General features: G+C 47.6%; 57 protein-coding genes and 1 pseudogene (1 of these 58 running past the window's edge). 21 read left to right on the forward strand and 37 right to left on the reverse strand.

Features of this window, described 5'->3' with window-relative positions; all coding sequences use genetic code 11:
• Window positions 1–90 precede the first annotated feature (90 nt).
• The 3 genes from AB5H98_RS00855 to AB5H98_RS00865 are packed head-to-tail and all read right to left on the reverse strand — an operon-like array spanning window position 91 to window position 4,092.
• Entirely contained in the window at window positions 91–1,929 is a 1,839-nt protein-coding gene (locus AB5H98_RS00855; protein ID WP_367924017.1) for an ABC transporter ATP-binding protein, read from the reverse strand.
• Window positions 1,907–3,658, reverse strand: coding sequence for an ABC transporter ATP-binding protein (locus AB5H98_RS00860; protein WP_367924018.1), 1,752 nt, complete (start codon window positions 3,656–3,658; stop codon window positions 1,907–1,909). The genes AB5H98_RS00855 and AB5H98_RS00860 overlap by 23 nt, the downstream gene beginning before the upstream one ends.
• Window positions 3,655–4,092: a MarR family winged helix-turn-helix transcriptional regulator gene (locus AB5H98_RS00865; protein ID WP_367924019.1), complete on the reverse strand. Its 438-nt coding sequence runs from the start codon at window positions 4,090–4,092 to the stop codon at window positions 3,655–3,657. The genes AB5H98_RS00860 and AB5H98_RS00865 overlap by 4 nt, the downstream gene beginning before the upstream one ends.
• A 221-nt stretch (window positions 4,093–4,313) precedes the next feature.
• Between AB5H98_RS00865 and AB5H98_RS00870 the strand changes: the two genes are divergently transcribed.
• On the forward strand, window positions 4,314–5,975 hold the full coding sequence (locus AB5H98_RS00870) for a Na/Pi cotransporter family protein (protein WP_367924020.1): 1,662 nt from the start codon (window positions 4,314–4,316) through the stop codon (window positions 5,973–5,975).
• A 63-nt stretch (window positions 5,976–6,038) separates the two neighbouring features.
• Here AB5H98_RS00870 and AB5H98_RS00875 read toward each other — a convergent pair whose 3' ends face one another.
• Complete coding sequence (locus tag AB5H98_RS00875; protein ID WP_367924021.1) at window positions 6,039–6,674, reverse strand: YitT family protein; 636 nt, start codon at window positions 6,672–6,674, stop codon at window positions 6,039–6,041.
• 90 nt (window positions 6,675–6,764) lie between these two features.
• On the opposite strand from AB5H98_RS00875, the gene AB5H98_RS00880 reads away from it, so the two are divergent.
• Entirely contained in the window at window positions 6,765–7,580 is an 816-nt protein-coding gene (locus tag AB5H98_RS00880; RefSeq protein WP_367924088.1) for a MerR family transcriptional regulator, read from the forward strand.
• A 57-nt stretch (window positions 7,581–7,637) separates the two neighbouring features.
• Here AB5H98_RS00880 and ispE read toward each other — a convergent pair whose 3' ends face one another.
• The 4 genes from ispE to AB5H98_RS00900 are packed head-to-tail and all read right to left on the reverse strand — an operon-like array spanning window position 7,638 to window position 11,311.
• Window positions 7,638–8,510 carry a 4-(cytidine 5'-diphospho)-2-C-methyl-D-erythritol kinase gene (ispE, locus tag AB5H98_RS00885; RefSeq protein ID WP_367924022.1) on the reverse strand — a complete coding sequence of 291 codons (873 nt, stop codon included), beginning with the start codon at window positions 8,508–8,510 and terminating at the stop codon, window positions 7,638–7,640.
• Between the two features lie 14 nt (window positions 8,511–8,524).
• A complete protein-coding gene (locus AB5H98_RS00890) occupies window positions 8,525–9,667 on the reverse strand; it encodes a DUF362 domain-containing protein (RefSeq protein WP_367924023.1) in 1,143 nt (380 codons plus the stop codon).
• Window position 9,668: 1 nt separating this feature from the next.
• Window positions 9,669–10,838 (reverse strand): pyridoxal phosphate-dependent aminotransferase, encoded by a 1,170-nt coding sequence (locus AB5H98_RS00895; protein WP_367924089.1) that lies wholly within the window; start codon window positions 10,836–10,838, stop codon window positions 9,669–9,671.
• On the reverse strand, window positions 10,838–11,311 hold the full coding sequence (locus AB5H98_RS00900; RefSeq protein ID WP_367924024.1) for an Lrp/AsnC family transcriptional regulator: 474 nt from the start codon (window positions 11,309–11,311) through the stop codon (window positions 10,838–10,840). Before AB5H98_RS00900 ends, AB5H98_RS00895 begins: the two co-directional genes overlap by 1 nt.
• A 174-nt stretch (window positions 11,312–11,485) precedes the next feature.
• On the opposite strand from AB5H98_RS00900, the gene AB5H98_RS00905 reads away from it, so the two are divergent.
• The 9 genes from AB5H98_RS00905 (at window position 11,486) to AB5H98_RS00945 (ending at window position 17,976) form a co-directional block, all read left to right on the forward strand.
• Entirely contained in the window at window positions 11,486–11,755 is a 270-nt protein-coding gene (locus AB5H98_RS00905) for an ACT domain-containing protein (RefSeq protein ID WP_367924025.1), read from the forward strand.
• Between the two features lie 24 nt (window positions 11,756–11,779).
• A complete protein-coding gene (locus AB5H98_RS00910) occupies window positions 11,780–13,141 on the forward strand; it encodes a PFL family protein (protein ID WP_367924026.1) in 1,362 nt (453 codons plus the stop codon).
• 114 nt (window positions 13,142–13,255) lie between these two features.
• Window positions 13,256–13,465: a DUF378 domain-containing protein gene (locus AB5H98_RS00915; RefSeq protein WP_367924027.1), complete on the forward strand. Its 210-nt coding sequence runs from the start codon at window positions 13,256–13,258 to the stop codon at window positions 13,463–13,465.
• 130 nt (window positions 13,466–13,595) lie between these two features.
• The gene (gene tsaE, locus AB5H98_RS00920) at window positions 13,596–14,021 is read left to right on the forward strand and encodes a tRNA (adenosine(37)-N6)-threonylcarbamoyltransferase complex ATPase subunit type 1 TsaE (protein WP_367924028.1); all 426 of its coding nucleotides are present in this window, start codon (window positions 13,596–13,598) and stop codon (window positions 14,019–14,021) included.
• Window positions 14,018–14,710 carry a tRNA (adenosine(37)-N6)-threonylcarbamoyltransferase complex dimerization subunit type 1 TsaB gene (tsaB, locus tag AB5H98_RS00925; protein WP_367924029.1) on the forward strand — a complete coding sequence of 231 codons (693 nt, stop codon included), beginning with the start codon at window positions 14,018–14,020 and terminating at the stop codon, window positions 14,708–14,710. Before tsaE ends, tsaB begins: the two co-directional genes overlap by 4 nt.
• Before the next feature lie 20 nt (window positions 14,711–14,730).
• Window positions 14,731–15,177 carry a ribose 5-phosphate isomerase B gene (gene rpiB / locus AB5H98_RS00930; protein WP_367924030.1) on the forward strand — a complete coding sequence of 149 codons (447 nt, stop codon included), beginning with the start codon at window positions 14,731–14,733 and terminating at the stop codon, window positions 15,175–15,177.
• A gap of 30 nt (window positions 15,178–15,207) precedes the next feature.
• Window positions 15,208–15,837 carry a uracil phosphoribosyltransferase gene (gene upp, locus AB5H98_RS00935; protein ID WP_367924031.1) on the forward strand — a complete coding sequence of 210 codons (630 nt, stop codon included), beginning with the start codon at window positions 15,208–15,210 and terminating at the stop codon, window positions 15,835–15,837.
• Between the two features lie 42 nt (window positions 15,838–15,879).
• Window positions 15,880–17,385: a hypothetical protein gene (locus tag AB5H98_RS00940; protein WP_367924032.1), complete on the forward strand. Its 1,506-nt coding sequence runs from the start codon at window positions 15,880–15,882 to the stop codon at window positions 17,383–17,385.
• A 117-nt stretch (window positions 17,386–17,502) separates the two neighbouring features.
• The gene (locus tag AB5H98_RS00945) at window positions 17,503–17,976 is read left to right on the forward strand and encodes a helix-turn-helix domain-containing protein (protein WP_367924033.1); all 474 of its coding nucleotides are present in this window, start codon (window positions 17,503–17,505) and stop codon (window positions 17,974–17,976) included.
• Here AB5H98_RS00945 and AB5H98_RS00950 read toward each other — a convergent pair.
• The 5 genes from AB5H98_RS00950 to AB5H98_RS00970 form a co-directional block, all read right to left on the reverse strand.
• The gene (locus tag AB5H98_RS00950; protein ID WP_367924034.1) at window positions 17,971–19,317 is read right to left on the reverse strand and encodes an MATE family efflux transporter; all 1,347 of its coding nucleotides are present in this window, start codon (window positions 19,315–19,317) and stop codon (window positions 17,971–17,973) included. The two genes, AB5H98_RS00945 and AB5H98_RS00950, sit on opposite strands and share 6 nt — an antisense overlap.
• Window positions 19,318–19,368: 51 nt before the next feature.
• Window positions 19,369–19,794, reverse strand: coding sequence for a MarR family winged helix-turn-helix transcriptional regulator (locus AB5H98_RS00955; RefSeq protein WP_367924035.1), 426 nt, complete (start codon window positions 19,792–19,794; stop codon window positions 19,369–19,371).
• Window positions 19,795–19,891: 97 nt separating this feature from the next.
• Window positions 19,892–20,593 (reverse strand): hypothetical protein, encoded by a 702-nt coding sequence (locus AB5H98_RS00960; RefSeq protein WP_367924036.1) that lies wholly within the window; start codon window positions 20,591–20,593, stop codon window positions 19,892–19,894.
• The gene (locus tag AB5H98_RS00965) at window positions 20,583–21,068 is read right to left on the reverse strand and encodes an RNA polymerase sigma factor (protein WP_367924037.1); all 486 of its coding nucleotides are present in this window, start codon (window positions 21,066–21,068) and stop codon (window positions 20,583–20,585) included. Before AB5H98_RS00965 ends, AB5H98_RS00960 begins: the two co-directional genes overlap by 11 nt.
• A 12-nt stretch (window positions 21,069–21,080) precedes the next feature.
• Entirely contained in the window at window positions 21,081–21,338 is a 258-nt protein-coding gene (locus AB5H98_RS00970; RefSeq protein ID WP_367924038.1) for a hypothetical protein, read from the reverse strand.
• A 158-nt stretch (window positions 21,339–21,496) separates the two neighbouring features.
• On the opposite strand from AB5H98_RS00970, the gene AB5H98_RS00975 reads away from it, so the two are divergent.
• Window positions 21,497–22,261 (forward strand): helix-turn-helix domain-containing protein, encoded by a 765-nt coding sequence (locus AB5H98_RS00975; RefSeq protein ID WP_367924039.1) that lies wholly within the window; start codon window positions 21,497–21,499, stop codon window positions 22,259–22,261.
• A gap of 32 nt (window positions 22,262–22,293) precedes the next feature.
• Here the strand turns inward: AB5H98_RS00975 and AB5H98_RS00980 are convergent, their stop codons facing one another.
• From AB5H98_RS00980 to AB5H98_RS01015, 8 genes are all read right to left on the reverse strand, one after another.
• Complete coding sequence (locus AB5H98_RS00980; RefSeq protein WP_367924040.1) at window positions 22,294–23,607, reverse strand: permease prefix domain 1-containing protein; 1,314 nt, start codon at window positions 23,605–23,607, stop codon at window positions 22,294–22,296.
• Entirely contained in the window at window positions 23,604–23,951 is a 348-nt protein-coding gene (locus AB5H98_RS00985) for a PadR family transcriptional regulator (protein ID WP_367924041.1), read from the reverse strand. Before AB5H98_RS00985 ends, AB5H98_RS00980 begins: the two co-directional genes overlap by 4 nt.
• 154 nt (window positions 23,952–24,105) lie before the next feature.
• Window positions 24,106–24,834, reverse strand: a complete 729-nt coding sequence (locus AB5H98_RS00990; protein WP_367924042.1) for a hypothetical protein — start codon at window positions 24,832–24,834, stop codon at window positions 24,106–24,108.
• A 298-nt stretch (window positions 24,835–25,132) separates the two neighbouring features.
• Window positions 25,133–25,711 carry a hypothetical protein gene (locus tag AB5H98_RS00995; RefSeq protein WP_367924043.1) on the reverse strand — a complete coding sequence of 193 codons (579 nt, stop codon included), beginning with the start codon at window positions 25,709–25,711 and terminating at the stop codon, window positions 25,133–25,135.
• A 25-nt stretch (window positions 25,712–25,736) separates the two neighbouring features.
• Window positions 25,737–26,225 carry a hypothetical protein gene (locus AB5H98_RS01000; RefSeq protein WP_367924044.1) on the reverse strand — a complete coding sequence of 163 codons (489 nt, stop codon included), beginning with the start codon at window positions 26,223–26,225 and terminating at the stop codon, window positions 25,737–25,739.
• A gap of 105 nt (window positions 26,226–26,330) precedes the next feature.
• Window positions 26,331–27,269: a LysR family transcriptional regulator gene (locus tag AB5H98_RS01005; protein WP_367924045.1), complete on the reverse strand. Its 939-nt coding sequence runs from the start codon at window positions 27,267–27,269 to the stop codon at window positions 26,331–26,333.
• A 148-nt stretch (window positions 27,270–27,417) separates the two neighbouring features.
• Window positions 27,418–29,202, reverse strand: a complete 1,785-nt coding sequence (locus AB5H98_RS01010; protein WP_367924046.1) for a phosphoenolpyruvate carboxykinase (GTP) — start codon at window positions 29,200–29,202, stop codon at window positions 27,418–27,420.
• A 230-nt stretch (window positions 29,203–29,432) separates the two neighbouring features.
• Window positions 29,433–30,632, reverse strand: coding sequence for an acetate/propionate family kinase (locus AB5H98_RS01015; RefSeq protein ID WP_367924047.1), 1,200 nt, complete (start codon window positions 30,630–30,632; stop codon window positions 29,433–29,435).
• Window positions 30,633–30,753: 121 nt separating this feature from the next.
• Here AB5H98_RS01015 and AB5H98_RS01020 point away from each other — a divergent pair, with 121 nt between their 5' ends.
• Window positions 30,754–31,947 (forward strand): nucleotidyltransferase family protein, encoded by a 1,194-nt coding sequence (locus AB5H98_RS01020; RefSeq protein ID WP_367924048.1) that lies wholly within the window; start codon window positions 30,754–30,756, stop codon window positions 31,945–31,947.
• A 22-nt stretch (window positions 31,948–31,969) separates the two neighbouring features.
• On the opposite strand, the gene AB5H98_RS01025 is transcribed toward AB5H98_RS01020, so the two are convergent.
• Complete coding sequence (locus AB5H98_RS01025) at window positions 31,970–32,263, reverse strand: hypothetical protein (protein WP_367924049.1); 294 nt, start codon at window positions 32,261–32,263, stop codon at window positions 31,970–31,972.
• 90 nt (window positions 32,264–32,353) lie between these two features.
• On the opposite strand from AB5H98_RS01025, the gene AB5H98_RS01030 reads away from it, so the two are divergent.
• Window positions 32,354–32,554: a helix-turn-helix domain-containing protein gene (locus AB5H98_RS01030; protein ID WP_367924050.1), complete on the forward strand. Its 201-nt coding sequence runs from the start codon at window positions 32,354–32,356 to the stop codon at window positions 32,552–32,554.
• A 51-nt stretch (window positions 32,555–32,605) separates the two neighbouring features.
• Here the strand turns inward: AB5H98_RS01030 and AB5H98_RS01035 are convergent, their stop codons facing one another.
• From AB5H98_RS01035 to AB5H98_RS01070, 8 genes and pseudogenes are all read right to left on the reverse strand, one after another.
• Entirely contained in the window at window positions 32,606–32,824 is a 219-nt protein-coding gene (locus tag AB5H98_RS01035; RefSeq protein ID WP_367924051.1) for a hypothetical protein, read from the reverse strand.
• A 363-nt stretch (window positions 32,825–33,187) separates the two neighbouring features.
• Window positions 33,188–34,612 carry a glycogen synthase GlgA gene (gene glgA / locus AB5H98_RS01040; RefSeq protein WP_367924052.1) on the reverse strand — a complete coding sequence of 475 codons (1,425 nt, stop codon included), beginning with the start codon at window positions 34,610–34,612 and terminating at the stop codon, window positions 33,188–33,190.
• A 62-nt stretch (window positions 34,613–34,674) separates the two neighbouring features.
• The gene (gene glgD, locus AB5H98_RS01045) at window positions 34,675–35,796 is read right to left on the reverse strand and encodes a glucose-1-phosphate adenylyltransferase subunit GlgD (RefSeq protein WP_367924053.1); all 1,122 of its coding nucleotides are present in this window, start codon (window positions 35,794–35,796) and stop codon (window positions 34,675–34,677) included.
• Window positions 35,790–36,969: pseudogene (locus AB5H98_RS01050) on the reverse strand (glucose-1-phosphate adenylyltransferase). Before AB5H98_RS01050 ends, glgD begins: the two are co-directional and overlap by 7 nt.
• Window positions 36,970–37,076: 107 nt before the next feature.
• The gene (glgB, locus tag AB5H98_RS01055) at window positions 37,077–39,098 is read right to left on the reverse strand and encodes a 1,4-alpha-glucan branching protein GlgB (protein WP_367924054.1); all 2,022 of its coding nucleotides are present in this window, start codon (window positions 39,096–39,098) and stop codon (window positions 37,077–37,079) included.
• Window positions 39,099–39,553: 455 nt separating this feature from the next.
• A complete protein-coding gene (locus tag AB5H98_RS01060; protein ID WP_367924055.1) occupies window positions 39,554–40,489 on the reverse strand; it encodes a magnesium transporter CorA family protein in 936 nt (311 codons plus the stop codon).
• Between the two features lie 272 nt (window positions 40,490–40,761).
• Entirely contained in the window at window positions 40,762–42,156 is a 1,395-nt protein-coding gene (locus AB5H98_RS01065; RefSeq protein ID WP_367924056.1) for an ATP-binding cassette domain-containing protein, read from the reverse strand.
• A complete protein-coding gene (locus AB5H98_RS01070; protein WP_367924057.1) occupies window positions 42,131–43,183 on the reverse strand; it encodes an ABC transporter substrate-binding protein in 1,053 nt (350 codons plus the stop codon). The genes AB5H98_RS01065 and AB5H98_RS01070 overlap by 26 nt, the downstream gene beginning before the upstream one ends.
• Window positions 43,184–43,277: 94 nt before the next feature.
• Here AB5H98_RS01070 and AB5H98_RS01075 point away from each other — a divergent pair, with 94 nt between their 5' ends.
• Window positions 43,278–43,955 carry a Crp/Fnr family transcriptional regulator gene (locus AB5H98_RS01075; protein ID WP_367924058.1) on the forward strand — a complete coding sequence of 226 codons (678 nt, stop codon included), beginning with the start codon at window positions 43,278–43,280 and terminating at the stop codon, window positions 43,953–43,955.
• Here AB5H98_RS01075 and AB5H98_RS01080 read toward each other — a convergent pair.
• The 7 genes from AB5H98_RS01080 to AB5H98_RS01110 all read right to left on the reverse strand — a co-directional run bounded on the left by AB5H98_RS01080 (window position 43,952) and on the right by AB5H98_RS01110 (window position 51,248).
• Window positions 43,952–44,530, reverse strand: coding sequence for a 5-formyltetrahydrofolate cyclo-ligase (locus tag AB5H98_RS01080; protein WP_367924059.1), 579 nt, complete (start codon window positions 44,528–44,530; stop codon window positions 43,952–43,954). The genes AB5H98_RS01075 and AB5H98_RS01080 overlap by 4 nt on opposite strands.
• Entirely contained in the window at window positions 44,527–46,317 is a 1,791-nt protein-coding gene (locus AB5H98_RS01085) for a glycosyltransferase family 2 protein (protein WP_367924060.1), read from the reverse strand. The genes AB5H98_RS01080 and AB5H98_RS01085 overlap by 4 nt, the downstream gene beginning before the upstream one ends.
• 51 nt (window positions 46,318–46,368) lie before the next feature.
• Window positions 46,369–48,228 (reverse strand): glycosyltransferase family 2 protein, encoded by a 1,860-nt coding sequence (locus AB5H98_RS01090; protein ID WP_367924061.1) that lies wholly within the window; start codon window positions 48,226–48,228, stop codon window positions 46,369–46,371.
• Window positions 48,225–48,968: an ABC transporter ATP-binding protein gene (locus AB5H98_RS01095; protein WP_367924062.1), complete on the reverse strand. Its 744-nt coding sequence runs from the start codon at window positions 48,966–48,968 to the stop codon at window positions 48,225–48,227. The genes AB5H98_RS01090 and AB5H98_RS01095 overlap by 4 nt, the downstream gene beginning before the upstream one ends.
• Window positions 48,969–48,981: 13 nt before the next feature.
• Window positions 48,982–49,782, reverse strand: a complete 801-nt coding sequence (locus AB5H98_RS01100; RefSeq protein WP_367924090.1) for an ABC transporter permease — start codon at window positions 49,780–49,782, stop codon at window positions 48,982–48,984.
• Window positions 49,783–49,794: 12 nt separating this feature from the next.
• Window positions 49,795–50,361 carry a dTDP-4-dehydrorhamnose 3,5-epimerase gene (rfbC, locus tag AB5H98_RS01105; protein WP_367924063.1) on the reverse strand — a complete coding sequence of 189 codons (567 nt, stop codon included), beginning with the start codon at window positions 50,359–50,361 and terminating at the stop codon, window positions 49,795–49,797.
• A 161-nt stretch (window positions 50,362–50,522) separates the two neighbouring features.
• On the reverse strand, window positions 50,523–51,248 hold the full coding sequence (locus tag AB5H98_RS01110; RefSeq protein ID WP_367924064.1) for a peptidoglycan DD-metalloendopeptidase family protein: 726 nt from the start codon (window positions 51,246–51,248) through the stop codon (window positions 50,523–50,525).
• A gap of 161 nt (window positions 51,249–51,409) precedes the next feature.
• On the opposite strand from AB5H98_RS01110, the gene AB5H98_RS01115 reads away from it, so the two are divergent.
• The 6 genes from AB5H98_RS01115 to larC all read left to right on the forward strand — a co-directional run.
• The gene (locus AB5H98_RS01115; protein WP_367924065.1) at window positions 51,410–52,309 is read left to right on the forward strand and encodes a pseudouridine-5'-phosphate glycosidase; all 900 of its coding nucleotides are present in this window, start codon (window positions 51,410–51,412) and stop codon (window positions 52,307–52,309) included.
• A complete protein-coding gene (locus AB5H98_RS01120; protein WP_367924066.1) occupies window positions 52,296–53,696 on the forward strand; it encodes a hypothetical protein in 1,401 nt (466 codons plus the stop codon). The genes AB5H98_RS01115 and AB5H98_RS01120 overlap by 14 nt, the downstream gene beginning before the upstream one ends.
• A gap of 33 nt (window positions 53,697–53,729) precedes the next feature.
• Window positions 53,730–55,100, forward strand: coding sequence for a hypothetical protein (locus AB5H98_RS01125; RefSeq protein ID WP_367924067.1), 1,371 nt, complete (start codon window positions 53,730–53,732; stop codon window positions 55,098–55,100).
• Window positions 55,101–55,314: 214 nt separating this feature from the next.
• Complete coding sequence (larE, locus tag AB5H98_RS01130) at window positions 55,315–56,076, forward strand: ATP-dependent sacrificial sulfur transferase LarE (RefSeq protein ID WP_367924068.1); 762 nt, start codon at window positions 55,315–55,317, stop codon at window positions 56,074–56,076.
• Between the two features lie 4 nt (window positions 56,077–56,080).
• Window positions 56,081–56,839 carry a nickel pincer cofactor biosynthesis protein LarB gene (gene larB, locus AB5H98_RS01135; RefSeq protein ID WP_367924069.1) on the forward strand — a complete coding sequence of 253 codons (759 nt, stop codon included), beginning with the start codon at window positions 56,081–56,083 and terminating at the stop codon, window positions 56,837–56,839.
• Window positions 56,836–57,671 carry the 5' portion of a nickel pincer cofactor biosynthesis protein LarC gene (gene larC / locus AB5H98_RS01140; RefSeq protein ID WP_367924070.1) on the forward strand. It continues 388 nt past the right edge of the window, so only the first 836 of its 1,224 coding nucleotides appear in the window; the start codon lies at window positions 56,836–56,838; the stop codon falls past the right edge of the window. The genes larB and larC overlap by 4 nt, the downstream gene beginning before the upstream one ends.

A 57,671-nucleotide genomic window follows, 5' to 3' on the forward strand; every position in this document is an offset into this window, starting at 1 on the left:
CGCAAATCACACCATTTTATAGTATAACATAATCTCTTTGTCCAGATGAAAAAAATTTTAAAAAGAGGCCCCCAACGAGGGCCTCTTTTATTAGGATAATTCAAACATACCGTTATAAAGCCGGTAATACATTCCTTTTTGTGTCAAAAGCTCTTCATGGGTACCCCGTTCGATGATGCGGCCATGCTCTAAAACCATAATTGCATCCGCATTGCGTACCGTGCTAAGCCGATGGGCAATCACAAATACGGTTCTTCCTTCCATCAAACAATCCATACCTTTCTCTATGAGCGCTTCGGTACGTGTGTCAATCGAAGATGTTGCTTCGTCCAAAATTAAAACCGGCGGATCCGCCACCGCAGCCCGAGCAATGGCAAGGAGCTGACGCTGACCTTGTGACAGATTCGCTCCGTCTCCGGTAACCATCGTATCGTATCCATTGGGCAACCGGCGAATAAAAGAGTCTGCATTGGCAATCTTGGCTGCCTCAACAATCTCATCCTTTGTCGCATCCAGTTTTCCAAATCGAATATTGTCGGCAATGGTTCCCGTAAATAAATGGGTATCCTGCAGTACGATTCCGAGACTTCGGCGCAAGTCGTCTTTGCAAATTTCGCGCACATCAATACCATCGTAAATAATACGTCCCTTTTGAACATCATAGAACCGATTGATCAAATTGGTAATGGTAGTTTTTCCCGCACCGGTTGCCCCCACAAAAGCAATTTTCTGGCCAGGTTTTGCGTACAAACTGATATCATGCAAAATCGGATGATTGGAATCATATCCAAAATCCACATGTTCAAAACGCACATCTCCCTGCAGCGGAACCAATTTTTCATCTTGCTTCCATGCCCAGTGCCCGGTTTTTTCGCCGCAAGGAACCCAAAAACCATTTTCGCACTTTACATTGACCAAAACCGTTTGGCCATCGTCTTCTTCCGGGGCTTTGCGCATTACATTGAACACTCGTTCTGCACCAGCCAGAGCTGCCAGCAAGAAATTGCTCTGTTGCGTAAATTGATTGATTGGCATGGCTGCCTGACGAACAAACACAAGGTAACTTGCCAGACTTCCTACATCTGTCATACCCTTCATCGCCATCAAACCACCGACCACCGCCACAATCGCATAATTTACATAGGATATGCTTACAACTGCCGGCACCATCGTAGCCGCGTAACTCTGTGCCCCCGTTCCTGCACGGCGTAGACTTTCATTTCTTTGATCAAAACCAGCCAGATTCGCCTGTTCATGGTTAAACACCTTGACAATCTTTTGACCATTTACCATTTCCTGAATATATCCGTCCAACTCACCGAGACTCTGCTGTTGTGTTGCAAAGTAGGCTTTGCTTCTTTTCCCGCTAAATCGAATATACCAAAACATTGCTATATAGCAAACTACTACGATGAGCGAAAGGCGAGCATTGAGCACAAACAAAAGCGTAAGTGTTCCAACTACCTGTATAAAGCTTTGAATCACCATAGCAAAACTATTGTTTAGTGCATCGGCAATGGTATCCACGTCGTTGGTAAAATAACTCATTACATCGCCCTGCTTTTGCGCATCAAAAAAGCGAAGAGGAAGCGTTTGTAAATGAGCAAACAAATCGCGTCGAATATCAAACAATACCTTTTGTGCCGCTTTGACCATTGTCTGAGTGTATCCGAACGAGCACACCACGCCCACCGCATAAATTCCAGCCGTCAGCAAAACACCCTTGGCCAGCGCAGATATATCTCCTGTAGCCAAACTGTTTACAACTGGACGAATCATATACGTGCCCAAAAGGTTGGCGCTTGCACTGAAGGCTACTAAAACCGCAACTGCCCCCAAGAGAAATTTATGCCGTCCCATATAGGAAAGGAGCGATTTCACGGTAAAGCGTAAATCTTTTGGACGTTTACCGCTGAACTGCCGCGCCATGAACATTCGCTCCTTTCATTTGAGAATCGTAAATTTCCTGGTAGATGGGGTCGCTGGCGAGCAACTGCTGATGTGTGCCCACTGCATGAACCCGTCCGTCATCCAAAATCACGATGAAATCCGTATCCATTACAGATGTGATGCGCTGCGCAATGATGATTTTTGTGACATCCTGCATCTTACTCAGCGCTACTCGTATCTTTCCCTCGGTGGCCGTATCCACGGCACTGGTAGAATCGTCAAAAATCAAAACCTTAGGCCGTTTTAATAGCGTACGTGCAATGCACAGGCGTTGCTTTTGTCCGCCAGAAACATTTACACCGCCCTGCCCAAGATCTGCATCTAAACCGCCCGGCATACGCTCCAAAAATTCATCTGCACAAGCAGCCCGACAAGCCTCCCAAAGCATTTCATCGTCTGCATCGGGATTGCCCCAGAGAAGATTTTCCCTCACAGTACCTGAAAATAAAACGTTTTTTTGCAAAACGATCCCCACTGCGTCCCGCAGTGCATGAACGTCATACTCCCGCACATCTTTTCCGCCGACCAAAACCCGTCCTTGTGTCGCATCGTACAATCGTGGAATCAACTGCACAAGTGTCGTCTTGGCCGATCCGGTTCCACCAATCACGCCTACTGTCTGGCCTGGACGAATGGAAAAATTCACATCCAGCAATGCATATTCCTGCGCCTGTTCATTGTATTTAAAAGATACATTTTCAAATGCGGCACTGCCGTCTTTTACTTTTCTTTCTTCGGCTATGCCCGAAACCAATGTCGGCTGTTCTTCCAGCACTTCCCCAATTCGCTGTGCGCTGGCCAAGGAACGCGTTAATAGAAGGAACACATTCGAAATCATCATTAAGGAGTTCATTACTTGAAGTACATAACTGAGAAAACCTGTCAATTCTCCCACTTGAAGGCTTCCCGCCATGATCATCCTTCCACCAAACCATAAAATTAAAACAGTTGTGGAATACATGGTGAACTGAAAAGCGGGCATATTTAAAACCGCGTAGTGGAACGTCTTTTGACTGGTCTCCATCAGCTCCGTATTCACGCGGTCAAAACGTTCTTGCTCATATTCTCCCCGCACAAATGCTTTCACTGCTCGAATGGCTACAAGCCCTTCCTGCACCACATCGTTTAACCGGTCCACCGCTTTTTGCAAACGACTGTACATGGGCGCTACTCGGCGCACAACACAAAACAAAATCGTTCCCAAAACAGGCACGCAAAACAAAAACACCATCGCCAATTTTGGGCTCATATATACAGAAAATCCCACACCCAAAATCAACATTACCGGAGAACGCACCAAAGGTCGCAAACCGCCATTCACCGCATTTTGCAGCACCGTGATGTCTGTGGTCATTCGTGTGATTAAAGACGAAGATTCAAAGTGATCCAAATTGGCAAATGAATATTCCTGAACTTTTTTGTACTCAGCCTGACGCACTTGAGCTCCCAAGCCGTAAGAAGCACGTGCGGCAAAGCGAGCGTAAAGCAATCCGGTGGTCAGAGCCAACAAGGCACAGACTGCCATCTGAACTCCTCGGTTCCAAATGAGCGTCATATCCCCTTGTTCTACGCCAATATCAATAATATCTGCCATAAGCATGGGAATGGCCAGCTCAAAACTGGTTTCCACCAGCACCAATAAGGCCGCAATCGCCAAATCCTTCCGGTAGGGCCCCAAATGGAAAGCAATCTTCTTTAAATCTTTCATTTGTGCCCCTCCTCTTCATTTTCTTTCAGATTTCGATACGCACGGGCCAAGTAGTCCAAAAAGCGAGTCCTCTCCTCATCGGAAAAATCCCGCAGCATAATTTGTTCGACTTGAGAACAGTACTCCTTCCACTGCAAATGCGCCTGATACCCCTTCTCCGTCAGTTCTACAATGTCCGCTCTTCTATTTCCTTGGTCCACGCGTCTTGTGACAAAACCGCTTTTACAAAGGGCATCCAGCATTCGGCATACCGCCGCAGGATCGATTTCAAAATAATCAGCAATTTGTCTTTGCCGACTGGGTCCATTCTGCGCAAGATATCCCAAAAGCTTAGGCTGTCCAGATCCCAACCCAAGTTCCCCCAAATGTCCTCTCAGATAGTTTCGCTGCGCATGAAATGCTCGATAAAGCAACATATGAAGCAATCGTTCCATAATATCCCCTTCATGATATATCAATAATTGACTTATCAATTATTATACAAACCTTTTTCTTTGTCAAGCGGATATCATTTTACATTTCCTTTACATGGAGTTTACTCATTCATGATAGCTGCGTTTTTTCTTTTATGCTAATCTTACATTGGGGATATTTCGAACATGCTTTTTAAATAAGAACTAAAATCTAAAACTAAAATTGGTAAAGGGGAGCTCTCATGAAAGCCACGGACATTCTTAGCCTACTAGGCGGACTCGCACTCTTTCTGTACGGTATGCAAATGATGAGCGGCGGTCTGGAAGCCGCTGCCGGAAATCGTATGAAACAAATCCTGGAAAAATTGACCTCCAATCGTTTTCTGGGTGTTGCAGTGGGAGCGGCCATCACCGCTGTAATCCAGTCTTCTAGTGCCACTACTGTCATGGTCGTAGGCTTTGTTAACTCCGGAATGATGACACTGCAGCAAGCTGTCTGGATCATTATGGGCGCCAACATCGGCACTACCATTACTGGACAGCTCATTGCACTGGATGTGGGAGCACTTGCTCCTCTCTTCGCCTTTTGCGGCGTGGTCATGATTGTATTTCTCAAAAAGCCTCATTTCCACAACTACGGCCAAATCATTGCGGGATTAGGCGTTCTTTTTATTGGCATGGAAATGATGAGCAACGCCATGATGCCCTTGCGAGATTCACAGGCTTTTATTTCTCTGATGACTCGTTTTTCCAATCCGGTTCTAGGCATCTTGGCCGGCGCAATTTTCACCGCCATCATCCAGTCATCCTCTGCTTCGGTAGGTATTTTGCAGGCACTGGCTTCCAGCGGTCTAATTCCCCTTTCCAGCGCAGTGTACGTTTTGTTTGGTCAGAACATTGGTACTTGCATTACAGCCGTTCTCGCTTCTATCGGAACCAGCCGCAATGCGAAACGAACAACGGTTATTCATCTCTTGTTTAACATCATTGGCACAACACTGTTTACAGTGATTTGTCTTTTGTTCCCTTTGCCCGCTTTGATCGAGTCTCTTACCCCATCCAATCCTGCCGCACAAATCGCCAATATGCATACTCTTTTCAACGTAGTGACCACTGTGCTTTTGTTGCCATTCGGAACCCTTTTGGCAAAGCTTGCGCGCCGAATCCTGCCTGAGCTTCCGGCAGAGTCTGCACAGGAACGCCGCTTAATCTACCTCAAACCTTTGACCGGCGGAAAAGAATACAAAATTGGATCTTCCGCAATCGTTGTCAATGGACTTTGGCGGGAATTGACGCGTATGTTGGGTATGGTTCGTGAAAACGTAGAAGAAAGTTTTAATTCCGTTCTGTCAGGACAGGCTGCCTCTTTGAATCAACTGGAGGACCGGGAAGAGTACATCGACTATTTGAACAAAGAGCTGGCTGGCTATATTTCGCGAGCTATTGCATTTGAATCAAACCAAAAAGACTCCGCCGAAATCAGCGCTTGTTTTAAGATCGCCTCGGATTTAGAGCGTATCGGTGATCACGCTATGAATCTGTGCGGTTATACCGAACGTATGGCCGAAAAAGGAATTCGTTTTTCGAACGCTGAATTGAATGAGATTCGTCAGATGCGGCAGACCAGTTTGGATGCGCTTTGTCTATTGGAGCAAAATGACATCAGTGCTTCAGACAGGTTGGTTAAAATTGCTGCCATCGAGCAGAAAATTGACGATATGACCGCTCAATTCCGTCAAAATCAAATTGAGCGCATGCGGGAAGGCGGCCGAGAAAATGAATCCAGCGTCCTGTATTCTGAAATGCTCACGGATTTTGAACGCATCGGTGATCACATTTTAAACATTGGACAAGTTATACCGGAAACCGTCTCTCTTCACGCATTGGCCGATGCCACAGCATAAATCAAAAAGAGCTGGAACCTATCAAGGTTCCAGCTCTTTTCACTTTCCAAGTTTTAAAAAACATCAGTTGCTTTCTTCTGTTAGTCTTCTTTCCCAAAAAAACGGGCGCTGCATTCGTCCGATAATAAAGGAAGACAATGTCACTGTAACCAGGGAAAACAAAATGTTCTTGACGGGAATGTAAGACAACGACAACAAAAGAACCGTAAAATCTGTTGCAAAATAGGCCCGCTCAATCGGACATTTCAAAAAGCGAGATATCACCATAGCCAAGGCGTCATCGCCACCAGACGCTCCGCCCTCTCGCACGACAAGGCCTACACCCACGCCTACAAAGATACCGCCAACCACAGCAGCCACCAACGGAAAACTCGATAGATCCGGCATTAGATATCCAAAGAATTCCCATATACGGTAGCATACTGCGAAAGCCAGACTGGAAAAAATCGCATTTTTAAGAAAGTCTTTTCCCAAAAAACGCAACCCCAACAAATAGCACAAAAAATCCATACAAGGACCGGTCAGACTGGGGGAAAGTCCTGTCCAATTCTGAAGCAGCAGCATCATACCCAATACGCCGCCTTCGGTGATTTTGGTTCGGTCGTGAACGTGGAACAATCCGAACGACAAAATGGCAGCTCCCAAAAGCATAATGCCATAATGCGCCAAACCACTGTGGCGTTCACTTGAAGATTTCACAATATCCTTCCTTTCTATCTCTTGACGATTACTAGCATAAAGGATATAGTAACTATATTGTCAAGAGGAATGGAGGAAATTTTTTTGGAAGTGCGTTTTACTGTTGGCGAATTGGCAAAACTGGCCGGTGTATCCAAACAGATGCTTATCTATTATGATAATATGGACGTATTCAAGCCTCGTTTGGTAGGAAGCGAAAACGGTTATCGCTATTACACCGCTGACCAGCTCGAGCAGTTGGATACTGTACTCATGCTGCGGGAAATGGGTTTTTCTCTGAAAGAGATTCGTCTCCATATGGAACAACGCAGTACGGATACAGCGCTGGATGCACTACGCAGCCAACGCGAACTGATTCGTCGGGATATCCGCCGTATGCAAGCGATGGACCTTCGGCTGGCCCGCAAACTGGAAGATCTGGAGCGTGTGCTCTCAGCACAGCCCGACAATCCGTTTCTTTCTGAACAAGAAGGCATTGACCTGGCCATGGAACCGGTAAAAAAACCCTATGGTCTGCTGGAAGTAGACATTGCCCTGAAGCGGTTATTGCATCGTGCCAATGAACGTCAATACTCTTATTTCTATCAACTGGGTGATACGGTTTCACTCTCTGCACTGAATAAAAAGAACTTTTTATGTTTTGAACATGTTTTTGTTCCTCTTTTGAAGCGTACTTCTGGAGAGACTTTCTTTCATAAACCCAATGGCCAATATGCCTGCATCTATCACCGTGGCCCCTACGCCCGCACTTTTGAAAGCTATGAAAAACTTTTGAACTTTATCCAGCAGCAACATCTGACTCCCACAGGTCCAGCTTATGAATTTTGCGTTTTGGATAGTCTGACTACATCCCGCCCAGAAGAATATCTTACGGAAATACAAATTCCGGTAGAAACAAACAATTAAAAAGTAAAACAAGGAACAGCGAAGCTTCGCTGTTCCTTGTTTTTTGTCGTTATTTTTTCACTTGATTCCAAGCGAATGCGCACCGCGTGGCACAGGATGAAGGACCCAGCTTTGCGGATAATGCTTTTTTAGTTCCGCACGAGCCGCCTGAGCTTTCTTTTCATCTCGAAACACCCCAAACACCGCCGCTCCTGATCCAGTCATCAGCGCGGCCAATGCCCCGCAATCTCGAAGAATTGCTTCAATGGGCTTGTTCTCCGGGCTTTGCGAAGAAAACTCCAGTGCATTGGACATCTGCGCACACAAAGCATCTAAATCGCCATCAAACAGCGCTTTTTGCGCCAAATCATTGTTTGGTCGAACATCCGTACCCAGCACATCGTACCGGGCATATGCCTGCGGTGTGGAAATTCCACCTTGAGGCATACACACCGTAAACCAACATCGAGGACAATTGGGCATGGGCGTAATTTGGTCCCCAATGCCCCGAACTCTGGCCGTTCCCCCTAAAATGGAAAAGGGAACATCCGCACCTATTTTTAAACCCAGAGAACACAATTCATCCTGTGACAAACGCGCACCATACAATTCGTTCAATCCAACTAAAACAGCAGCAGCATCCGCACTTCCACCCGCCATACCAGCGCGAACCGGCACAGACTTTCGCACTACAATATCCACTCCCGCCAGCAGGCCAGTGTAATCAAAAAAAGCCAATGCCGCTTTGACGGCTGTATTGTTGTCGTTGGCAGGAACCGTGGAGCCCGGCAGTTTGAGACGCAGTGTTTCGCTTTTATGCAGTGTCACACGCTCATACAAATTCACCGTCTGCATCATCATATCCAAAGTATGATAACCATTGGGCTCCACGCCCGTAATATCCAGCGTCAAATTCAATTTTGCGGGAGCCAGAACCGTGATCGATTTCATCCACCATTCCTCCATCACATTTGAAACAGCCGAAACCGCTTGACCCGAATCGCCTTTACCGGGCACATTTCATGACAGCAAAAACAGCGAATACACCCTTTTGGGTCAATATGCGCCTTTCCTTGTTCCACACGAATGGTGTGTCCCGGACAAATTTCGACACATTTTCCACATCCCACACATTTGGACTTTTCAATTTTAGGGCGCGGCGCAATCCATTTTTCCACTCCTGGCACAGCCCAACGAATGGCACGAGGCGCTCGATTCGAAAAATTGATGTTTGTGTAGCTTTCCGGCAGACGAAAGTCGCCGATCGGATCGGCCTCTTTCACATCACCGCACAGCCATGTGGGATCCGCCTTTTCCGGACACAAACCACGCCTATGGGCGGCGTTCAAATAAGGAACTGCCATCGCGGGCAGCCCCATCATATGGCAAACTGTCAAGTCAATCGCATAAGGATTTTCCCCGCCCAAAATTAGATTCAGTTGCCGCGGAACTCCGCCAGCCGGGCCATCGCCCTCCATGGCCAAAACGCCATCCACTACCGTCAGATCCGGTTTGACCGTCTCGCACAAGTCCACCAGCATGTCCCCGAAAGATTCCTTTTCCGGAAATCGCATATGAAACTCTGCCTTTTGCAAACCGGGCACCGTACCAAATAAGTTTTTCACTGCGCAGGACATTCCCGTCATCACATGTGTTTTCAATTTAGGCACATTGACAATAAAATCCGCCTGCAAGACCGGTTCCAAAAGCTGAAACTGACGCACCAGCTTTCCCTGCGCTGCACGGATTCCCGAACGGCATTCCGTATAAACCTGAGTTTCCAAAGAACGACATTCCCAGCTCAACCCACTGGCCTGGTATACGCTGCGCATAATCGATGGATTATAAAGTCCCCCAGGCGAGTCAGCCACCACAATATCCTGGACGCCTCGTCTGCGCAAGGCACGAATGCAAGCAGCAACCACTGCGGGATGCGTCGTGACTGCATGATCGGGCACATGTTTCGCCAACAAATTTGGTTTGATCAAAACCTTACTGTGCGGACCGAGACCGCGGGCTCTCTCACTTGCAGCGAATATTGCTTCCACGGCCTGATCCACTTGCACGCCGTATCCATCGACCTTTTGAACAAAAACAGAATGCTCCAACTCAAACTCCCAATTCTTTCAAAAATTCTTCCATCCGTGAAACGGCCTTTTTCAAATGATCCAAAGAGTAAGAATAACTGATACGAACAAAACCCTCTCCCGAATCACCAAAGGCAGGACCGGGCACCACCGCTACCTTCTTGCTGTACAATAGCTGTTTGCAAAACTCTTCGCTGGGCAGCCCTGATTTTTGAATAGACGGAAAGACATAAAATGCTCCCTGAGGTTCAAAACAGGTCAAACCCAAACCATTCAAAGCATTGACCAACCAACGGCGCCGCAAATCGTATTCCTTGCGCATGGATTCAATATCCGCATCGCAGCTCTTAAGCGCCGTCACAGCGGCATACTGACTGGTAGTCGGTGCACACATAATGCAAGACTGGTGAATTTTTGTCATTACCTTGATGATAGGCTTGGGTCCACAAGCATAGCCAAGGCGCCAACCAGTCATAGCATGCGCTTTGGAGAATCCGTTCACCAAAATCGTGCGCTCCGCCATTCCGGGCAGGCTTGCGATACTCACATGCCGCGTATCTCCATACGTCAACTCCGCATAAATCTCATCCGACAAAACCAGGACGTTTGTCTCCCGCAGAACCTGTGCAATAGGCTCCAGCTCCTCTTTGCGCATCACTGCTCCTGTTGGGTTACACGGGAAAGGTAAAATCAACAACTTTGTCTTAGGTGTAATCGCAGCGCGCAGCTCATCTGCCGTCAGCTTAAAACCATTTTCCGCTTTCAGCGCAAGGGGGACAGCCACACCGCCTGTGAGCGTGGTGATTGGATAATAGCAAACAAAACATGGCTCCGGAATAATCACTTCGTCCCCCGGTTCCACCACCGCACGAATACACATATCAATGGCCTCAGAACCGCCCACTGTCACCAGCGTCTGATCTTCAGCATAATGCAATTGAAATCTTCTCTCAAGATACCGGCAGATCTCCTGCCGCAACTCTTTCAAGCCTGAATTGGAGGTATACCAAGTGCGCCCCATCTCCAGGCTTCGAATGCCCGCCTGCCGAATCGCCCAAGGTGTTTTGAAATCCGGCTCACCCACACCAAGGGAGATGCAATCTTTCATCTCCGCAGCGATGTCAAAAAATTTTCGAATACCGGATGGGCGCATTTCGGCCGCGGCTCTGGAAATCAGTTTTTCATATTCCATCATTGGCACTCCCGTTCATCGATGGGATCTTTTCCATACAACACCCCATCCTTCTTATACGTGCGCAGCACAAAGTGTGTAGCGGTAGAAAGAACGCCTTCCAAAGGGCTCAGGCGCTGCGCCACAAACAGCGCAATCTCCTGAAAGCTCTTTCCACGCATCATCAAGGACAAATCGTATCCGCCGCTCATTAGCATCACACTGTCCACCTCAGAAAAATCAGCCAAACGAGCAGCGATCTCATCAAACCCAAAGTCGCGCCGGGGCGTGACGCGCAGTTCAATCAGAGCCTGTACATCTGCCACCCCTGCTCGTTCCCAGTCTACCAGTGTCCGGTATCCGTTGATAATGTGCTTTTCTTCGCATTCATCCATATAAGCGGCCACTTCCTGTACACTTTTCCCAGTCATAGCTGCCAGTTCTTCCAGGCTGGTACGAGCATTGGCTTCCAAAACTTTCAAAATCTGTTCCATCAACAATCTCTTCCTTTCCCTGTAAGCTTTCAATACAATATATTTTTCTTCATATTATAAACAAAAGCCATCCGAAAGTAAATCTTCCTTTTTCTTTTTGTATGCTCTATCATTTCGCATGGATTTCTGTTATACTATCTTTTATATTTGCAAGCCAAAGGAGAGAATCATCTTATGGAAGCTGTGATTACCGTTGTAGGCAAAGATGCGGTGGGTATTCTTGCAAAAGTATGCACTGCATGTGCTGAGGCAAATGTAAATGTAGAAGAGGTTACGCAGAGAATTCTGCGTGGAACATTCGCTATGATTATGCTGGTGGATATGAGCAAAGCAACGTTGGATTTTGCTGCATTTTCGGAAAAGCTGACACAAACCGGTCAGTCTATGGGAGTGGACGTGCGCTGTACCCGTCAGGAATTGTATGAAACCATGCATCATATCTGATTTTCCCATTAAGGAGTGACGACATTGCTGAACACCAATGACATTCTTGAGACCATCAAAATGATCTCGGACGAAAATCTGGACGTTCGCACCGTGACCATGGGAATTTCCCTTTTGGATTGTGCGGATCCAGACGGAAAAAAAGCTTGTGAAAAGATCTATCGCAAAATCACTACCTGCGCAAAGGATCTTGTAAAAACGGCAGACGAAATTTCTGCCACCTACGGAATGCCGATCGTAAACAAACGTATTTCCGTAACCCCCATTGCCATGCTTCTTGCGTCTGCCCCCGATGCCGACCCCGTATGGTATGCCAAAACATTGGACCAGGCCGCCAAAGCGGTGGGTGTCAATTTTATCGGCGGATATTCTGCTCTGGTACACAAAGGATTTTCGGCCGGCGACAAGCGTCTGATTGAAAGCATTCCGCAGGCTTTGGCCCAGACAGAGTACGTATGCTCCAGTGTAAACATTGGTTCCACCAAGACCGGAATCAATATGGATGCGGTCAAAATGATGGGGCCTGTCATTCGCCAAGCGGCCGAATTGACACAGGACAACATGTGCATGGGCGCAGCCAAATTGGTTGTGTTCTGCAACGCCCCCGAAGATAATCCCTTTATGGCCGGCGCTTTCCACGGCGTGGGAGAGCCGGATTGCGTTATTCACGTGGGTGTTTCCGGACCAGGGGCCGTACGCGCCGCTTTGGCAAAGTTGCCTAAAGATGCCTCTTTGGATCAGGTAGCGGAACTGATCAAGCGCACGGCTTTCAAAATTACTCGCATGGGACAATTGGTTGGAAATCTGGTTTCTGAGCGGCTGGGTGTCCCCTTTGGAATTGTGGATTTGTCTCTTGCTCCCACTCCTGCGCCCGGTGATAGCGTAGCGAACATTCTGGAGGAAATCGGACTGGAAAGTTGTGGTGGATGCGGCACCACTGCCACTCTTGCGCTGCTGAACGACGCAGTAAAAAAAGGCGGCGTTATGGCATCCAACCATGTGGGCGGCTTGTCCGGCGCATTTATTCCTGTTTCCGAAGACGACGGCATGATCAAAGCCGTAGAACGTGGAAGCCTGACGATTGAAAAATTAGAGGCCATGACAGCCGTATGCAGTGTAGGAATCGACATGGTTGTGGTTCCCGGTGAAACTTCGGCTGCCGTACTCTCCGCTTTGATTGCGGATGAAGCGGCCATTGGCATGGTAAACACCAAAACTACCGCTGTCCGTGTAATTCCCGCCATCGGGAAAAAGAGCGGCGACGTGTTGGATTTTGGCGGACTTTTGGGATATGCTCCCATTCTGGACATTTCCACATTCCGCCCGGATGTGTTCGTGAACCGCGGCGGCCGCATTCCGGCGCCGCTCCAGGCATTGAAAAACTGACAAACAATACAGGCGCATCCTTTGGAAAGAAGGGTGCGCTTATTTTTGTATAAAGCCATAAATCCCGGGAATACTATGGGCATCGAAACCTTCATTGGAAAGGAAGTAGCTGTCATGAATGTATTTTATAAAATCTGTATCGTGCTAATCATCATCGGTGGCATCAACTGGGGATTGGTCGGTTTGTTCAATTTCAACGCCGTAGCATGGCTTTTGGGCGGGGCTACCAGTTTGTTCAGCCGCACGGTCTTTACACTTGTGGGTGTGGCGGCATTGTGCGCAATCCCAAGTTTGTTTGATCTTGGAATGTCCAAGGACACCTAATTTTCTTTTCTCAGGACGGCACGCTGCATTCGCGGCGTGCCGTCCTTTCTTTTCCATTGCCCCAAACTTTACAAGCAGACCTGTTTTGTTATATAATAGGATGAAATATGCAGAGGCGCAGAGGTGAAATATGGCTGTATTTGAAACAAACAGCAAAGAGGAAACCGTGGCGTTGGGTCGCCGTCTGGCGAAAACATTGCATCCCGGTGACCTAATTTTATTCACCGGCGGACTGGGCGCCGGCAAGACTGCCTTTTGCGAAGGAATTGCATCTGGGCTCGGCTGTACGGATGAAGTACAAAGTCCCACATTTGCCATTGTCAACTACTACCGCGGCACGCAGCCAATGGCACATTTTGATTTGTATCGTATTTCCACGCTGGCCGATTTGGAAACTGCCGGATTTTTTGATTACCTGGATGAGGGTGCGATTGTCGCGGCTGAATGGAGCGAAAACACTGCTGATCTTCTTCAGAATGAATCGGCCATTCGCATTGACATCGCTCGTACAGGCGACACAAACCGTCGAATCACCATTGAGGGGGCGCAGTTATGACCATTTTTGGTCTGGATTCAACTGGTAAAACTGCAAGTGCTGCGATTTTGAAAGATGGAGAGCTGATTTACGAAAGTTACCTTGCCGCAGGCCTTACTCACAGCGAAACGCTCATCACTTTGTGTGATAATGCACTGAAAGCGGTCAAGCTCCAAATAAAAGATGTTGATTTGTTTGCTGTAACCCACGGTCCGGGAAGTTTCACAGGACTTCGCATTGGGTTGGCCGCTGTCAAAGGACTCGCGTTTCCCTTACAGATTCCCTGTACGGGTATTTCTACATTGGAAGCACTCGCTTGGGGACTTCGAACCAATGGAAGCGCGCTTTGTGCACTGGATGCCCGGCGAGGGGAAGTATACTATGCAGCTTTTTCTGTAAAGGATGGCACCGTGACCCGTTTATGCGAGGATGCAAGCGCTCCCGCCAGTCAGTTGGGAGAATTGGTTGCCTCCTTGCCAGGACCCGTTTGGTGTTTTGGAGACGGAGCACAAATTGTTTATGATTCATGGAAGCACAGCCGCAATGACCTGTGGCTGTGGCCGGCAGACGGCCGGCTTTGCCACGCTGGCTGCGTGTGCCGCGCAGCGCAGGCTTCCGGGACTTTTAGCACACCGGCGGCATTGGTCCCAGAATATCGCCGGCTTAGCCAAGCAGAACGTGAACGTGCGCTTCGCACGTCGACGCAATAACAGAGAGGAAGGATCTCATTATGAACAAACCGATTGCACTGGGTGCCGACCATGGCGGATGGGCACTAAAAGAAGCCGTAAAAAAACATCTGGACACACTGGGTGTAGCATATCAGGATTTCGGTACATACAGTGAAGAATCTGTGGATTATCCGGATATGGCGGTGCCGCCTTGTGAAGCAGTTGTAAAAGGTGAATGCGATAAAGCTCTGCTGTTCTGTGGCACGGGCGTCGGCATCAGCATTGCAGCCAATAAAATCAAAGGCATTCGCGCTTGCTGCTGCAGCGATACCTTCAGTGCAAAATACACTCGTTTACACAACGATGCCAATGTACTTTGCATGGGCGGACGTGTTGTGGGCGCAGGATTGGCCTGTGAACTGGTGGATATTTTCCTGAACACCGAATTTGAGGGCGGAAGGCATGCCAAACGCATTGCTAAAATCTCTGAAATCGAAAACCGTTAACCATATTAAAAACAAAGGAGTCTGAAAAACATGAGCAAGACCGTTATCATGGATCATCCCCTGGTACAGCACAAGGTAAGCTTGTTACGCAACAAAAACACCGGAACCAAAGAGTTTAAGGAATTGGTCAGCGAACTGGCAATGCTCCTTTGCTATGAGGCAACACGGGATCTTCCCACGGAAGAAGTGGAAATCGAGACCCCTATTGCGATTGCAAAAACCCATATGCTGTCCGGCCGGAAACTGGCTTTGGTCCCCATCCTGCGTGCGGGTCTGGGCATGGTCGACGGCATGCTGGCTCTGATTCCTGCTGCTAAGGTGGGACATATCGGCATGTACCGCAACGAGGAGACCTTAGAGCCTGTGGAATACTATTGCAAACTGCCCGCCGACATCGCTGAACGGGAAGTAATTGTTTTGGATCCTATGCTCGCTACCGGCGGGTCCGCCTGCGACGCAATTACGCAGATTAAGAAACGCGGCGTGAAAAACATTAAGTTTATCGGACTGATCGGTGCACCTGAAGGACTGAAACGTCTGCAGGAAACACATCCCGATGTGGACATTTATATGGCTGCTCTGGATGAATGCTTAAATGAAAATGGTTACATTGTCCCCGGTTTGGGTGACGCGGGTGACCGTATCTTTGGCACTAAATAATTTTGTGCCACGATTTTGAACAAAAGAGTGGAGAATGAACCTATGGCAAAACGCGAACTGAGAAGAAAAGTACTGGCGACTATCATAACGGTATTTGTCATGTGCTGCGGCCTTGCGCTGTGCATTGTGCTTTTGATTACAAGCAAAGTGTTTTCTTCCACGATCCGCTGGCTGATGCTCGCTTGTACCGTTGGCTTGGGCATTGCAACGATCGGTCTTCTGGTTTGTAAAATCCAAGAGATTCGAACACTGTCCAAACTGGTCAAAAAAGAAGCTGAGCTGCCGCAGCAACCCATTGACGAACCGCAGCAGACTCAACCGGAATTGCAACCGCTGCAAACACTGGACGAACTTCTTCCTACTTTGGAAGAGCAGTCCCCTGCACCTGCCCCTTCAACGCAGAACGAACCGGCGGTGCCGCCTGTGCAACCGGTTGTTCCTGTTATGGCGACGCCTCAACCTGTACATACCGTTTCTACTCCGGAACAAATGCCTCAAAAGGAACCCGAGGCTCCGGAGCAGCATCATTGGCAACCCATCAACTTCCGGGCGGTAGATGAGCAGTACAAAAATGCGCAAACTGCCCGTGTAAGAGCAATGGAAGAGGCACGCAATGCACAAGCACAGGCTCGAGAGTTAGCCGAACAGGCTAGACTGCGGGAACAAGCACAACTTGCAGAGCAAAAAAGTCAGACGCAGACGGTGACAACTACACCGTCCGTCAGCAAGGAAGAACAGTTGCTTCAACGCGCAGAGGCACAACAACAGGCCCGTCGGGCAGAACAAATCCGCATGGCTGATGCGGCACGTACCGGACAGCTTCCACGTATCACCAATGAAATGATTGCTCAAGAGGAAGCACGTTTAGCGGCTCTTGCCCGTCAAGCAGAGGCACAGCGTTTGGCTCAGTCCACTGCTCCAGCTACTCCTGTGGTGTCTGCGCCTGTTCAGACTCCGGAACCCATGACTTCTGTACGCCCTGTTTCCGATGTGTCTGCGCCTGTTAATGAAAAAAGAGCTGTTGCGCAGCCCGCTTCATCCGCGGCTCCTGCTGAGAAGTGGGGACAAGCATGGTCCGCGCCAAAGCAAACCAATCCATCGGAGTCTGGCAATAACCAACCGGAACATACCCCTATTGCTTGGCCCTCTGCTTCAAAGCCGGCCAAGACGACCCAGTTACCACGCATCACCGATGATATGGTTGCTGCTGCCAAGAATCAAAACAAATTCCAAACAGCGGCTGCCACTGGCCAATTGCCGCGCATCACCGACGATATGGTTGCTGCTGCCAAGAATCAAAACAAATTCCAAACAGCGGCTGCCACCGGTCAATTGCCGCGCATCACCGACGATATGGTTGCTGCTGCCAAGAATCAAAATCGATTCCGGACAGCAGCCGCTACCGGCCAATTGCCGCGCATTACCGATGACATGGTTGCTGCCGCTAAGACTCCCAAACCTGCCCAAACACTTGGAAATTTTGCAGCTCATTATCAGAAGGGTTCCAAATCTGCGGATTCTTACTGGAAAGCGCAAAATAAAAACTAAGCAAAAGATCCCGAAGAAATTATCTTCGGGATCTTTTTTACTTCTTAATGGATTCTACCTTTGGTAGAGTGACTTTTATCTGAGAATATGTAATACTCAATCCAGGAGGGATGCTTCATGATGAGCGCAGAATACACTGGTCAAAAAATTATGGAATCCCGCAAACAAAAAAATTGGACACAACGCCAACTTGCCGAAAGACTGCACGTAACCGACAAAGCCGTAAGTAAATGGGAAAGAGGCATCAATTATCCGGATGTAGCTCTATTCGAACCTCTGGCCAAGGAATTGGACACCACCGTTCTCACACTTCTGGGGCTAGAAAATGTTCAGGGAGAAGAAGTCGCCGGAGCTTTTTCTAAGATTTCTCAAATGGAACGAAAAAAAATTCAACGAGAACTCACTCGGAGAGGATGGCTGGACATTTTCTGCGGCGTTATTCTTTGGGGCGCTGCGCTGTACACGTCATGGATTCTCAATATGTCTCAAATTTATGGCCTTCCCCAAATTTCAACAGCAGGCATGAGCGGAATCTGTGCCCTGGTCATTGCCAATGGAATTTTTTCCGTTCAAAAAAGCAAACTTTTATGAAATCGTTTTGTGCCTTAAGGTTCGCTTTTGGCGAACAACAAGAGCAACCGAAATCAACAGGGCCAAAAAGTCACTGACCGGCTGCGCCCAGAAAATTCCATTTGTACCCCCAACCAGTGGAAACAAATAAATGAGCGGAATTAAAAATACAATCTGACGGAGAACAGTAATCAAAATGGAGGGAATTGGTTTTCCGATTGACTGAAAAAAAGTGGTTGCCAACATTACAAATCCTAAAATAGGCGTAATGCAAAAATTAATTCTCAATCCTGGAATTCCAATGGAAAGCATCTCATCGGTGGCCCCAAACGCCAAAAGAATCTGTTTTGGAAAAAATAATGTGATAAGCCAAATGATGCATGTGACCCCAACAGACAACATGGTTCCTTTAAAAAGCGTCTCCATAACACGATTATAATGACCGGCACCGAAGTTGTTTCCAACAATCGGCTGAATCCCTTGGCTGATCCCACTGGCAGGCATAATCACAAAAGTCATAATGCTGGAAACCACCGCATAGACGCTTATGGCCGCATCTCCACCATACTTTCCCAACTGTCCATTGTAAATTAAGGCAATAAAACCCATTGCCATTTGTGCAACCCAAAAGGCAAATCCACAAGAAACAATTTTTGGCCACAAATCGCGATCCAACGAAAAAATCTTTTTGCGTATTTTAACATTTACCTTGCCGCGAAAGACCAAACAAACCCCAAATGCCGCAGATAAACACTGACCGATTACCGTTGCCCACCCGGCACCTTCTACACCTAAGTTCAACCCGGCCACAAATATCGCATCGAGCACAATGTTCGTGAATGCTCCTACGCTGGTGACCAACATTCCGCCAACTGGATGCCCCGAAACCCGTACAAAATCGCAAAAAACCTGCGTCAGGCCTTGAAACAAACATCCAAGAGAAACAATTCGATAATATGCTACCGCATAGGGATACGAAGTCTGTGTAACTCCAAACACTTTGAGAAATGGTTCTTGGCATAACAACAAAATTACTGTTAAAAACAATTCGCTGCCGATGACCAATACCAATGCATTTCCAAAGGATCGGTTCATTTTTTCTTGTTCTCCCTGACCTGCATACAGGCTGAACAATGAGGCTCCTCCTGCACTACAGGTCAATGCAAATGCCATCATCATAAATGATAGAGGAAAACAAACCGAAAGTCCCGCCAAGGCAGATGTACCATTGAAATTTCCTACAAAGATACGGTCTACGATATTATAAATCGCTGTGATCAAAAGCGATAGCGCGGCCGGAATCGAAAATCGCAGTATCAGACTAAATAAGTTTTCCTTTTGAAAATCTGCTTTTGTTTGCATATTATAATCTCCCAACAAATTAGTTTCCTAAGTATTATTCAAAAAACCTTTTCAAGAAAGGTTTTTCGTCATCTGATTGATCACTCGAAAAAAGACTTCTAAGTCCTGCTCAGAAATATCACGCACCAAATCCTCTTCCAATGTTATTAAATCGTCCATAACCGACTGCCGATAACATAACGCTTTATCGCATACAATGATGCGTTTCAGCCGTGCATCCTGCGGCATACTTTCTCGACAAATCAGTCCGTTCTTTTCCATCTTTTTCAAAAGTTCACTCGCCGTGGGAGGACGAAGACCATATTCCTCTTCGATATCCTTTTGAAAAACATCTTCGGTCTGAGCCAAAAGAAAATGTAGCACTCTGCCTTGTGCTCCACTCAATTCCCGCGTAGAAGACAATGCATCAATTCGTCTTCGTATTTTATTGGAAAGTTTGCTAACAGAACGAGCCGCTGAACGAGATAAAGACCGCATGCAAACGCCTCCTAAAATTAGTTTCCTAAGTAATTATAAAACTTTTGTGTTCAATGTCAAGAAAAAAGCGACAGACTGTTTGAGTCTGTCGCTTTTTTCAATGATGAAACCTCTTTCCATCTCCGTGGTGATATCCGCTTTGCATCTGCTGTAAACCGCTTTCTTCCAACAGATTCTGTATTTCTTTCATAGTCATCGTGCTTACCTCTTCTGGTGTAATGCTAGGATTCACCTGCTGCAATGCTAAAAAAGCACGATACTTTCCGCAGGACAATTTTAGCGAATGCGCCTGCTCCAACTCTTCGTTATTGGCGATGTAACAATAGGGATTAAACGTAGAAGTGCAAGTCTTCAATTGCACCATTATATCATCACATCGCTCCGTATTTTTTCCAATTACTCCAATAGAAAGGATTGCATCGTCGCCGAGATAGCTTTGCATTTCTTCACTGTTTAACAGTTGTTCAACTGCCTGAGTGTAGTCCAAGAATCGAATTTGCACATTTTGAGCCAACTTTTCTCCATCTTCGTTCAGCCCCTTTATCTCTACGATACGATCAAACCGATTTACGCTTAGTTCCACCGATGGATTCACATCGATGCTTATCACCGCTACCGGCGAAAAATAGAGCGTTACACTCCCCAGTAGGACCAATAATAACAGCGTACATGCCACCATTCCTATACGCCGGAAGGGCGGGCGGCGGCGCGCTCTCTGAGCCAAAAAAGCTTTTGTCTGCGCCTTGAGTGCTTCACTGGCGTGAATGGAATCAAACGCTTGTTTTATTTCACTCTTCATCTGCCTTTTCCCCCAAAGTATGCCGAAGCAGCTTTCGTGAACGCGTTAGAAGCGTATAAACAGTGTTCACATTTTTCCCCAAAATTGAACCAATCTGTGGTGCAGTATAACCCTCATAGTAATGAAGATATACTACGCGCCGGTACTTTTCTGGCAGAGCAAAAACCGCTTCTAATACATCCTGATTTTCCAAAGACGGTCCATATATTTGATCCGTCAAAGTATCCAATGAAACGGTACGACTGTGAAAAAAACTCCGAAGCAAATCTTTGCAGGCATTCATGGTAACACGAATCAACCAGGCTTTTTCATGCTCTTCGCTCTCAAAATCGGATGTGTGCATCATATATTTCATAAATACTGTTTGAAAAACATCTTCCGTATCCGCGGTACTTTTCAAATGCAAAACACACAAACGCCGCACCATATCCGCATACTTATCCAAAGCCGCATTCAACTCTTGCTCGCTCCGCATGCCGACCCCTCTTTACAATGATCTGTTTTGCCCGCAACCCCAGCCTCGTCCAAAATGGCTCTGACGACCTTGAAAATCACAGACACGATCTGTGATTTCATTTTCAAAACAATTTTTGCTTACACAGCTTCTTTCGTCTCGAAGGTCACAAATTCCATCGCCATCGATGTCCACAAAGTTTCGTCCTGTTCCCGCTGCAAAGGCCGTTGCCGCTGTAATAAAAACGACCAGCACAACGGCTACTGTTATGGCCCCAATTTTTTTCTTCAATGAATCTTCCCCCTTTTTTGCCTTTTCATTTTCAATACGAATGAAAAGGCAAAATCCATTCACCATGCGGTTACTTTTTAGGCGCACAGGCAACTCTACCAATGGTCGGTTGTCTTCTTTCCGCAAATTAGGTATGATGACTTACGGGAGATGAGGTTATGTATGAAATTGATCGCGAGGCCTTTGGACAATTCTTATCAAAAACCCGCAAGTCCAAAGGGCTGACGCAAAAGCAGTTGGCTCAGCAACTTTTTGTGTCCGATAAGGCCGTCAGTAAGTGGGAACGCGGCCTGAGTTTACCGGATATCGCGCTTTTAGCACCCCTGGCCCAAACATTGGATGTGACTGTAACCGAACTTTTGCAGGCCAAAAAACAACCTCAAAATGAACCTCTTTCCGTTGAGGATGTGGAACATTTGCTGACCGGCTCATTGACACTGGCTACCCAGGAATATCACCGTGGCCGTGCAGGTTATCGAAAACAGGTGACGATATATTTGTTGTGTCTAGTGATTACAGCCTTCGAATTGCTTGCCTTATATCTTTTAGGGCTCGGTTCCTTTCTGCTAAACAACTTTTTCTGGACACTTGAAGGCCTTGCTCTTTTATTCGGAAGCTGGTTTTTTCTAACCCGATATACCAGACTGCCCGACTATTATGACAAAAATAAAATCAGCTTTGTGGGCAACGGTGTCTTTCGACTAAACATCGTCGGTGTCTACTTTAACAACCGCAACTGGCCTCGGATTCTACAGGCTGGCAGAATCTGGGGCATGAGCACCTGCTTGTTATTTCCCGTTGCATACACATTGCTCTGTGTGTTTTTCCCTGAATTTTTATCTTCATTGCAGATTGGGTTGACGCTCTTTTTTCTTTTCACTTTGTTCGGAACAGTCATATGGATTGGGAAAAAATACGAATAAAAAAGCCCTCTCTTATTCAGAGAGGGCTTTTCTCATTCCCAGCGAATTTGAAGCCGAAGCCCCTTTCTCTCACAAGCGGAATTCCATCCTCCTTTTACCGAATCCAAACGGAAGGCCGAAAGCAGCATTCCAGCCATTGCCGCCTGCACACAGCCATTCCATATGCCATCGCTCAAAAAAAGTACCACACCGCTAAAGGCGCCTGCGCTGAACAACAATTCCCCCGTCAAAACAGCCGCCCCGGCCAATCCCAAGAAACGGCCTGCGGCACTATGAGTGCGCAAAACTGCACGCCACAATAGCACTAAACACAGTATCATCAATGCCAACATCGCCAAGGCCGCCGGCCGACCAAAGGCATATGCACCAAAGGTCAACGGGTAATCTGAACTTAAAAGCCGATATACGCTTTCTTCATCTACCGCTTGTAACCAAGTAGACGGTTGTAACGGCGAGTTTCCCTGCCAAATAGTCAACCGCAATAAAGACAAAAATCCTGCGCCTGTGGGATCAACAAAAGGATTTAAACGTTCGAACATACGCTGAACAAGGTTTAGATTTGTCATTACAAGAACAAAAGGTACCCCGACTGCAGCGGTTATGGTTAATCCCACACTTTTTCTTGCTCCCCAACCAAACCAATCTTTCCATGCACAGTACATGCATAAAACAAAACCTGCTAGTGCCAAGCATAGCATCTGGTTGGTGGCTGGCACCCAAAGAGCTGCCAATAGCATCGGAATCAACGAAAGCATTCCAGCCAGCAATCCGACGAGGCCTTTCTTTCTCTGTCGATACAACACTGCAGCATGACCGAAAGCGAGAAAGGCACATAAGGACCTTGCATAAATATAGGTTCCGTTGATTGGCTGCGATACGAACACCACTGCCGCCACCAGTGCCAATGAACCGCCATACCAAAGCCATGTATACCGAAGACTGGCCGCAGCATCGGTCATAAAATACACCAGTGCCAGTACAGCTATCGGCACAATACTGCGCAGCAACATCCAAGTTATATCCTCAGCTCGATCCAGCTCTGCCAATCCCCAACAACGCAGCAGCGCTCCCATTATAAATAAAGCGGATACCAAAAGGAAAGGAGCCCAAGCAGACTGCGGACGATGAACTCCATCCAGACGCATCCCCACTTCGACCGGGTCGCCCATACTTTCCAATGTTTTGCTCATTGCCTGTTCCGCATTATCCCCCTCAGCCAAAAACGCCTCGTACTGATCTTGCAAATGAGCCTCCAACTCTGCCTTAACGGTTTTTACTGCGGCGCGACAACGAAGTTGAGCCGTCACCTGTTCCAACCATGAATCCCATCCTCTCGCCGGCATCATCCATTCCCCCTTTGCAACTGTGCAGGTCTCAACACATGATTTATAGCGGTACTGACACGGTCCCACTCTTTCTGCTGAACTTCCAATGCCTGTCGACCAGACCGTGTCAAATGGTAATATTTGCGGGGTTTACCCGCTATTCCTGCGGCCTCATAACTCTCAATCTTTCCCTCCTGCTCCAGCACATGCAGAATGGGATAAAGCGTTCCTGCCTTCAACGAAAAGGTATCATTGGAACGTCGGGCCAGCTCCTCAATCATTTGATAACCATACATGTCCTGCTCTTGCAAGAGACGCATAAGCAACATCTGCGTAGATCCTGGCACCAAATTTTTCGTCTGCATTTTTCTCCCCCCGATATATTGATTATCTATATATAGCATTATAAGTAGATAATCTATATATGTCAAGAACATTATTTTTAGCAGAGAGATAAATTACCGAAAATACCGAGACAAAAAAACAGAAGTGGTTTTGATACCGCTTCTGTTCGAATTATTAAGAAAATCGAATCTTTCCGTCGTAAGGTGTGGAAAACTCGGAAAACAGCCAACCCGCATCTGTATTTACCATTTCCAATGTGCAAGACATACCGTCGTCATAGCAGGTTTCAAACACAATTTTCGTGTCTGTGTTGGACAACAAACGAAACTCACTCGGAAACGGATACTCGGCATCACTTGTCTGTGCCACGCGCAACACATACAGCCTGCCATCAAACTCAGCATATAGTGATTGACCTGCTAGTGCCGGCCCATCATCGATGGGAATGGACGAACTTTCTACCGGAACATAAGCTCGAAACAGCTTCTGGAACAACTCAAAATCAAACAGAGACCTCAGATAATCAGCTAAATCTGCGGAATCCTCAAAAGCGGTCTCTCTCACATACGTATCATAAGGAAGGTCTGTTACATAAACTTCGCTCTCATCGGGCCGAAATCCTGGCTCCACCGAAAAAGCGCGATAAGCATTCATCGCCTCCACGTACAGGTACTGCTGACTCGGGTCCAAAAAATCGGGTACAGCCAGAATATATTCTACAAGCACACCCGAAGGCACATGAAAATCGTATTTACCGGTGGTCTTGTAATCCTCCTCCATCCAGGCGGGTATGGATATCGAATGAGACGCCACTTGAGACGATGACGTCGAGACAACCAACTCGGTGGCACTGCATCCAATCAAAAGTAAAACCACGCATAAAACCATCACCCATCTTCGCATCTTTTTCAACCCCCTTCGTAAAAGAAACGAGACAAATGGGCTAAGTATTGCACAATTCTTGACAGACTTTAAATTGGCATGGTTGCTTGCCTCGCAGCACAAGCGGGAAAGGACGGACAAATCATCTCACTATCGACAGTCGTCCGTGGTGTTTGCATTACTTTCTTTGATTTTTCTTCTTCTGACTGCTGAGGGATTCCGGGGAACCGGTTGGCTTCTATATTTGGAAGGTGCAGCGATTGCTGCAGTGGTCTCTTCAGTGCGCACACTTTGAGAGATAAACTAAAAAGCCCCGGATCTATGCATCCGAGGGCTTTCTGTTTTTATTGGGCAAATCAGCTTTTCGTACGTCCCAGTGGGCTCGCACCAAACGATTTAAAAGAAAGATGACCACTTCTTCTCCTAAAAGTACCAGAGCCCAAGGACTTTTAAAAAACAAAACTACTTTTCCTAGAAAGGGAATGTGCGCCACATACGTACCCACAATATTTTCCCGCGGGGTTTTGTACCTGTCCAGTTCTGAAATAGCGTCCGGATGCGTCCGGTATATAAGGCGACCCGTCTCGGCGTCCCACTCTGTATGGCTGAATCTATGGGTCTCGATGATCTCCTCGCCAAATCGCTCTGCCTGAAAAGTAATGATTTGTTCCGGCTGCAGCGTCAAAAATGCATCGGAAGGGATCTGACGTACCAGCACAAGAGAAAAGGCCGGAATCGTAGGCTCCATGCTCTCAGAGAGTACCACATAAAAGCGATAAGGCAGCCGTCTTCCGACTTCTTGAGGAAAGAGCAAATAGACTCCTACGCACAAAAGCAATAACCCGATTGTAACCCAGAAAATCGCCTTCTTCATTCGATCAGGTACATTCTTTTTCACCGAAATAGCGCTCGTTTTATCGCGATCAGCTCAAGGTAGCCGTCACATCAAACTGAATCGGAGTATCCGCAGCCACTTTATCCGCTACATTCTCACTGCTAACGGTAGCTTTGATGGTATATGTATTGGATGCTTGAATATCTGTATCCGTAAAACTGGTGCCGGAACCACTCACACTTCCACCACCACTCTGTGTAACCTCAAAGGTAAAGTCTGATGTGCTGAGGCCAGAATCTCCTTTTACTGCAATCTCCAAGTCCAACTGTTTCGCCAAATCACTTTCATCTTCAATGGTGAATGTCACATCTCCAGAAGCAGAAGGATACACAGTCAATGTTCCCTCATCACTGTTCATCGCAAAATTCGTTGTCTCCACGGTGACTGGCTTGCGCAGTGTAACGGCCGTAGTGCTGGCGGTCGCCGTAGTTTTATCATACACCGCAAAAGTACCCGCAGAAGTAACAACCACTACCGCTGCCGTAGCCAAAGAAAGCCAAGTTGTTTTTTTGAACATCGTATGATCTCCTTTTCGCCTACCAAATTTGTATAGGTTGATTCTTGAGTATCATATCATATCTTTAAAAAAGTGAAAAATACTTCTTTTGGCACGAAAACCATATCAATTTTGGTATATATCAGGCAAATCCAAATCCTGCAAAAAATCTCTAAGAAAATATTTGACCGGCTCAGAAATCTCCTCTCTTTCACGATGCAGCAACAGAAGGTTCATTCGAACCGAAACATCTTCCAAAGGAATGCTGCAAATTTCAGAATTGTATAATTCTTTTTTTTGCCAATGATTCCCCACTATATATCCATTTGTTCTGCGCAATATTTGAAGAATGGTCCGATAACTGTTAACCGTAATGGTACGTTTTGGTGATTCCACTTCGAGCCTTGAATCGTCCAGCACGGTCCGATTGAGGTGGCTGAAAAAATCATCTGGCAGCAAAACCCTTGGATACCGAAGCAACTGGTGAGATGGTAAGAGTGGACGATTTGCCAAAGGATGATTTTTCCGCACATGGATATACATCGGTTGTGATTCATCCAGAGAAATGGTGTGGAGATTTTTGCTGGCGGCCATTTTCCGAAATATTGGCAACTGAGTATCATTGACCACCGTCAGTCCAATTTCGGCTTCTAAAGCCGCTACTTTTTCAAGCGCGGGTTCTAAGGTGGTTTCATAAAGGCAAAGTTCAATATCCTGCGCATTCATATGATGATATGCTCGCATGAAAAGATCGTCCTTCACATATAAAAACGCAATCGCCACGCGCAAATGACCAACCAGATTGTTATTTTGCGTATCCCGTAGCCGTTCTAACATTTGAAACTTATCCAAAATGGAGCGAGCGTAATGATATATCTGCCATCCTATCTGCGTGGGATATACTCCTTTGACTGTGCGATGGAGCAGCAAACAGCCCATTTCCTGTTCCATCGCACTGATCGTTCTACTTAGGCTTGGTTGAGCCACAAATAATTTTTGTGCGGCGGCGCGGATACTTCCACAATCTACCACTGTTACAAAATACTGAAGTTGTCTGCGCTGCATCGTTTTCCTCCTTTTGCAGCTTCCTTTATCACCGGCTGTTTTACAAGAAATCAACTGCGGTGAGACAATATCAGTTTTCCCTCATTTTTTCGCAAAAAAACAGGCAGCAGAATTCTCTGCTGCCTGTTACTATTTTTATGCGATTGTCTTATTTGGACAAACGTGCACGCAGGTCCTCAAGCTGTTTACGCAGCTCTGCAGGAACGCGCTCGCCAATCTGGTTGTACAGCTCTTCCACGCCCTTGACATCTTCCAGCCACAGATCGTTGTCGATCTCCAGCAGGCCCTTCAGGGTGTCCAGCGTGATGTCAGACAAACCTTCGATGTTGATATCTTCTGCCTTGGGCACATAGCCGATCGGAGTCTCTACAGCGTCAACCTTGCCTTCGCAGCGATCCAGCATCCACATCAGCACACGCATGTTGTCGCCAAAGCCCGGCCAAATGAAGTGGCCGTTCTCGTCGGTGCGGAACCAGTTAACATGGAAGATCTTAGGCGCTTTGTCGCCCAATTTCTTGCCCATCTCCAGCCAGTGGCCGAAGTAGTCGCCCATGTTGTAACCGCAGAAGGGACGCATAGCCATCGGGTCACGACGGACAACGCCCACAGCACCGGTAGCGGCAGCAGTGGTCTCAGAAGCCATTGCAGAACCTACATATACGCCATGCTCCCAGCTGAAGGACTGATATACCAGCGGAGCAGTCTTAGCACGGCGGCCACCAAATACCATTGCGGTCACAGGCACGCCCATGGGGTTATTGAACTCTTTGGACAGGCAGGGGCAGTTCTCCGCAGGAGCGGTGAAACGAGAGTTGGGGGGCGCCAGCTTGCCGCCATTAGCAACATACTCTTTGCCGTTGACGGGGATACCAGTCCACTCCTGAGCATCCTCGGGAGGATTCTTATCCAGGCCTTCCCACCACACAGTGTTGTCAGCCAAGTTGTGAGCAACGTTGGTGAAAATGGTGCCTTTCATTGTGGTGTGCAGAGCGTTGGGGTTGGATTTCTCGTTGGTGCCAGGAGCAACGCCGAAGAAACCATTCTCGGGGTTGATCGCATACAGACGGCCATCCTCACCGATGTGCATCCAAGCGATGTCGTCGCCGACAGTCCATACTTTGTAGCCCTGCTTTGCATAAACCTCAGGCGGAATCAGCATGGCCAGGTTGGTCTTGCCGCAGGCAGAGGGGAACGCAGCGGTGATGTATTTGGTCTCGCCGTTGGGGCACTCGATGCCCAGGATCAGCATGTGCTCAGCCATCCAGCCCTCTTTCATGCCCTGGTAGGAAGCAATGCGCAGAGCAAAGCATTTTTTGCCCAGCAGCACGTTGCCGCCGTAACCGGAGTTGATGGACCAGATTGCATTCTCTTCGGGGAACTGCACAATGTAGCGGTTCTCTTCGTTGATGTCGGCTTTCGCGTGCTGGCCGCGCACGAAGTCGTTGGAATCGCCCAGTTGACGCAGCGCTTTCACGCCGATGCGGGTCATGATGTCCATGTTCAGGACAACGTAGATGGAGTCGGTGACCTCAATACCCACTTTGGAGAACGGGCTGCCGATGGGGCCCATGCAGTACGGAATAACGTACATAGTACGGCCTTTCATGCAGCCAGTGTACATGGGAACCAGTTTTGCTTTCATCTCTTCGGGGTCCATCCAGTTGTTGATGACGCCCGCATCCTCTTTGTTCTTTGTGCAAATGAACGTACGACCCTCAACACGAGCAACGTCGTTCTTTGCAGTGTGGTGCAGAACGCAGCCAGGCAGTTTCTCCTGGTTCAGTTCAGTCATTTCGCCAGTCTTGAAGGCCTCTTCGCGCAGAGCACGCAGCTGTCCTTCAGAGCCGTCGATCCAAATGGTCTTGTCCGGAGTCATCAGGTCTTCCATTTCTTTGACCCAGTCCAGAACATGCTGATTGTTCGTCAAAGCCATAATTGAATCACCTTTCCTTTAAAAAATCCCTCTCGCATAAAGTGGTGAACAGAACTCGTTCGATCAAAAATGCGATTTGGTTTCATTATACCTTTTTGTTAAAAAAAACACAAGATTTTTCCGTGAAAAAGACGCAGCGTTTCGCCAAGCGGAACCGATTGTGCGCTTTTTGAGGACGAGACTGCAACAAAAGACGGCCGTTCCTTCAGAACAGCCGCCTTTGCAAAATCTTATTTTGCCGCTTCCACCAAAGCTTTGGTGTCACGGGCGATCATCAGCTCTTCGTTGGTGCAGATGACCAGCACTTTCACGCGGCTGCCCTTGCCGCTGATGTCCATGATGTCGCCAGTGCGCTGACGGTTCTTCTCAGGATCCACGGAAATTCCTAAAAAGCCCATGTCCTCGCAGACGCTGGCGCGCATACGATAGTCGTTTTCGCCGATGCCACCGGTAAACACTACGCAATCCAAGCCGCCCATGGCCGCCGCGTAGGAACCAATGTACTTTTTGATCTGATAGGCCAGCATATCAATGGCCAGTTTGGCACGGGTATTGCCCGCGTCGGCAGCACTGGTCACGTCACGCATATCGCTGGAAACGCCAGAAACGCCCAGCAGACCGCATTTCTTGTTCAGATAGTCGGCCATCTCCTGACCGTGCATGCCAAGTTTTTGCTCCATATAAGTAACTACGCTGGGGTCCACATCGCCGCAGCGAGTGCCCATCAGAACGCCGGCCAACGGGGTCAGTCCCATGCTTGTATCCATGCACTTGCCCGCCTTTACCGCGGAGATAGAGCTTCCGTTGCCCAGATGGCAGGTGACCATTTTCAAATCGCTGCTGTTCAGATACTGCGCAGCCGCCATACTTACATAACGATGGCTGGTGCCATGAGCGCCGTAACGGCGGATGGAGTATTTCTCATACATCTCATAGGGTACGCCATACATGTATGCCTTGGAGGGCATGGTCTGATGGAAAGTGGTGTCGAAAACAACCACGTTGGGAACTTTGTCGCCAAAGACAGCCTTGGCGCTGCGCAGGCCCTGTACGTGAGCCATATTGTGCACGGGAGCCAGCGGTGCGATCTCCTCAATTTTGTCAATGATCGCGTCGGTGACGATCTCAGATTTGGTAAAGAACTCAGCGCCCTGCACTACGCGGTGACCGATGGCAGTGATCTCGCTCTTATCTTTCACAACGGCACCCTCGCCTGTGGTCATCATCTCAACGACCTTCATGAACGCTTCGGTGTGCGTGGGGAAGGGAACTTCCTGGCTCCACTCGCCGCCGTTGGCTTTGTGAGTGATCTTGCTGCCCTCGATGCCGATGCGCTCGCACAGACCTTTACACAGTACGCTTTCGTCGTTCATATCAATAAGCTGATATTTCAGAGAGCTGGAACCGCAGTTGATGACAAGAACTTTCATATTTCCTTTTTCCTCCTAAAATGTTTCCAATGCTCGTTCTTTGATGAACAAACACTTTTCTTCCTTAACTATTTTATTATATAATGGTAAAAATTCATTTTCAAGGCGCGAAAGGGGTTTTATGTTGAAAATCGTTGGGATTATAGCAGAATATGATCCATTCCACGCAGGGCATGCGTGGCAAATCATGCAAGCCCGAAAAGCCGGTGCCGAAGCCGTGGTATGCGTAATGAGCCCCTCTGTGGTACAGCGGGGTGGGTTTTCTCTGTTTCCAGCGGATGTGCGTGCACGTGCCGCATTGGCTGGTGGGGTAGATCTGCTGATTTCGCTCCCGGCCCCTTATGCCGCCTGCAGCGCAGAGGGTTTTGCCAGCGCAGGTGTACATCTTTTGAATGCACTGGGCTGTGTGGACACACTTTGCTTTGGTGCGGAAACGCCCGACGCCTCTGTCCTTCAACAAACTTCCCGTACACTTTGCAGTCGTGAATTCCAAGCAGAAATCACGCATTTTCTGAAAAATGGAGCCAGTTTCGCCAGCGCTCGGGCTCAAGCAGCCGAGGCAGTACAACCTGGGGCAAAAACAATATTATCCACACCCAACAACATTTTGGGAATAGAGTACTGCAAAGCTATTCAAACTCAAAACAGTTCTATGAAAATTTTCCCAGTTCCGCGTCAAGGTGTAGAACACAACGCTTCAGCGCCCGGGGAGGGCTTTGCAAGCGCAAGCACTCTTCGAAATTTGTTCCGCAAAGGTGGCGCAGGCGAACTCTCCCCTTATGTACCTGCTGATTGTATGCCTTTCTATCATGAGGCGGAATCGCAAGGACTTGTCCTGAATCCGGATGCTGTATCCCTTGCTATTTTATCAAGACTTCGTGCGCTTTCTCCAGAACAGCTTAGCCAAACCCGTGGTATTCGGGAAGGTCTGGAACATCGGCTGTTTCATTTCATTCAAACCAGCTCGAATCTGTCTCAACTTTACGACAATTTGAAAACCAAACGCTACGCACATGCGCGTCTGCGTCGCCTAGTATTAGATGCTGCATTGGGCTGGACCGCTCAATCACTTTCCTTCCCGCCGCCTTATCTCCATATTTTAGGTGCAACCACGGCAGGATTTGCTGTTTTAAAGAAGGCCAAACAAACCGCTTCGCTTCCCCTTTCAGCCTCTCTTGCCGAATTGCGCGCACTCTCTGAACAAACGAAATTGGTGGCCGATGCACACAGTGCTGCAGAAGATTTGGCCTCTTTGTGTTTGTACCATCCTCGCCCGTGTGGCATTGCGTATACACAGTCTTTTTCTTCCAAATAAAAAAACGGCCTTACGGCCGTTTTTATTTTTGTGTATATTTTGCGGCATAAACAAGTTCCCACCCGTTTCGTTCTTCCCATATTGCATAAAACGTGTGCTCTTCCCAACGAGCTATTCCCCGCGCTTCATCCTCACCAATCTGTATTTCATACCGCCATGGTTTTTCGGGAATCCAGGTTTCCGCCGCTATCTGTATTTCTTTATGCAGCGCATCTATTCCCTGATTGACGCACACAGACTGTGATTGCGGCGCACCAGAAAACAGAAGCCCGGTTGCCAAAGCGATACTTCCAATCATTGTCATCGGACGCCGCATACTCTCACACTCCTTTGCCCACCATTATACTCAATATATTTAGTATAGTCAATGTCTTGAGCATGGTAGCATAAAATTGAGGTGGGACGTGTGATCAGTTATGAACCCTTCTATAAAACTTTGTATCGAAAAAACATAACAGAATACCAGCTTATCTTCAAACATGGTATCTCTGCCAATACATTGCACCGCATGAAGCACGGAAAAACGATCACCTTGAAAACCTTGGACACGCTTTGCTTCATTTTGGATTGTCCTGTCTCTGACATTATTGAATATCGCCGCGAATAAAACAAAAAGAGCGGGATGTGTAACACATCCCGCTCTTTTCGTATTTTCCAATCAATTCAAAGCTTTATATACACGCTCAAGCTCTTCTTCATCCTCACTTACCAGAAGCACCGGATGAGTATAATCCAAGCTCATGAGGCCCAGAATGCTCTTTGCATCGGCAATGCTTCCTTTCGAGTCATGAACACCGATATCGTTGCAGCACCGGGATGCAGCATTCATGATATTTTTGACTTCATTAAAATTGGAAATTTTGATCTGCTTGACCATTTTGGTTTACCTCTCTTTCAATCAGCATGAAACAGCGAACAATGTAAGGTCTCACCATCTAATCTTATGGTGTCTTTCCCGTCCTTACATTGTGCATTATACCAGAATATTTCCCATTTGTCTTGTGAAAAATACACAAATAATAACTTTCCGTTCTTTTTCTCGCTATTCAACAAAACTGCATTTGACCAAATTTTGGTTTTGTGCAGTTCGGCAAGAAAAAACGCGGTTCAAATGATACTATTTTGTTCCAAATTGTGTTAACACCTTTATTTCAAGGGTGAAAAGTCCATATTTCTGAAGGACAGATGGCAAAAAAAGGCCACCCACAAGAAAATCTTGTGGGTGGCCTTGATTTTTTGCTTACCACAACTGGCAAACCTGCTCATACATCTGCACATATTGCTTAGCACTGGCACTCCAGCTCATATCACATTCCATGGCGCGTTTTACAAGGACCTTCCAGCCATCGGTCTTTTCATAACCCTCTTTTGCCCGCAAAACAGCGTTCAACATCTCATGGGCATTATAATTATGGAATGTAAATCCATTGCCCTGACCATCGCCAGAATCATGAATGGAATCCCTTAAGCCGCCTGTTTCACGCACAATAGGAATTGTGCCGTAGCGCAAAGCCACCATCTGTGAAAGTCCACACGGCTCTGATTTGGAAGGCATCAAGAACATGTCCGCTCCCGCATAAATCTTCCTCGCCAAAGACGGAATAAATCCAATCTTGACACCTACGGCACCTGGATTTCTCGCAGCAAGGTCGCGGAAAAAGCTTTCATATTCTGCCTCGCCGGATCCCAATACCACAAGTTGCAATCCACTGTTGATAATCTCCTGAGCCACATGTCTTACCAGATCTACACCTTTATGGCCCACCAAACGCGTGACCATGGCTACTACCGGAACCGGCCAATCATGCAGTTCAAAACTGGCCCGCAAATCCTTTTTACATGCAGGTTTATGCTCTGCAAAATTTGCTGCACTGTAATTTTCCACCAAGTTCGGATCTGTAGCGGGATCGTAGCTTTTTACATCAATCCCATTTAAAATTCCGCACAGTTTGTACTGTTTTTGCCGCAAAAGGTCATCCAGTCCATGACTGTACCAAGGATCCAAAATCTCCGACGCATAACTGGGCGAAACCGTTGTTACTTTATCTGCACACTCGATGGCGCCTTTCATGAAATTGACGCACCCATCGTATTCCAAAAGATGCGCATCCTGTCTCGAAATTGCCACAGTATCTTCCAAAATTTCCATTCCATATTTACCTTGATACTGAATATTATGGATGGTAAATACAGTCTTGATGTTTGAGAATTTTTCCAGATGGCGATAGTACAGATTTAAGTAAACTGGCACCAAAGCCGTCTGCCAATCATTTGCATGAATGATATCCGGTTCAAAATCAATATGGAACAGCATTTCCAAAATCGCACGCGAGAAAAACGCAAACCGTTCGCCGTCATCATAGAAGCCATATAATCCTGTACGTTTAAAATAATACTCATTATCCAAAAAGTAATATTTTACGCCATCATAAGTCAGCTCAAACACACCGCAATACTGATTGCGCCAACCCACTGGAACAGTAAAATTGGTTAAAAACTTCAATTTTTCACGATAAGTAGGATTCATATCACTGTATAGCGGCATCACCACACGGCACGCCACTTTTCGGTTTCGAATGGCGCGTGGCAAACTGCCAGCCACATCACCTAAGCCGCCGGACGCAGCAAAAGGATTGGCCTCACTGGCGCAAAACAATACGTTCATATTACACGCTCCTTTTTTACAAACAGGGGCGGACCTGACGGCCCGCCCTATGAATGTTGAAATCAGACTTCGGTGCCTTTTTCAATGTAAACGGGGAAATTGGAATTTCCCAGCAGACGACGTCCCATAGTAACATGGACATTCTTATCTGTGACAATGTAATCCAATTCCACGTTCTGGTCCACCGTCGTACCCTGCATTAACACACAGTTATGCACTTTGGCGCCCTTGGCAATTTTTACACCGCGGAACAATACGCAGTTCTCTACTTCGCCCTCAATCACACAACCGTCGGCCACGATGCAATTGTTCACCTTACAATCCATAGCGTAGCGTACGGGGGCCTCATCGCGAACTTTGGTGTAGACCGGACGCTCTTTCGGGAACAAAGCCGCCATGTTCTTAGGATCCAAAAGCCGCATGTTCTCGTCGAAATAACTCTTCATATCGTAAATACGCGCACGATATCCCTTATACTCATATCCGTTCACGTGCAAAATCTTTAAACTGGGAGCAATAATATCTCTCTCCAGATATACCAAATTATGCACCTGTGCATCGCGAACCATCTCCACAAGTTCTTCGCGATCCATCACGATAACATTCATCGACAAATTCTGAACGCCGGGACGATAATCGTTTGTACGAAGCTCCGTGATTCTCCCCTCGTCATTAACAGTAAACGTATAGTTCTCTGTTTGAATGGGAAGAGGGATTTCCGCCCGTTCGTAGACCATCGTTACATTGGCACCGCTGGCAATGTGTTTTTCCATCAGATCTGAAAAGTCCAGATCATGTGCAATGTTGCAGTCCGAAAGAATTACATATTTTTCTTTTTGGCTGCGCAAGAAATTCAAAATGCTGCCCAAAGCCTCTACACGGCCATGATAGATTTTTGTATTTTCCTGTGCAAAAGGCGGTACCAAATTCAAGCCACCGCGCTTACGGGACAAATCCCACTCACGTCCATTTCCCAAGTGGTCCATCAAAGAATAATAATTCTTTTTCGCAAGCAGCGTCACATTCACAATACCCGCATTCACCATGGCAGACAGGGAGAAATCCACCATACGGTAACGGCTTCCAAAAGGCACGCTGGCCATGGTGCGGCGATGCACCAGCTCCGGCACCAATTCATCATATGTATTGGGGAAAATAATACCCAGGGCATTCATGTTTACCATAACTGCTCACCATCCTGTACGTCTTTTTCCAGCATTGCCTTTGGTCCTACCTTAGCGCCTGCACCAATTGTACGCCCTTCGCCAACCACGGCCACGCCCCATTTGGATTTATCCTCCACTGTCTCCGGCCGTGCTCCGACTACAGCGCCTTTTTTAATGGTTACATTTTCCGCAATGATGGAATAGTAGACCTCTGCGCCTTCTTCCACAACAGCACCTGGCATCAGGATAGACGACTCAACTACTGCACCACGCCCCACACTGACACCAGCGAACAAAATGCTGTTACATACAGTTCCTTCCACAAGGCAACCTTCTGTGACCATGGAATTATCCACATGAGCATCTCCGCTGATATAGTGGCCAGGACGTCCCGATGTGCGGGAATAAATCTTCCAATCTGCTTCCCATACATCCAAAGGTACATTCGGATCCAAAAGATCCATGTTGGCTTCCCACAGACTGTCAATGGTGCCCACATCTTTCCAATAACCTTCAAACGGATACGCAACCATTTTCTCGCCTGCGTTCAGCATATTGGGAATGATGTTCTTTCCAAAATCATTGGAAGAATTCGGATCTGCTTCGTCCTCGGTCAAATATTTGCGCAGCTTCTCCCAAGTGAAGATATAAATGCCCATAGAAGCCAAATTGGACTGAGGCTGTTTGGGTTTTTCTTCAAACTTAGTGATCGTGCGATTCTCATCAGCCGTCATGATACCAAAGCGAGGAGCCTCTTCCCAAGGAACCTCCATGACTGCAATGGTGCAATCGGCTTGTTTTTCCTTGTGGAACTCCAGCATTTTTCTGTATTACATACTCTGGATCATAGCGCTCAATGAAGTTAATATTCTGATAAATAGCATTTGCCGTTCCCTTATACCAATCTGACCCTGTAGCCGTTTGATAAGGAGGCAGCACATGCACACCGCCATACTGACGGTCCAAATCCCAAGGCTGGCCATTCCCAATGTATTCATTCAAAAGCAACGGCTGATACTGTGTCAACACACCCACTGTATCAATGCCCGAATTGACACAGTTCGAGAGCGGAAAATCGATGATACGGTATTTTCCTCCAAATGGGACAGCGGGTTTCGCCAGCTTCTTGGTAAGGGCATACAAACGCGACCCCTGACCGCCAGCCAGCAGCATGGCAATACATTCTTTCATCTTTTTCTCCCCTTGCAGCGCTTTATAAAGCATAGGCCGCCTTTACAAAACGCCTAATTTATTTCTTTTCCCGGTCTGGGCATTCCCAACCGGAAACAAAAGGCAAATCATTTTGCCTGTTTGCCAGTTTTTCCAGTCGATTTTTCAACTGGTTTCTTTTTTGCAGCGGATTTACGCACAGACGTCTTTTCCGCATTGACCGTCTTTTCTTTTTTCACAGTCCCCCGCGGAGCGCGTTTAGCGGGTGTGGAGAAAATCAACGTAGACATAGGCGGTATTTTAACAGAAACAAACTGTTCAAATCCATGCATCTGTCCCTTTTGCGCTTTTATGGGCTCGTTGTGAATACCAGACCCGCCAAACTCTTCGGCATCCGAATTCAGCAACTCTGTATAGGTACCCCCACGAGGCACACCAAAACGATAGTCCGAGCGAAGAACCGGAGCAAAATTGCATACCGCCACGATCTCGCGTCCTTTTTTATCTCGCCGCAAAAATACAATGACACTTTGCGACGAATCATCTGGAACGATCCATTGAAATCCATCCCAAGAGAAATCATCTTCCCACAAAGCCGGCGTTTCTTTATACAAGCGGTTCAAACTGCGCACATAATTCTGCATTTGCGCATGACGGTCATATCCCAAAAGCATCCAATCCAATTGTTGCGCCTCGTTCCATTCGATGAACTGCGCAAATTCCTGTCCCATAAACAAAAGCTTTTTCCCGGGATGTGCCATCATATAACCATAAAACGTACGCAAATTCGCAAATTTTTGCTCGTAATCTCCCGGCATTTTATTAATGAGACTGCACTTGCCATGCACAACTTCATCGTGACTTAAAGGAAGCACAAAATTCTCACTGAACGCATAGAAGAAGCTAAACGTAACTTTGTTGTGGTTTCCGGCGCGGAACAAAGGATCGGTACTCATGTAGCTGATCATATCGTTCATCCAGCCCATGTTCCATTTAAAATTAAAGCCAAGTCCTCCATCTGACACTGGACGAGACACCATGGGCCACGCCGTGCTCTCTTCTGCAATCATCAATGCATGAGGATGCCGCGAAAACACTTCTGTATTCAGCTTGCGCAGAAAGTCTATCGCTTCCAGATTTTCCTTTCCGCCTTGGGCGTTAGGACTCCACTCGCCATCCCGGCGGTTGTAATCCAAATACAGCATACTGGCCACCGCATCTACGCGCAGGCCGTCCACATGGTATTCTTCCAACCAGAACAAGGCGTTGGAAATGAGAAAGCTCTGTACTTCGGGGCGTCCATAGTCAAAGACCATTGTCCCCCATTCCTTGTGCTCTGCGCGCAATGGATTCTGGTCCTCGTAACAATTGGTACCATCAAACTGATACAAGCCAAACTGATCTTTTGGAAAATGTGCAGGGACCCAGTCCAAGATAACACCAATGCCGGAACGATGACATTTGTCTACAAAATATTTAAAATCATGGGGTGTGCCATAACGACTGGTAGGGGCAAAGTAACCAGTGACTTGATAGCCCCAACTCCCATCAAACGGATGCTCCATAACAGGCAAAAGTTCTACATGCGTATAACCCATTTCAATCAAATAAGGGACCAATTCATCGGCCAGCGCCTTATAATCAAATTGATTTCCATCTGGATATGTACGCCAACTGCCCGCATGCATTTCATAAATATTCATGGGACTGGACAGTGGGTCCGTTTGAGAAACAAAACGTTGCCAACGTGCATCTCCCCAGACATACCCAGACAAATCGTAAATCTTGCTGCAATTGGCCGGACGAGTCTCGGTGTGAAACGCGTAAGGATCAGCCTTAAACACCAATTCATCCGAAGGAGTAGTCACGCAATACTTATAAATATCAAACTGTTCCAACCCAGGGACAAAGCATTCCCATATTCCGCCGTCCGGATCCAAATTAGTCATTGGGGTTGCCGTTGGAATCCAACTGTTAAAATCCCCCACCACAGATACCGCCTTGGCGCGAGGTGCCCATACTCGGAACACAACACCTTCATATTCGCCACGTTTTTCAAAATGCGCGCCAAAAAAGCGCTGACATTCAAAATTTTTGCCTTGTTTAAACAAATAAATCGGCAGATCCGATACTGGATTGTTTTTTTTCAAGAAAGCTCCTCCTTTGGGGGCAAACCAGCAAAAGACAGGTTTCGCACACACTGACTGAAACCACGGTCAAACGCAGTTTCTTTCTTATTATAATAATCATTTTCCGGCCTTTTTGCAATAGTTTTCTGTATCATTCGTTGAAGTGGACACCAAAAAACGAACTCGTTTTTGGACATTTTATACAAATTTTAGCTATTATTAGAAAATTTGCCAATTTTTTGTCAAGAGTCAGTAAAAAGATTCCTGATAGTTGTAATACAAATCCATATTTTTCCTGTTTGTGATGTTCACGGCATTTTTAAAATACCGGAGTTTTTCCTTGCAATGGCAACAAGGATTCAAAAATGTTGTTTTACAAATCATTCTATTGCGACAATAATAAACCACAAATTGCATAGTTCGCCGTATTTTCATATACAAAGAACCCCGCCTTTTTCAAAAGGCGGGGTTCTTTTTTAAAGCCATTTTTTTCGAATTGCAAGCACAACGCTCACGGCAGTAAATACGACCGCAATACCAATGACAATCCAAAAACCAAAAGGCGATGTTTCAAACGGTACAGGTACGTTGGTACCCCACAAAGCGAACACAATGCTAGGAACGGTGAGAATAATTGTTACACTGGCCAACATTTTCATAACAATATTCAAATTGTTCGAAATGACCGACGCAAATGCATCCATGGTTCCGGACAAAATGTCTCGGTAAATATTTGACATTTCAATTGCCTGCTTGTTTTCGATGATGACATCTTCCAAAAGTTCTGTGTCGTCCGGATAATCTTTTACAAAATCCATACGCAGCAACTTTTCCAAAACAAGTTCATTGCCTTTAAGAGATGTGGAAAAGTAAACCAGACTTTTCTCAAGGCCCAGCATTTGAATAAGCTCTTTATTTTTCATGGACAGATGCAATTCATTCTCCACACGATTGGATGCCTTGTCCACTTCGCGCAGGTAAAACAGAAACAGTGTGGCATTGCGATACAAAAGCTGCAATGTCATACGATTTTTCTTTTTGGTGGAGAATCGCTTGGCTGAGCCATCGCTAAACGCTCTGGACAAAGCACTTTCTTTCAAACATACTGTGATGATGTTGTCCCGTGTCAGAACAATTCCGTACGGCAGCGTCGTATAGACAAAGCCTCTGCCGGGTTGTACCTCTACCGTAGGAGTATCCACCAAAATCAGCATATTTTCGTCTTCAAAGTCGATACGGCTGCGTTCTTCTTCGTCAAGCGCAGCCCGCACAAGATCTACATCTACCTGAAGTTGATCGCATACAGATCGGATCTCCTCTTCCGTAGGTGCACACAAATCGATCCAAGCGCCCGGCTCGATCTGTTCCAGTTCATTCAGGACGCCAGCATCCGTTGAATAAATCGAAATCATGATATCCCTGCTTTCTGCGTACCAATCTACGCATATGCAGGCAACACAAAATCAGCCGCGCACAGCGCAGAAAGCACGCTCATTTTTTTGTTGGCATGATCGCCCTCGAGGATCGCCCTCCACGCTGTTTCACTCTCCTTTTTCCATCGTCATGGGTTCCATTCGCCTTATTCAGTTTATGCTTTTCCGGCACAGTTTGTCAAGGAAAACCGGAACAAATCGTGATTCGGCAAAAACTACTGTTCCTTTTTCAAAAAGATTTCAACAAATTGTCAAACCCTTTTCTCTGCCTTTTCCAGCTCCAAAATGTAAGCACCAAGCCGTGTCGCATCTTGCTCATCATGCGTCACAACCACAATTGTCCTGTCTGCCTGACGCTCTTTTACGAACTGTATTGCACGAAGATGAGCCTCTTCATCCAAGCCCTTAAAAGGTTCGTCCAACAGCACCGTCTCCACTCCATCTGCCAGCATAGCCCGTGCCAACGCCACGCGACGTCTTTGTCCGCCGGACAATTCAGATACCGGCCGCCCACTTTCTTCTTTCGTAAGCCCCAATTGGGCCAAAGCCTGTAAAATGAAACTTTCGGACTTACTGCAAACGAGATGTACATTCTCCACTGCATCTGCATACTCCAAGAGCCTTTCCTCTTGAAAAGCGGCGGAAAAATGATTATTTCCTCTATCTACACTTCCTTCTTCCGCAACCAACAATCCAGCTATCACGCGGAGCAATGTAGTTTTTCCAAGGCCGGACGGTCCCATCACACATGCAATTTTGCCCGCCGGGAAGGTAAAGGTCAGTTGTCTCAGCACCGGAGAGGCACCGAATCCTTTGCTGACATTTTCCAAACGAATCTCCGATGGCTTGGCGGATGTTTTGCATGTGGGCGCCGACACATGGAGCAGATACTGCCCCACGCGGTCCAGAACAAATAAAAACAATTTTTCAAAACATAAACTCAACAGCACAATCACTACTGTCCATGCCAAGAGTTCCGCCGTGGAAAAAAGCAGTTTCGCATCGTACAGCTTCTCACCGATACTTCCGGATGTAATTCCAATGACCTCCGCCGCTACACCGCTCTTCCAGCACAACCCCAGCCCTACGGCACAAGCTGCCCGAAAGGGTGGAAATACCGATGGCAAACGAATGTATCGAATCGTGCGCCATGCAGGGAGTTCATACAATTTTGCAAGTTCCAAAAGAGCACAGTCCGTCTGGCGAATTCCCGTAAGTGTATTGGTATATATGATGGGCAGCACCATGAGAAAGCTAATAAAAACGGCTAAGTTTCCTGCGTTTCGAAGCCACAACAGTGCTAAAATAATAAAGCTCGCCACCGGAATGCTTTTTACGGTAACCATCAGAGGGCGCAGCAATGCACGCACCACACCGGATGCAGCCGCCAACGCCGCAAGCACAACACCGGCTGCGACCGCCAGTAAAAAACCCGATAAAATTCGAACTGAGCTAAATAAAACGGTCGCCCAAAACTCTCTTGTCAAAATCAAATGAGCCAGTGTAATCAACACTTTTATTGGCGAAACTAAAAGCAACTCGCTCCCAATGCAGGCGCTGGCCGCCTGCCACAGCAAAAGCCAAAAGCAGACAGCCAGCGTATTTATAATGATTTTCTTTTTATGCTCCATAATAGAACGCATCATCGGGCATCGTACCTCCCACCGAATCAGGAGCCTGGTCGTACAACACCTGCAAATAACCGGAAACTTTTTCTTTCATCTCGGATCCGGTGATAAATGTGATATTGCATGCGGGCAACGCCTTCTGCGCCACTGCTGCTTTGGGCACAATCTCATACCCAGCAACCAGTTCAGCCGCCTCTTCTACATTGCCATTCACAAAATCCACACTGGCAGCATAGTCTTCCAGGAACTCTTCAAGAGCCTCAGGATTTTGTTCTGCAAACTCCTTGCGAACCACTGCTACACCAGTGACCAGCGCCGAGTCCGGGGAAACCTTATTCCACTCCTCGGTCATATCCAATGCAACTTTTACATTTTCATTCTGCATTTGCAAGGTGGTAACATAAGGCTGCGGCAACATAGCTACGGCTCCTTCACCGGCGCTCTCCATTGCAGCAGCAACCTCGGTCGCCTCGCTCAAATACTCCACAGTCACATCTGTGCCCACCGTAAGGCCATTCTCTGCAAGCACATAATTAAGCACATACTCCGGTGTGGTTCCTTTTCCTGTAGAATAAATGGTTTTTCCGGCCAAATCCGCAACAGAAGAAATTTCCTCTCCATTGGTAACAATATACAGTACACCCAATGTATTGATTGCAGCTACCTGTACGGCCCCTTCGGTCTTATTATACAGCACACTGGCCAGGTTGCAAGGCACCAATGCTACATCGATATCGCCCTTGATCAACTGCGGAGAAATTTCATCAGCCGCTCCATACATGGTAACCTGATAATCGTGCCGTGCCTCTCCCTTGTCAGCAAGGTCCATCAATTCTACAAGACCCATGGTTGTGGGTCCCTTCAAGCTGGCAATACGAAACGTTGTCCGCTCAGCAGCAGTAGACGAAGCTTCCACACTCGTTGAAGCACTCTCCGATGCAGGCATGGATGTCTGGCTGGAACTGGTGGCGTCGGACGTGCCGCATCCAACCAACAAACCGACACTCATCACCGCTGCCAAAAAGGTACAAATTACTTTTTTCATGTTTTTAAGACTCCTCTTTCTTGCAGTTTGCCGTTCCATTATAGTATAATAAAGCCCGAAAAAAAGTTGCCAATGCAACATTTGGAGGAAAACCATGGAAATTCCAAAAGAAGTCATTGAACACTGCGCTCTATTTGTACAAATGCCTACGGAGCGGGTATACGAACTTTTGGATGAGCTGTGCGCCGGAACGCGCACTTATGCTTGCGGTGAAGCACTGGTTTTAGCCGGCTATGAGAACAGCAGCATCGGCATCGTCTTAGAGGGTCGGATCGAGGCATACAAAAGCGAACCGGATGGAAGCCAGTTAATGATGGCAAACATGGGACCAGGCGGTGTGTTTGGCGATGTCATCTGCGGAAGCCACAGCAAAAAAAGCCCGGTGACCGTAGTAGCCGCCACCGACGTGCGTGCTCTTTGGATTCCTTACGCCAAGGTCTTGGGAAATAGCAATAGTCCGATGCACACGGTTTTTTTACAAAATCTGATTGCACTGTTGGCTGAGAAATACTTTTCTTTGGATCGTCGGCTAGAATTGTTAATGGCACGAACGCTACGTGAAAAGTTGTTGCGCTATTTGATGAACGACGCACCCATGAATTCGGATGGAAGTCGGCAGACTCCTTTCACTCGAGCACAACTCGCCGCTTATCTTGGATGTGACCGAGCCGCGCTTTGCCGTGAATTGTCACGCATGCAGCGAGATGGGATTTTGGAAGTACACGGTCGCAGTTTCCGTCTTTTACATACAATAAAAACGCTTCCCGACTAAACTCGGGAAGCGTTTTCTGTTTTCTCTGTTACAACATTGGCAAAGCAAATATCATGAGACTCCACAGGCAGACTCGACATGAGCATTTTCTCACGACACACCAATATACACGCTGCATTTGCACGGAGATGCGGCAAAAAGCGGTCATAATATCCCCCGCCATAGCCTAGGCGCTGACCTTGTCGCGTGGCGGCCAAACAGGGGACCACACAAACATCAATCTCCTGTGGTGGCACGCAAAGTGCATTTTTCGGTGGTTCGAGAATCCCCATTGCGCCGGGACAAAGCGTTTGCAAAGACGCAATAGCCCGTGCTTCCATCACACCCTTCCCTGTGCATAGCGGCACACAAAGACGTTTTTGATCCAGGAGCACCCGCTCCAGGAAAAGGCGCGTATCGATTTCCCTGCTGGTTCCTACAAAACAAAACACCGTTTTTGCATTTTGATAAGCAGGCATTTCCCACAGCAACTGACAAATTTTCTCTGAAGCAAGCGCAGTGTATGTGGATGAAAGCGAGTTTACCTGTATCCGCATTTGAGCGCGAATGGCACGTTTCTGTTCAGCGAGACTCATAGGGTCTCCTCGGGCAATACATCGCTCTCTGAAAAATCCTCTCGATCCAATGTCAAGTTTGGGTTGTAGTAAGGATCTTTGGTCAAGCTGTCTCCATAGCGCTCCGCCATCCGTGCTTTTTCCTTCTCAAAGCGTTCCTTGGCCGGCCCCTTTGTATCCAACCCACGGCTTTTTGATTCGTAGTGATAGAGCTGCGCGTAAGGTGTATACAACACTCGATATCCTTTATCCCTCACACGCAGGCAAAAGTCCACATCGTTGTAGGCTACTGTGAAACCCTCATCCAATCCGCCTACCTCATCGTATACGGATGTTTTGCACAAAAGGCACGCTGCCGTAACTGCAGATAAATCCTGCACGGTAGAAAGACGGAACATATAGCCAGAACTTTCTCGACGGGCGTACTTGTGACTATGCCCAGCATAGCCGCCCAATCCTATAATCACTCCACCGTGCTGTACCGTGTTATCGGGATAATAGAGTTTCGCACCGACGATGCCCACGCCCGGCTGTACCGCCAGACTGAGCATTTCCCGCAACCAGCAGCCATCAATCACTTCCACATCGTTGTTCAAAAGCAGCAGATAACTTCCTTTGGCTACCTTGCGTCCAAAATTATTGATTGCGGAAAAATTGAACGGCCCTGTATAACCAACTACACGGCAGCCCCGGTACTGGCGGCGAATTTTTTTGTAATACTCGAAGGTTGCCTCATCGGTAGAATTGTTTTCGATTACTATTACTTCAAAATGGGTATAATCGGTCTTTTCATAAATGGAGTGAAGCACCTTATCCAAATCTTCCACATGGTCTTTATTGGGAATGAGAATAGAAACCAGCGGACTGCCCGGAATATCATACTCCACTTTATAAGTGCTGGGGAACAGACCATCCGTAACCCTGCCTCGTGCACCTGTCCGTTTGAGATGTGCCGAAATTGCTCGCTTAGCCGCTTGCGCCACATAAGGTTTTGCCTGTGTTCCCGCAGACGTGGACGCAGCGTGAACCCGCCAGTAATACAACACTTTCGGAATATGCACCGGCACGGTTTTCTCGGACAGCTTTAAAAACAGGTCATGGTCCTGACTTCCGTCACACGCAGGATCCATCCCTCCTACCTCTTGAAACAATGGCCGCCGAAACATGGAAAAATGACAAATATAATTACAACAATTCAGATAATCCGGTGCAAAATCCGGTTTGAAGTGACCCGTTAGTGGCTTTTGAATATCTGTGTCAAACAAAGCTTCATCACTGTACAGAAAGTCTGCATCCGTCTCATAAGCCGTCTTTGCCATCCAGTACACAGCGTGCGGCGCCAATACGTCGTCGTGATCCAAAAGCGCCAGATACTCTCCTTGCGCCAACTGCGCAGCAGCATTGGTATTGGCCGAAATTCCTTTGTTCTTAATGCGAACATATTTCACATGAGGCTGTGTTTTTAAATACTCTCCTACTGCAGTATGCTCCTCGTCCGAAGCATCTGCTACACATAGTTCCCAATTTTTACAGGTCTGATTTTGAACGCTTTCTACCATCTGTTTTAGAAATTGCATTGGTGTATTGTACACAGGAACCAGAATACTAATCAAAGGCCAGTCGGCTGAGTTCACAGCACGTTGAGCCTCTAACAATTCCTGAGGTGGAAGAAAACGCCCCTTTTTACTTTTCATCCGGCGTTTAAAAAAACCGGTAGCGCGGCGCAGTGTAGAGCCGAATCCTTCTTCATGGACCGACCGAAAAAAAAGCGCAACCAATTCCTGCAACCGTTTCAGACGCAAATTCATAAAATGGTCCTCCATTTGGCAAAACGGGCAGAGAAGTTCTGCCCGTTTTGATCATTTATATCCGTAATTTTCATAAAGGAGCGTAAAATGGGGGTTGTAATAAGGATCTCCTCGCTCCATCAGTGCCGCATACTTCTCCACAAAACGCGCCTTTTCTGCCTCGTAGCGAGCCTGGCGCTCGCCGCCGCACTGGGTGTCATCGCCTCTGCTTTTAGATTCATGATGGACAGCCGTGGCAAAAGGCGTCATCACATTCAAATATCCCTTGGCCCGTAATTTCAGGCAAAAATCCACGTCATTGTACGCCACAGCAAAATTTTTCTCATCCAATCCGCCAACTGCCTGATACAAACTCTTTTTTACCATCAAGCAAGCACCAGTGACTGCACAGAAATTCTGCGTAGTGGCCAAACGGTACATATCTCCTGCGGAATCTCTGGGATGGCCTTTGTGATTATGGCCGGCGCTTCCGCCCAAACCAATAAACACACCTGCATGTTGCACCGTTCCATCCGGATAAAACAATTTTGCTCCCACAGCGCCCACATCCGGCCGCTGCGCATAACTAAGCATTTCTTGCACAAAACCCGGTGTTTCTATCTCCACATCATTGTTTAGAAGGAGGAGGTAATCCCCCGTGGCAAATTGTGCGCCTGCATTGTTGATTGCCGAAAAATTAAACGGCCCACTGTATTTTAAAAAGCGCAGTCCTGGCAGACGTGCGGCCGCCTTATAAAACTCCATAGTGGCCGGATCGGTAGAGTTATTCTCAATGACGATGACCTCAAGATCCTTCCACCCGGCATTTTTATACAACGCCGCTAAGCAACGTTTTAAATCATCCACATGGTCCTTATTCGGAATGAGCACGGATACCCGAGCGGGTGCACACACCTTGTACTGCGTGCGGTAAGCACCCGGACATCCCTCAATGGGAACGACCTTTCCATCCAAACCAAGACGGTCCAGATGCGCCTGCACGGCGCCTGCGCCAGCAGCCACCGCATAAGGCTTTGCCGACATATCACTGGATGTAGATGCTGCATGTCCCCGCCAATAGTACAAAACCTTAGGAATATGCTCCACACGATTTGCCTTTTCGGTCAACCGGAGGATCAAATCATAATCCTGTGCTCCGTCAAACTCCGGCCGTTCCCCACCGCCTGCGCGCTGAAACAGTTCCCGGCTAAATACCGCCAAATGAGTAATATAGTTACAACCACGTAGAGTGTCCGGAGAAAAATCCGGTTTAAAATGATATTCGCTCAGTTTTTTCAAACTTGCATCCAATACGATCTCATCCGAATAAATGAAATCCGCTCCGGTCTCATTGATTACACGAACGACCTCATACAAAGCATTGGAGCTGAGCACATCATCATGGTCCAACAGCGCAATAAATTCTCCGCTGGCTTCCGCCAAACCGACATTGGTGTTCGCGGCAATGCCCTCGTTTTTGGCAAGCCGGCAATAATTGATGCGGCCATCTTTATACTTCGCAGCCAATTTTCCCAATTTGGACTTGGGATCGTTTGAAGCATCTACCAATACAAGTTCCCAATTCTGATAACTTTGCACACGTACGCTTTCTACCATCTCTTTAAAAAAGCGTTCCGGCGTATTGTACAAAGGCACCACTACACTAACCAAAGGCATGTGCGGAAATATGATTTTCTGTTGTTCACGAAGTTCGCGTCGCAAAGGTATATCCGCACGAAAGCGCCAGCTCTCGCCCTTGGTCATCAAATCTACCCGGTAGGAGATTTCTCTGGCCAAAGCCTCACCGCCACGCTCACGGTAACATTGAACGCCACGCCGCACAAGACTGGAAAAATGCGACGGATTTGCTGTTCGCCGAAGAGCCTTTCCGACCGAGTCCCGTTCAGACGGGTCCTTTACCCGCCCGCTCATTGGTCATTTCCCTGATCCAGAGCTTTATACGCGTCGCACACCGTTTGCATATCCCCCGTCATACGTACACGTCCCTTCTCCAGCCAAGTTACCTTATTGCACATACGTTCGATTTGCTCAATGGAATGGCTAACCAAAATAACCGTCGTTCCACCGCTCATCAGTTCCCGCATACGCTTTTCGCACTTTTCCTGAAACAAAAAGTCTCCCACAGACAAAATTTCGTCCGCGATCAGCACATCAGGCTTAGTTACGGTAGCAATCGCAAAAGCAATACGGCTGACCATACCGGACGAATAGTTTTTCAGCGGCACATCCAAAAAGTCTTGCAGTTCGCTGAACTCCACAATCTCATCGAACTTAGAATCGATGTACTTGGGGGTCATTCCCAGTACCGTTCCGTTTAAATAAATATTTTCCCGTGCCGTTAAGTCCATATCAAAGCCGGCGCCAAGCTCGATCAAGGGCGCGATGGTGCCGTGCACCACAGTAGAACCGGACGATGGTTTGAACACACCTGAAATAATTTTTAAAAGAGTGGATTTTCCTGAACCGTTCAATCCGATCAGTCCGTAAAAATCCCCTTTTTCCACATTAAAAGATACATCCCGCAAAGCATAAAATTCTTCAAACTGCAACTTGCCCTGCACAGCAGCCAGAAAGTACTCTTTCAGGCTCTCATGTTTTTCCTTGGCCATATTGAAGCGCATGGAAACGTTTTTTACTTCGATCATATTCATTAAAAACGCCTCCTCAAATATGAAGGACAAACTTGTCCTGCTCTTTGCGGAACACGAACAGCCCCGCGATCAATGCGATCGCCGCGCACAATCCACATACCCAAATCATATTCCAACTGAGCATTTCGCCGTCCAACACTGCCGCACGAAAAGCCGTAATGTACCAATACAAAGGATTATAGCCAATGCAATGTTGCAAAATGGCTCCACCGGATCCTCCCATCGTGAAAGGATCATAAAAAATCGCAGAAAAATACATCAAAGCCGTTGTAAAAACGCCCCATAAATGCATGATGTCCCGAAAGAACACCGTGGCCGCCGCCAGAATCAAACCGATGCCCAAGCTAAATACAAAAAGCGTGAACAAAGGATACACCGCCAAAATAGCCGTGGGATGAAGCGGAGCACCAGTAAAAACCATTACGATGACCAGCGCAATAAAGCTAAACAGGCAGTTTACCAACGCAAATCCTGCCTTTTCCAGGGGAAAAATGTATTTGGGAATGTACACCTTCTTAATCAGAGGTGCCGCTCCCAGCATACTGGACATACAGCTTGAGGTAGCTTCGTTAAAAAAGGTAAACAAAAGCTGTCCAATAATCAAATAAACCGAAAAATTTTCGATGCCGGCACCGCGCATATCCAAAATGCTGCTGAAGACCGCCACCATAACGATGTTCATTAAAAGCGGATTCAACACACTCCACAATACACCCAAAATGCTTCGGCGATACTTCAGTTTGAAATCACGCCCGATCAAATTTTGCAAAAGGAAGCGATAGCGCCAAAAGTCCTTGCAGTACGCTTTCAACATGGACAAGTCGGTTTACCACCTTTCAAAATACTCAAAGGTCTGTTCCTTAAAACCTTTGTGCTGGCCGTCTTTGGCGGACAATTTGATTTCGCCATCCACCTGGGGCCATTGAATGCCGATGTCCGGGTCATCCCATTTCACACCGCCCTCGCTGGACGGGTCATAATAATCCGTGCACTTATAGGTAAACTCGGCTTCATCCGAAAGAACTAAAAATCCGTGTGCAAATCCTTGGGGAACATAAAACTGCTTTTTATTTTCCGAAGAAAGGATCACTCCTACCCATTTTCCAAAAGTTTTGGAATTGGGCCGGCAGTCCACTGCTACGTCAAAGACCTCACCTGAGACCACCCGTACCAACTTGCCTTGAGTATGCTCCTTTTGAAAATGCAATCCCCGCAGAACGCCTTTTGTGCTTTTAGACTGATTATCTTGTACAAAGGGGCCCACAATTCCTGCCGCCTCAAATTCTTCTTGTTGATAAGTTTCCATAAAATAACCGCGTGCGTCGCCAAACACGCTGGGTTCAATGATCAGAACTCCTTCGATCTCCGTGGGAATAAAACGAAATTTTCCCATACCAAATCGTCCTTCCTGTCAAAATTAGATACTGTATCATAATAGCATGTCATACCCTTTTTTTCAAGGACAACGCGCATCATCATTTTTGAACTTATGTGAAAATTTGTGCAATGTTTTTTCAGAAAAAGGCCCCCTTGATGTAAGGGGGCCTTTTCTTTTTAAAAATAATTTTCGGGGTCAACCAGTTTTCCATCTTTTGTGATTTCTACGTGCAGATGAGACTCTTCACTGCTCTCTGCCGGAATTTCTCCCAAAAGCGCCACAGTTTTTCCCTTTTCAACGGTGTCTCCTTCTTTGCAGCTTATTTTTTCAAAGCCACAAAGCCGAACCATCACATCTTGACATTCCAGTTCCAAAACACCGCCCCACTGGGGATCTTCATAAACTGCAACGACCGTTCCGTTTGCCGGAGCTTGTACACCTACATTCATGCTGCCTCGGATATCCAGACCGTTGTGGGTCCGCCAGTCCTGCATCGTTTCGTTGAAAACCAGCTCATCACCGCTGAAACCCTGCAAGCGCTTGCCATCCAGAGGCTGCGTAAACGAAGGCTCTTGCACAGCCTGCGACGTCGTGGACTCGCTTGGCGCTGCGGAAGAAGCGGACGGCGCCTGCGACGAGGAAGACGCACTCTGCAATTGTGACGAAGAGGAGGATTCGATCGGGATATTCTCCTGCTTTTTTTCTACCTCTGCTCCTTGATCCGCCAACCATATGTCTTCCTCCCCGTCGATTTTCTGTGACGTGCTGTTTGTTCCGAGCTGCTCCACCATTCCATTGATGGCAAGGAAACTCGTCAGCGCCGCCCCTGCCACCACAAGCGCGAGCGCCAGATAAAAGCCCTTGCCCTGCCAGAAGCGCTGGCTTTTTGTATTCTTGCTCATATCTTTCCTCCCGGACACACCCGGCGCATTTGATACTACTAGTCTGACCATTGCCGGCGCGAATATTCACTCCGCTTGCCTTTTAAACGCAAAGAAAGTATACTAAACTTGATATTGTTCGATTTTCCATGGTCGCTCTTGCGACCGGATGGGAGGTTTCTATGGACTTGCGGGCTTATCTTCACATTGCGCCCGAAGTGGATCAGGCACTTAGTGCAGGCCGTCCTGTATTGGCTTTGTCCACAACGGATTTTGCTCGCTGTCTTTCAGGGCCGGAGGGACTTGTCCTTGCCCACCGTGTGGAAGAGATTGTACGCACGTGCGGTGCGGTACCTGCACCAGTGGCCGTGTTGAACGGAGCCCTGACAGTGGGTCTTTCGCACAGTGAGTGGCAACAGGTGTGCAGCGGAGAAATGGGCAAAGCATCTCGTCGGGATCTCCCGGTTTTGCTGGCGGGGGGCGGCAGTGGTGCCGCCACGGCGGCAGCAAGTATGCTCGCTGCTTGTCTTGCTGGCATTCGCGTATTTAGCGCCGGAGCGATCGGTGGAGTATCTGCACGAGGGGTCCATATGGACGTGAGCGCCGATTTACAGGAAATACGAAAAACACCTGTGGCAGTGGTATGTGCCGGGATAAAATGTGGCTGCAGTATTCCTTTGACCTTGGAATATCTTGAGACGATGGGCGTAACGGTTCTGGGAGCTGGCACCAATCGGTTTCCGGGATTTCTGACAACAGAAGGGCCCGAGTTGGAATATCCAGCCCAAAGTCCTCATCAGTTGGCGCGAGCCGCTCGTATTAAATGGGATATTGGCCTTTCAGGCGGACTTTTGTACTGCACACGACCTGACAAAGCCCTCGCTGCGCCTGTTTACGAGCAAGCTCAGCGCAATGCGATGGACGAAGCCGACCGACAGGGCATTTGCGGCAGTGCCCGAACTCCTTTCCTACTTAAAAACATTCTTGAAAGTTCCGAGGATGCGCGCACTGTTTATACACAAGCGGTGCTTGCCAGCGCGCGAGCCGGAGCGGAAATCGCGGTGGAATATGCACAGCTTTGATATTCGAAAACGTCTTTCAGGATTTTGGATGGCAGAGAGTCCCGCCCGGTGGGAATTGATTGTTGCGGGCATTCTCGTGCTTTTTTGCTATCTTTTTTTCAATCATCCGGATATTGTAGAAACAGCCAATCATTCTTGGTTGTTTCTGGATCACTTATTTTCCGGTGATCTACTGAATTTTTACGACAATGTTCTGGCACACGAAAATACATTTTATTATGTCAATGGTGCCCATTATAATGTAATTTTATATCTCCTGTTCGGCCTTTGGCTTTTGCCTGTTTACGGAATATATCATTTATTTTCTTTGGACGCATCGGCAAAACTTTTGGCTTGTATCGCGGCACTGGGCTGCGCCTTTATGACCCGACGCCTGGCTCTGCGCCTTGACATTTCGGAAGGGCGAACAAAGTATATGCGGCTTGCTTTTCTTGTGTCACCTTTGACGCTGGCCGGTGTATTTTGCATGGGGCAATACGACAGTTTGTGTCTGTTTTTCCTTTTGTGGGCCTTGTACTTTTACTTTGAAGGACGCTTAAGCCTTTTTACCCTGCTGGTAGGCGTTGCCATGGTCTGCAAATTTTTTGCACTGCTTGTTTTTTTACCTTTGCTTTTACTGCGAGAAAAACGTCTTTCCCGACTTTGCGGTTACGGTGCACTGAGTCTTTGGCTGATGGTTCCTACGAGTCTTTTATTTTCCGGACGCGACGGAGATATGGGCTTTTTCAACGAACTGATGATTGAACGTCTGTTCAATGATACGATACCTGGCGCCCATACCGATGTGCCGCTATTTTTCTTAATGTATGCGCTGGTTCTCGTGTTCTGCTTTTTCTGGAACACGTCGGAATCCAGCCACATGCGTCGGATGGCCGTTTATATTTGCATGACTGTATTTGCTCTGCTTTTCTCTTTTGTGCTATGGCATCCTCAGTGGCTGGTATTGTTGGTTCCTTTTGCCATTCTCAGTGTCGGTACCGCTCAGAATCGCACGCCCTGGTACGCCATGAATGCGATCTGCTGTGCAGGCGCTTTACTGTTGTGTTATCAAACATTTCCCGGTCAGTTAGAGGTCGGCATGATGGATTACAGCTTTTTGCACCAGGCTCTCGGACTGAGTGCTGCTCTGGCACCCCACCAAAACCTTACTTTTTATTTTGGTTTGTTGCCTTACGTAAACCAACTGGCTCCCGTGATGTTCGCTGCACCTCTTCTGGCGGCTATCATTTTTCTTTATCCAAGGGCCACGGGTACGTTGGGAGATCAACTTTCACACAACAAGCTCTTTGCCCCCAGCATACGTGCAGGTGTGTGGACAGGAGCCTGTGTATTTGGGGCGCTATTGTTGGTTCCAGTTGCTTTCCAGTGGTACAAATGCTTTCTTTAAGATTTAAAATTCAACCGAGGCAGGTGTGATTTGATGAATAGATGCAAAAACTGTGGCAAGCCGCTTGAGGACAACACGTCTCTTCTATGTCCGGCTTGTGCCGCCACAGAGCGCAATGACGTGAAGGCTGGAAGGGCCGGTGTGCGCACAATTCGACGCATGGCTTTTGTAGCTGCGGTTCTCGCGGTCACTTTGATTATATTGGTAACGCTTTCCATTGTTTTTTCTAAAAAGTACGACTCTTCACATTTCACTACACAACTCACACAGGCGCTGGCAGACGGTGATGTAAAAACACTGACCAATCTTGTATCCGGTCAGGATATCGCTGTTTCGGAAGAAAATCTCACCGCACTTTGTCGGGCCTTTTCCAGCGAAGAAGCACGAAACACCTTGCTTCAGCAGTTAGAAGCTCAAATTATGGATCCTAACTTATCCGGTACTTCTTATCCCGCTTTGACAGTGGAAAAGGACTCCGTATTTCTGGGATATTCCAAATTTAAACTCTCTGTCCACAGTGTGCAGCTTTTCCTGGCGACAAGCGCGTCCAACCCTCTTTTGACTCTGAACGATACCGCCTGTACCGGTGAGGTCGTCTCTGGCGGTGTACTGTACAAAAATCTGTTTCCCGGCCGGTATACCTGTCTTGTGACGGCCTGTTCTTCTACCGGCGAAACTGTGACCGGAGCGGCCACAGAGCTGGATCTGTTCCAAACAAGCGAACCCACCTCATTCAATGGGGCCCTTCCCCTTTCGGACCTTACGGTTTCTGGCTGCACCAGTGACGAAGCTACTATTCTGGTCAATGACCAGGCAATCGCCGCAAAGGCCGTAGGCGGAACCGTGACAATTCCACAAGTTTCTCTGGGCAGCACGATCAGTTTCACCTTCACAGAACCTCACGGGGCTGTGACGACCGGATCCGTGCAATTTACAGATCAGAACACAACTACGTTGACTTTCGGAAATGTGACGACGACCGGTGGCGTTCCAGATAAAGCTGGCATTGACGCCCTTCTGCGCACCTATTATGCTTCTTATCTGGATGCTGTAAATCAGCAGGATGCTACAAAATTCCAGCCTATGGTCAGCGAAACATTCTTCAATGAACAGTCGCCCTTGATTTCGTCAGCAGATAAAACGGCTAACATTTATGAGTTTACCGATGCTATATGCGAAGAACCGTCGGTCTCTACACTGCTGATTGGTGAGGAGCCCGGGTTCCGATGCAATGCCACGTTCTCCTATCAATACACTGGCAGGGAAAGTCACGAAACTCAAAACGCATCGGATAAAGTGAGCTGTGAGTTTGTTTTCCGGGATGGACAGTGGAAACTGAATCGCCTGGTCAATTGCTCGGAAGAAAATTATGTATCCAATTCCACGGCAGCATTGGATGGATAAAGTATTTTATGGCGCGCAGAAATTCTGCGCGCCTTTTTTTCGGAAAAGGTGACACTGACGATGGCGTTATAAAGCATAAAAAGTACTTTTCTTTCCTGCGGGTTTCTGCTATACTGAGTGCAGAAACGCCAGGAAGGCGTTCCAATGAAAGCGAGTTCATGAAGGACTTATTCCTGCGAAACGGGGATAAGTCTCTTTTTTTAAGGAGAACTACATGTGTCAGACACTTCCCACCGCTCTGCGGAACTTTTTTGAGCAGCATCCACGGGCTGCTTTGGCTTTTTCAGGAGGAGCAGACAGCGCCTACCTTCTTTATGCCGCCCGAGAATGTGGATGCCAATTAAAAGCCTATTTGGTATATACCCCTTTTCAACCTGCTTTTGAAGTAGAAGATGCAGTTCGCCTGGCCCGTGAACTGGGTGTGGAATTGCAAATACTAAAGCTGGACATTCTTCGGCAAAAAGAAATTCAAAAAAATCCGACAGATCGATGTTATCATTGTAAAAAGGCATTGTTTACCCATCTGTGCGAAGCGGCGCGGAAGGACGGATATGACCTGATACTGGACGGAACCAATGCATCGGATGATGTGAACGACCGGCCCGGTATGCGTGCATTGATGGAGTTGGGAGTTGTTTCTCCTCTGCGCCTTTGCAAGGTAACCAAAGATGCGCTTCGACAATTCTCAAAACAGGCAGGATTGTTCACTTGGAATAAACCAGCTTATGCATGTCTGGCCACACGCATCCCAGAGGGGGTTCCCATCACGGCGCAAGCATTGCAAAACATTGAACAAACCGAAGGGAAAATACACGCTTTAGGGTTTTCGGATTTCCGTGTCCGAATGACTCGTGACGGTGGGGCAAGATTGCAAATTCACGCTTCTCAATGGACAAAAGCCGCATCTATGCGAGAAGAACTTTGTGATGCATTGGCGGGCTTTTCTTGGGCCTGTCTTGATTTTAAAACGAGGTGAAAACATGGAACAGCGAACAGTGCGCGATCTGTTGGCCGCGGTGGCGCAAGGGGAAATAACTCCGGAACAGGCTGAGACCCAACTGCGGATTCAGCCTTTTATAGATCTAGGTTACGCCAAACTGGATACCCAGCGAAAAAGACGGCAAGGCACATCTGAAGTGATTTATGGAAAAAGCAAAACCCCGGCTCAGATTTGTGGCATTGTGACCGAAATGTTGCATCGAGGTGAACAAGATATTCTTGTAACGCATCTTTCGGCTCTGGCCGCCGAACAGGTACGTGCTCTGGCCCCTTTGGATTGGGACGAGCTATCTGAACTTGGAATCGTCAATCCAAATCCCAACCGCCCTGCCAGGGGGAATATTGTGGTGGCCTCGGGTGGCACCAGCGATATGCCTGTTTGTGAAGAGGCCGCCCGAACCGCCGAGGCCCTAGGCAACCGGGTGACACGCTTATACGATGTGGGAGTCGCCGGATTGCACCGACTGATGGCTAACTTGGATGTATTGGCGCAAGCCCGGGTCGTAATTGCTGTGGCGGGAATGGAAGGAGCTCTTGCCAGTGTGGTGGGTGGTCTTGTGTCTTGTCCTGTAATTGCCGTACCGACCAGTGTGGGATATGGCGCCAATTTTGGCGGACTATCCGCTCTCTTATCAATGCTTAATTCCTGTGCCAGCGGCGTCAGTGTAGTTAATATTGACAATGGGTTTGGCGCAGGATTTCTGGCCAGCCGCATCAATCAAATGGAGGGACTTGTATGAAAACGCTATATCTGGAATGTTCCATGGGCGTAGCGGGAGATATGTTGATGGCCGCTTTGTACGAATTGTGTACTGAGCAACAAAAACAAGAGTTTTTGGCTCAAATGCGCAATCTTGGTCTTCCGGGAGTAGAAATTTCACCTCAGGTCGCCAGCAGTGGCGGCATAGCAGGCACTCATATGCAGGTCACTGTATGCGGTCACGAAGAGGACGACGTGCACAAAGCACATCATACCGGACACGCGCAAGATGCCCATCATCACCCCCACACCCACCGTACTCCTGCAGATGTGCAAACAATTGTAGAGCAACTGACCCTTCCCCACAAAGTGCGCACAAATGCCTTGCAAGTATACAAAGCAATCGCTCAGGCCGAAGCACACGTACACGGAGTTTCTGTAGCCGACATTCATTTTCATGAAGTAGGTACGCTGGACGCGATTGCCGATGTGGTGGGTGTTTGCCTTTTGATCGATATGCTGGGTGCCGATGAGGTAATTGCCTCTCCCATTCACGTAGGACGTGGGCAAGTTCGGTGTGCTCACGGCGTTCTTCCGGTTCCCGCTCCTGCTACCGCTTACCTTCTTCAGGGGGTTCCTATTTATTCTGCCGACGTAGATGGCGAGTTATGCACTCCTACAGGGGCCGCGCTGGTGCGCCATTTTGCCAAACAATTTTGTTCCATGCCGTATATGACAGTAGACGGAATCGGCTATGGGCTGGGGACTCGGGTGTTCTCTCGTCCCAGTTGCGTGCGTGCTTTTCTAGGTGAAAATGCGAAAAGCGGCAACACCGTTACCGAGCTTCAATGCAATTTGGATGATATGACGGG

Origin of the sequence: uncultured Ruthenibacterium sp., from assembly GCF_963558415.1 — a bacterium.
Lineage (GTDB): Bacteria > Bacillota > Clostridia > Oscillospirales > Ruminococcaceae > Ruthenibacterium.

Bases quoted from the DNA above. Each gene is read 5' to 3' on its own strand.
- glgA (WP_367924052.1), bottom strand. From the start codon at position 34,612: ATGAACGTATTGTTTTGCGCCAGTGAGGCCAATCCTTTTGCTGCGTCC.
- larE (WP_367924068.1), top strand. From the start codon at position 55,315: ATGTGTCAGACACTTCCCACCGCTCTGCGGAACTTTTTTGAGCAGCAT.
- rpiB (WP_367924030.1), top strand. From the start codon at position 14,731: ATGAACAAACCGATTGCACTGGGTGCCGACCATGGCGGATGGGCACTA.
- AB5H98_RS00940 (WP_367924032.1), top strand. From the start codon at position 15,880: ATGGCAAAACGCGAACTGAGAAGAAAAGTACTGGCGACTATCATAACG.
- AB5H98_RS00955 (WP_367924035.1), bottom strand. From the start codon at position 19,794: ATGCGGTCTTTATCTCGTTCAGCGGCTCGTTCTGTTAGCAAACTTTCC.
- ispE (WP_367924022.1), bottom strand. From the start codon at position 8,510: ATGAAATCGATCACGGTTCTGGCTCCCGCAAAATTGAATTTGACGCTG.
- AB5H98_RS01075 (WP_367924058.1), top strand. From the start codon at position 43,278: ATGGAAATTCCAAAAGAAGTCATTGAACACTGCGCTCTATTTGTACAA.
- AB5H98_RS01125 (WP_367924067.1), top strand. From the start codon at position 53,730: ATGAATAGATGCAAAAACTGTGGCAAGCCGCTTGAGGACAACACGTCT.
- AB5H98_RS00870 (WP_367924020.1), top strand. From the start codon at position 4,314: ATGAAAGCCACGGACATTCTTAGCCTACTAGGCGGACTCGCACTCTTT.
- AB5H98_RS00980 (WP_367924040.1), bottom strand. From the start codon at position 23,607: ATGATGCCGGCGAGAGGATGGGATTCATGGTTGGAACAGGTGACGGCT.
- rfbC (WP_367924063.1), bottom strand. From the start codon at position 50,361: ATGGGAAAATTTCGTTTTATTCCCACGGAGATCGAAGGAGTTCTGATC.
- AB5H98_RS01080 (WP_367924059.1), bottom strand. From the start codon at position 44,530: ATGAGTCTCGCTGAACAGAAACGTGCCATTCGCGCTCAAATGCGGATA.
- AB5H98_RS00965 (WP_367924037.1), bottom strand. From the start codon at position 21,068: ATGCGGAGCGAGCAAGAGTTGAATGCGGCTTTGGATAAGTATGCGGAT.
- AB5H98_RS01065 (WP_367924056.1), bottom strand. From the start codon at position 42,156: ATGATGCGTTCTATTATGGAGCATAAAAAGAAAATCATTATAAATACG.
- AB5H98_RS01010 (WP_367924046.1), bottom strand. From the start codon at position 29,202: ATGGCTTTGACGAACAATCAGCATGTTCTGGACTGGGTCAAAGAAATG.
- AB5H98_RS00900 (WP_367924024.1), bottom strand. From the start codon at position 11,311: ATGGAACAGATTTTGAAAGTTTTGGAAGCCAATGCTCGTACCAGCCTG.
- AB5H98_RS00985 (WP_367924041.1), bottom strand. From the start codon at position 23,951: ATGCAGACGAAAAATTTGGTGCCAGGATCTACGCAGATGTTGCTTATG.
- AB5H98_RS01005 (WP_367924045.1), bottom strand. From the start codon at position 27,269: ATGCAGCGCAGACAACTTCAGTATTTTGTAACAGTGGTAGATTGTGGA.
- AB5H98_RS00975 (WP_367924039.1), top strand. From the start codon at position 21,497: ATGTATGAAATTGATCGCGAGGCCTTTGGACAATTCTTATCAAAAACC.
- AB5H98_RS00895 (WP_367924089.1), bottom strand. From the start codon at position 10,838: ATGGAATATGAAAAACTGATTTCCAGAGCCGCGGCCGAAATGCGCCCA.
- AB5H98_RS01100 (WP_367924090.1), bottom strand. From the start codon at position 49,782: ATGTTGAAAGCGTACTGCAAGGACTTTTGGCGCTATCGCTTCCTTTTG.
- AB5H98_RS00960 (WP_367924036.1), bottom strand. From the start codon at position 20,593: ATGAAGAGTGAAATAAAACAAGCGTTTGATTCCATTCACGCCAGTGAA.
- AB5H98_RS01060 (WP_367924055.1), bottom strand. From the start codon at position 40,489: ATGATTTCGATTTATTCAACGGATGCTGGCGTCCTGAATGAACTGGAA.
- AB5H98_RS01110 (WP_367924064.1), bottom strand. From the start codon at position 51,248: ATGAGCAAGAATACAAAAAGCCAGCGCTTCTGGCAGGGCAAGGGCTTT.
- AB5H98_RS01020 (WP_367924048.1), top strand. From the start codon at position 30,754: ATGTTGAAAATCGTTGGGATTATAGCAGAATATGATCCATTCCACGCA.
- AB5H98_RS01025 (WP_367924049.1), bottom strand. From the start codon at position 32,263: ATGCGGCGTCCGATGACAATGATTGGAAGTATCGCTTTGGCAACCGGG.
- AB5H98_RS00990 (WP_367924042.1), bottom strand. From the start codon at position 24,834: ATGCGAAGATGGGTGATGGTTTTATGCGTGGTTTTACTTTTGATTGGA.
- AB5H98_RS01090 (WP_367924061.1), bottom strand. From the start codon at position 48,228: ATGAGCGGGCGGGTAAAGGACCCGTCTGAACGGGACTCGGTCGGAAAG.
- AB5H98_RS00905 (WP_367924025.1), top strand. From the start codon at position 11,486: ATGGAAGCTGTGATTACCGTTGTAGGCAAAGATGCGGTGGGTATTCTT.
- larB (WP_367924069.1), top strand. From the start codon at position 56,081: ATGGAACAGCGAACAGTGCGCGATCTGTTGGCCGCGGTGGCGCAAGGG.
- AB5H98_RS00865 (WP_367924019.1), bottom strand. From the start codon at position 4,092: ATGGAACGATTGCTTCATATGTTGCTTTATCGAGCATTTCATGCGCAG.
- AB5H98_RS01115 (WP_367924065.1), top strand. From the start codon at position 51,410: ATGGACTTGCGGGCTTATCTTCACATTGCGCCCGAAGTGGATCAGGCA.
- AB5H98_RS01095 (WP_367924062.1), bottom strand. From the start codon at position 48,968: ATGAATATGATCGAAGTAAAAAACGTTTCCATGCGCTTCAATATGGCC.
- AB5H98_RS01015 (WP_367924047.1), bottom strand. From the start codon at position 30,632: ATGAAAGTTCTTGTCATCAACTGCGGTTCCAGCTCTCTGAAATATCAG.
- AB5H98_RS01000 (WP_367924044.1), bottom strand. From the start codon at position 26,225: ATGTTCAAAAAAACAACTTGGCTTTCTTTGGCTACGGCAGCGGTAGTG.
- AB5H98_RS00860 (WP_367924018.1), bottom strand. From the start codon at position 3,658: ATGAAAGATTTAAAGAAGATTGCTTTCCATTTGGGGCCCTACCGGAAG.
- AB5H98_RS01120 (WP_367924066.1), top strand. From the start codon at position 52,296: ATGCACAGCTTTGATATTCGAAAACGTCTTTCAGGATTTTGGATGGCA.
- AB5H98_RS01035 (WP_367924051.1), bottom strand. From the start codon at position 32,824: ATGGTCAAGCAGATCAAAATTTCCAATTTTAATGAAGTCAAAAATATC.
- tsaB (WP_367924029.1), top strand. From the start codon at position 14,018: ATGACCATTTTTGGTCTGGATTCAACTGGTAAAACTGCAAGTGCTGCG.
- tsaE (WP_367924028.1), top strand. From the start codon at position 13,596: ATGGCTGTATTTGAAACAAACAGCAAAGAGGAAACCGTGGCGTTGGGT.
- AB5H98_RS01085 (WP_367924060.1), bottom strand. From the start codon at position 46,317: ATGAATTTGCGTCTGAAACGGTTGCAGGAATTGGTTGCGCTTTTTTTT.
- AB5H98_RS00915 (WP_367924027.1), top strand. From the start codon at position 13,256: ATGAATGTATTTTATAAAATCTGTATCGTGCTAATCATCATCGGTGGC.
- AB5H98_RS01070 (WP_367924057.1), bottom strand. From the start codon at position 43,183: ATGAAAAAAGTAATTTGTACCTTTTTGGCAGCGGTGATGAGTGTCGGT.
- AB5H98_RS00945 (WP_367924033.1), top strand. From the start codon at position 17,503: ATGATGAGCGCAGAATACACTGGTCAAAAAATTATGGAATCCCGCAAA.
- glgD (WP_367924053.1), bottom strand. From the start codon at position 35,796: ATGGTAAACATGAATGCCCTGGGTATTATTTTCCCCAATACATATGAT.
- AB5H98_RS00950 (WP_367924034.1), bottom strand. From the start codon at position 19,317: ATGCAAACAAAAGCAGATTTTCAAAAGGAAAACTTATTTAGTCTGATA.
- upp (WP_367924031.1), top strand. From the start codon at position 15,208: ATGAGCAAGACCGTTATCATGGATCATCCCCTGGTACAGCACAAGGTA.
- AB5H98_RS00855 (WP_367924017.1), bottom strand. From the start codon at position 1,929: ATGGCGCGGCAGTTCAGCGGTAAACGTCCAAAAGATTTACGCTTTACC.